At 61.1% G+C, this 57,671-nt stretch carries 47 protein-coding genes and 1 pseudogene (2 of these 48 only partly in view); 26 read left to right on the forward strand and 22 right to left on the reverse strand.

What is annotated here, in order from left to right; translation table 11 throughout:
• Positions 1-438 carry the 5' end (the start) of a SphA family protein gene (locus tag G359_RS19060; RefSeq protein ID WP_045837398.1) on the reverse strand. It extends 477 nt beyond the left edge of the window, so only the first 438 of its 915 coding nucleotides appear in the window; the start codon lies at positions 436-438; the stop codon falls past the left edge of the window.
• Positions 439-481: 43 nt separating this feature from the next.
• The gene (locus tag G359_RS19065) at positions 482-1,255 is read right to left on the reverse strand and encodes a helix-turn-helix transcriptional regulator (RefSeq protein ID WP_045837399.1); all 774 of its coding nucleotides are present in this window, start codon (positions 1,253-1,255) and stop codon (positions 482-484) included.
• A gap of 123 nt (positions 1,256-1,378) precedes the next feature.
• Between G359_RS19065 and G359_RS20250 the strand changes: the two genes are divergently transcribed.
• The 3 genes from G359_RS20250 to G359_RS19080 are packed head-to-tail and all read left to right on the forward strand — an operon-like array spanning position 1,379 to position 3,522.
• Positions 1,379-2,131 carry an acyl-homoserine-lactone synthase gene (locus G359_RS20250; RefSeq protein WP_082073022.1) on the forward strand — a complete coding sequence of 251 codons (753 nt, stop codon included), beginning with the start codon at positions 1,379-1,381 and terminating at the stop codon, positions 2,129-2,131.
• The gene (locus G359_RS19075) at positions 2,082-3,311 is read left to right on the forward strand and encodes a cytochrome P450 (RefSeq protein ID WP_197077642.1); all 1,230 of its coding nucleotides are present in this window, start codon (positions 2,082-2,084) and stop codon (positions 3,309-3,311) included. The genes G359_RS20250 and G359_RS19075 overlap by 50 nt, the downstream gene beginning before the upstream one ends.
• A 19-nt stretch (positions 3,312-3,330) precedes the next feature.
• Positions 3,331-3,522, forward strand: coding sequence for a hypothetical protein (locus G359_RS19080; RefSeq protein WP_045837402.1), 192 nt, complete (start codon positions 3,331-3,333; stop codon positions 3,520-3,522).
• On the opposite strand, the gene G359_RS20665 is transcribed toward G359_RS19080, so the two are convergent.
• Complete coding sequence (locus G359_RS20665; RefSeq protein WP_156150847.1) at positions 3,519-3,776, reverse strand: helix-turn-helix domain-containing protein; 258 nt, start codon at positions 3,774-3,776, stop codon at positions 3,519-3,521. The two genes, G359_RS19080 and G359_RS20665, sit on opposite strands and share 4 nt — an antisense overlap.
• Before the next feature lie 375 nt (positions 3,777-4,151).
• Here G359_RS20665 and G359_RS19085 point away from each other — a divergent pair, with 375 nt between their 5' ends.
• On the forward strand, positions 4,152-4,463 hold the full coding sequence (locus G359_RS19085) for a hypothetical protein (protein ID WP_045837403.1): 312 nt from the start codon (positions 4,152-4,154) through the stop codon (positions 4,461-4,463).
• A gap of 43 nt (positions 4,464-4,506) precedes the next feature.
• Here G359_RS19085 and G359_RS19090 read toward each other — a convergent pair whose 3' ends face one another.
• Positions 4,507-4,914, reverse strand: coding sequence for a hypothetical protein (locus G359_RS19090; RefSeq protein ID WP_045837404.1), 408 nt, complete (start codon positions 4,912-4,914; stop codon positions 4,507-4,509).
• Between the two features lie 153 nt (positions 4,915-5,067).
• Here G359_RS19090 and G359_RS19095 point away from each other — a divergent pair, with 153 nt between their 5' ends.
• Positions 5,068-5,913 carry a lytic murein transglycosylase gene (locus G359_RS19095; protein WP_045837405.1) on the forward strand — a complete coding sequence of 282 codons (846 nt, stop codon included), beginning with the start codon at positions 5,068-5,070 and terminating at the stop codon, positions 5,911-5,913.
• Between the two features lie 22 nt (positions 5,914-5,935).
• Here the strand turns inward: G359_RS19095 and fabF are convergent, their stop codons facing one another.
• From fabF to G359_RS19115, 4 genes are all read right to left on the reverse strand, one after another.
• Positions 5,936-7,234 (reverse strand): beta-ketoacyl-ACP synthase II, encoded by a 1,299-nt coding sequence (gene fabF, locus G359_RS19100; RefSeq protein ID WP_256363871.1) that lies wholly within the window; start codon positions 7,232-7,234, stop codon positions 5,936-5,938.
• A 188-nt stretch (positions 7,235-7,422) separates the two neighbouring features.
• Complete coding sequence (locus G359_RS19105) at positions 7,423-8,964, reverse strand: DHA2 family efflux MFS transporter permease subunit (protein WP_045837407.1); 1,542 nt, start codon at positions 8,962-8,964, stop codon at positions 7,423-7,425.
• Positions 8,957-10,210, reverse strand: coding sequence for an HlyD family secretion protein (locus tag G359_RS19110; protein ID WP_045838251.1), 1,254 nt, complete (start codon positions 10,208-10,210; stop codon positions 8,957-8,959). The genes G359_RS19105 and G359_RS19110 overlap by 8 nt, the downstream gene beginning before the upstream one ends.
• Positions 10,203-10,673 (reverse strand): MarR family winged helix-turn-helix transcriptional regulator, encoded by a 471-nt coding sequence (locus tag G359_RS19115; RefSeq protein ID WP_045837408.1) that lies wholly within the window; start codon positions 10,671-10,673, stop codon positions 10,203-10,205. Before G359_RS19115 ends, G359_RS19110 begins: the two co-directional genes overlap by 8 nt.
• 373 nt (positions 10,674-11,046) lie before the next feature.
• Between G359_RS19115 and G359_RS19120 the strand changes: the two genes are divergently transcribed.
• From G359_RS19120 to G359_RS19135, 4 genes are all read left to right on the forward strand, one after another.
• Entirely contained in the window at positions 11,047-12,036 is a 990-nt protein-coding gene (locus G359_RS19120) for a peptidoglycan-binding protein (RefSeq protein WP_045837409.1), read from the forward strand.
• An 8-nt stretch (positions 12,037-12,044) separates the two neighbouring features.
• Positions 12,045-12,401 carry a lysozyme inhibitor LprI family protein gene (locus G359_RS19125; protein ID WP_045837410.1) on the forward strand — a complete coding sequence of 119 codons (357 nt, stop codon included), beginning with the start codon at positions 12,045-12,047 and terminating at the stop codon, positions 12,399-12,401.
• Between the two features lie 138 nt (positions 12,402-12,539).
• Positions 12,540-12,815 (forward strand): hypothetical protein, encoded by a 276-nt coding sequence (locus G359_RS19130; RefSeq protein WP_245280091.1) that lies wholly within the window; start codon positions 12,540-12,542, stop codon positions 12,813-12,815.
• A 79-nt stretch (positions 12,816-12,894) separates the two neighbouring features.
• Positions 12,895-13,767, forward strand: coding sequence for an aldo/keto reductase (locus tag G359_RS19135; protein ID WP_045838252.1), 873 nt, complete (start codon positions 12,895-12,897; stop codon positions 13,765-13,767).
• Here the strand turns inward: G359_RS19135 and G359_RS19140 are convergent.
• Positions 13,742-15,745, reverse strand: coding sequence for an MDR family MFS transporter (locus G359_RS19140; RefSeq protein WP_045837412.1), 2,004 nt, complete (start codon positions 15,743-15,745; stop codon positions 13,742-13,744). The genes G359_RS19135 and G359_RS19140 overlap by 26 nt on opposite strands.
• Positions 15,746-16,047: 302 nt before the next feature.
• On the opposite strand from G359_RS19140, the gene G359_RS19145 reads away from it, so the two are divergent.
• A complete protein-coding gene (locus G359_RS19145) occupies positions 16,048-17,151 on the forward strand; it encodes a D-alanyl-D-alanine carboxypeptidase family protein (protein WP_045837413.1) in 1,104 nt (367 codons plus the stop codon).
• A gap of 16 nt (positions 17,152-17,167) precedes the next feature.
• Here the strand turns inward: G359_RS19145 and G359_RS19150 are convergent, their stop codons facing one another.
• The gene (locus G359_RS19150; protein WP_156150848.1) at positions 17,168-17,500 is read right to left on the reverse strand and encodes a hypothetical protein; all 333 of its coding nucleotides are present in this window, start codon (positions 17,498-17,500) and stop codon (positions 17,168-17,170) included.
• 170 nt (positions 17,501-17,670) lie between these two features.
• Here G359_RS19150 and G359_RS19155 point away from each other — a divergent pair, with 170 nt between their 5' ends.
• Both G359_RS19155 and G359_RS19160 read left to right on the forward strand, forming a co-directional pair.
• Complete coding sequence (locus G359_RS19155; protein WP_045837415.1) at positions 17,671-17,907, forward strand: hypothetical protein; 237 nt, start codon at positions 17,671-17,673, stop codon at positions 17,905-17,907.
• Between the two features lie 20 nt (positions 17,908-17,927).
• Complete coding sequence (locus G359_RS19160; protein WP_082073024.1) at positions 17,928-19,385, forward strand: lipopolysaccharide biosynthesis protein; 1,458 nt, start codon at positions 17,928-17,930, stop codon at positions 19,383-19,385.
• A gap of 95 nt (positions 19,386-19,480) precedes the next feature.
• On the opposite strand, the gene G359_RS19165 is transcribed toward G359_RS19160, so the two are convergent.
• On the reverse strand, positions 19,481-20,200 hold the full coding sequence (locus tag G359_RS19165) for a CAP domain-containing protein (RefSeq protein WP_245280092.1): 720 nt from the start codon (positions 20,198-20,200) through the stop codon (positions 19,481-19,483).
• Between the two features lie 321 nt (positions 20,201-20,521).
• Between G359_RS19165 and G359_RS19170 the strand changes: the two genes are divergently transcribed.
• From G359_RS19170 to G359_RS19220, 10 genes are all read left to right on the forward strand, one after another.
• Positions 20,522-21,703 (forward strand): hypothetical protein, encoded by a 1,182-nt coding sequence (locus G359_RS19170; protein WP_045837417.1) that lies wholly within the window; start codon positions 20,522-20,524, stop codon positions 21,701-21,703.
• Positions 21,704-21,719: 16 nt separating this feature from the next.
• Positions 21,720-25,085 carry a helicase HerA-like domain-containing protein gene (locus G359_RS19175; protein ID WP_045837418.1) on the forward strand — a complete coding sequence of 1,122 codons (3,366 nt, stop codon included), beginning with the start codon at positions 21,720-21,722 and terminating at the stop codon, positions 25,083-25,085.
• 723 nt (positions 25,086-25,808) lie between these two features.
• Entirely contained in the window at positions 25,809-28,325 is a 2,517-nt protein-coding gene (locus G359_RS19180; RefSeq protein ID WP_045837419.1) for a transglycosylase domain-containing protein, read from the forward strand.
• A gap of 249 nt (positions 28,326-28,574) precedes the next feature.
• A complete protein-coding gene (locus G359_RS19185) occupies positions 28,575-30,971 on the forward strand; it encodes a hypothetical protein (RefSeq protein ID WP_045837420.1) in 2,397 nt (798 codons plus the stop codon).
• A 162-nt stretch (positions 30,972-31,133) separates the two neighbouring features.
• Entirely contained in the window at positions 31,134-31,709 is a 576-nt protein-coding gene (locus tag G359_RS19190) for a hypothetical protein (protein WP_045837421.1), read from the forward strand.
• A 497-nt stretch (positions 31,710-32,206) separates the two neighbouring features.
• Complete coding sequence (locus tag G359_RS19200) at positions 32,207-37,570, forward strand: alpha-2-macroglobulin family protein (protein ID WP_045837423.1); 5,364 nt, start codon at positions 32,207-32,209, stop codon at positions 37,568-37,570.
• A 45-nt stretch (positions 37,571-37,615) separates the two neighbouring features.
• Entirely contained in the window at positions 37,616-39,946 is a 2,331-nt protein-coding gene (pbpC, locus tag G359_RS19205; protein ID WP_371199081.1) for a penicillin-binding protein 1C, read from the forward strand.
• Positions 39,947-40,025: 79 nt separating this feature from the next.
• A complete protein-coding gene (locus tag G359_RS19210) occupies positions 40,026-40,895 on the forward strand; it encodes a protein-L-isoaspartate O-methyltransferase family protein (RefSeq protein ID WP_045837424.1) in 870 nt (289 codons plus the stop codon).
• 39 nt (positions 40,896-40,934) lie between these two features.
• Positions 40,935-42,041, forward strand: coding sequence for an extracellular catalytic domain type 2 short-chain-length polyhydroxyalkanoate depolymerase (locus G359_RS19215; RefSeq protein WP_245280094.1), 1,107 nt, complete (start codon positions 40,935-40,937; stop codon positions 42,039-42,041).
• 60 nt (positions 42,042-42,101) lie between these two features.
• Positions 42,102-43,058, forward strand: a complete 957-nt coding sequence (locus tag G359_RS19220; protein WP_045838256.1) for a hypothetical protein — start codon at positions 42,102-42,104, stop codon at positions 43,056-43,058.
• On the opposite strand, the gene gcvA is transcribed toward G359_RS19220, so the two are convergent.
• The 8 genes and pseudogenes from gcvA to argH all read right to left on the reverse strand — a co-directional run bounded on the left by gcvA (position 43,001) and on the right by argH (position 51,932).
• The gene (gene gcvA / locus G359_RS19225; RefSeq protein WP_045837425.1) at positions 43,001-43,954 is read right to left on the reverse strand and encodes a transcriptional regulator GcvA; all 954 of its coding nucleotides are present in this window, start codon (positions 43,952-43,954) and stop codon (positions 43,001-43,003) included. The two genes, G359_RS19220 and gcvA, sit on opposite strands and share 58 nt — an antisense overlap.
• Before the next feature lie 195 nt (positions 43,955-44,149).
• Positions 44,150-44,656 carry a hypothetical protein gene (locus G359_RS20845; RefSeq protein ID WP_156150849.1) on the reverse strand — a complete coding sequence of 169 codons (507 nt, stop codon included), beginning with the start codon at positions 44,654-44,656 and terminating at the stop codon, positions 44,150-44,152.
• Positions 44,657-45,097: 441 nt separating this feature from the next.
• Positions 45,098-45,187, reverse strand: a pseudogene (locus tag G359_RS21205) (DUF4175 family protein); the annotation flags it as partial.
• A gap of 66 nt (positions 45,188-45,253) precedes the next feature.
• A complete protein-coding gene (locus tag G359_RS19235; protein WP_045837427.1) occupies positions 45,254-45,730 on the reverse strand; it encodes a DUF411 domain-containing protein in 477 nt (158 codons plus the stop codon).
• Positions 45,731-45,860: 130 nt separating this feature from the next.
• Positions 45,861-48,557 (reverse strand): TIGR02302 family protein, encoded by a 2,697-nt coding sequence (locus tag G359_RS19240; RefSeq protein WP_045837428.1) that lies wholly within the window; start codon positions 48,555-48,557, stop codon positions 45,861-45,863.
• A gap of 328 nt (positions 48,558-48,885) precedes the next feature.
• A complete protein-coding gene (lysA, locus tag G359_RS19245; protein ID WP_045837429.1) occupies positions 48,886-50,157 on the reverse strand; it encodes a diaminopimelate decarboxylase in 1,272 nt (423 codons plus the stop codon).
• An 80-nt stretch (positions 50,158-50,237) separates the two neighbouring features.
• On the reverse strand, positions 50,238-50,462 hold the full coding sequence (locus G359_RS19250; RefSeq protein WP_045837430.1) for an LPS translocon maturation chaperone LptM: 225 nt from the start codon (positions 50,460-50,462) through the stop codon (positions 50,238-50,240).
• A 60-nt stretch (positions 50,463-50,522) separates the two neighbouring features.
• Complete coding sequence (argH, locus tag G359_RS19255) at positions 50,523-51,932, reverse strand: argininosuccinate lyase (protein WP_045837431.1); 1,410 nt, start codon at positions 51,930-51,932, stop codon at positions 50,523-50,525.
• Positions 51,933-51,972: 40 nt separating this feature from the next.
• Between argH and G359_RS19260 the strand changes: the two genes are divergently transcribed.
• Complete coding sequence (locus G359_RS19260) at positions 51,973-52,620, forward strand: TlpA family protein disulfide reductase (RefSeq protein WP_045837432.1); 648 nt, start codon at positions 51,973-51,975, stop codon at positions 52,618-52,620.
• Between the two features lie 57 nt (positions 52,621-52,677).
• Here the strand turns inward: G359_RS19260 and G359_RS19265 are convergent, their stop codons facing one another.
• Positions 52,678-52,926, reverse strand: a complete 249-nt coding sequence (locus tag G359_RS19265; RefSeq protein WP_045838257.1) for a hypothetical protein — start codon at positions 52,924-52,926, stop codon at positions 52,678-52,680.
• Positions 52,927-53,169: 243 nt separating this feature from the next.
• On the opposite strand from G359_RS19265, the gene dapD reads away from it, so the two are divergent.
• The 3 genes from dapD to dapE are packed head-to-tail and all read left to right on the forward strand — an operon-like array spanning position 53,170 to position 55,972.
• Positions 53,170-54,012: a 2,3,4,5-tetrahydropyridine-2,6-dicarboxylate N-succinyltransferase gene (gene dapD / locus G359_RS19270; RefSeq protein WP_045837433.1), complete on the forward strand. Its 843-nt coding sequence runs from the start codon at positions 53,170-53,172 to the stop codon at positions 54,010-54,012.
• A gap of 29 nt (positions 54,013-54,041) precedes the next feature.
• On the forward strand, positions 54,042-54,800 hold the full coding sequence (locus tag G359_RS19275; protein ID WP_045837434.1) for a hypothetical protein: 759 nt from the start codon (positions 54,042-54,044) through the stop codon (positions 54,798-54,800).
• Positions 54,800-55,972 carry a succinyl-diaminopimelate desuccinylase gene (dapE, locus tag G359_RS19280; RefSeq protein ID WP_045837435.1) on the forward strand — a complete coding sequence of 391 codons (1,173 nt, stop codon included), beginning with the start codon at positions 54,800-54,802 and terminating at the stop codon, positions 55,970-55,972. The genes G359_RS19275 and dapE overlap by 1 nt, the downstream gene beginning before the upstream one ends.
• Before the next feature lie 351 nt (positions 55,973-56,323).
• On the opposite strand, the gene G359_RS19285 is transcribed toward dapE, so the two are convergent.
• Complete coding sequence (locus G359_RS19285; RefSeq protein ID WP_045838258.1) at positions 56,324-56,662, reverse strand: HU family DNA-binding protein; 339 nt, start codon at positions 56,660-56,662, stop codon at positions 56,324-56,326.
• A 261-nt stretch (positions 56,663-56,923) separates the two neighbouring features.
• A protein-coding gene (locus G359_RS19290; RefSeq protein WP_045837436.1) for a 2'-deoxycytidine 5'-triphosphate deaminase crosses the window boundary here: on the reverse strand, positions 56,924-57,671 show its 3' portion. 377 nt of this gene lie beyond the right edge of the window; the window shows 748 of its 1,125 coding nt (coding positions 378-1,125); its start codon lies beyond the right edge, outside the window; it ends in the stop codon at positions 56,924-56,926.

The following is a 57,671-nucleotide window of genomic DNA, read 5'->3' on the forward strand; positions in this document are numbered from 1 at the left end:
GAGGTTTCCAAACGCCCAATAGAGAACGAGCGGCGAGATGCTCGTGTCGCCGCGATCGGCAATACTTGCATCAAGGCTGAACGGCGGTGGCTTCGCTTCAGTGTGGGCGTCAAGGAAAGTTGTGTAGGCGCCGAACGCGTAAGTGGCTCCGAAAATCTTGTGATCCGTGACGTACTGGAATCCGCTGAGATAGAGCATGGCGCTGGCGGACACCGTGTCCGGAATAGCGGGCCCTTTCAACTTGGCCTGATAACTATAGGCGGTTCCATAGACGTAGAGACCGTTTTGGGGCGCAACCGCTACCGCGAAATCTCCGTAATAGCCGGGAACGTAGTTGGTGAGCCCACCCTCAGCCGCGCGAACTTCTGAGATTGAAAACGGGCCGAACGCGCAGACGGCTGTCGCGAAGGTGATATTCTTCCGTAATCGACACCACATCCCCGGCTCCCAAGCATTCCCACTCGCCGCAACGATACCAACCTCAGTAATCGATCAATCCGAGATAGAGAGCACGAACGGCGGCATGCGTTTTGTTGGCAGCACCGAGTTTCCGCATCGAATTTCGCAGATGACTTTTGATCGTCTCTTCGCTCAGTCGCAGAATTTCTGCTGTCTCCAAAACGGTCTTGCCTCTCCCCGCCCACGCCAGCACATCGCGCTCGCGGTCGCTTAGGGGGACGCTCGACACCGACTCCGGCGCGATCACGCGATTTGGATCGTCTCTGTGTTTTTCGGCAATCAGATCGACGGCGCGCTGGACCCAGTAGACCAGCACCACATGCAGATCGATCTTCTTTCGCAGAATCATGAACTGAAAGCGGCTGATCGTATCCTTCCAGTAGAAGGAGCAGAGGCTCGAGTTCATGCGGCCTAAGTGATCGCGATAGTGAAACGGAACAACAACACCGTTTTTGAAACCGTGATCCAGCGCGGCTTCCATGATCTTGTATGCGCCGGGCTTCGGCCCACTTGGCACGTTCGGCAGCGGCACCTCATCCCACGAAAATGGCGTGTTGGTCCGTCGCGCGAATTTCACGCAATGATCGACATGGACGAACTTGTTCGACTTGTAGTCGCTCTCCCAAGCTTCGCCGGTTGTCCCCATGTAAAATGGAACATCCTGATGGGGATTTCCGACATCCAGAAAGTTGAACGACGCGAACCCGTAGTCCTCCGCAATCCTCTGCAAAGTATGTTTGAGTTCATCGAGGTCGCTTGAGGCTTCGACCGCGGTAATCGCTTCTTCGACATTCATTTCGCAGACTCTCCCCCATTCAGGGGATTTCCCAAAGCAAGTCATCTCGCGAAAAACTTCACCATCGGATTAGTCCCGCACACCGAGTGCCGATGGGTAGAAATTTTGCGCACGGTAGTGGCCATGAGTTCCCAAAGACCAAGACTGGTTGCGAAACTTTGCAATGTCCAGAGCAATCCCGCACTGGTGAGAGAATTTCAGGAATTCCGAAGACGGCTGTTCGTCGACACTTTGCAGTGGGACTTACCGGTATTCGGAAACCTTGAGATCGATCAATTCGATGGGACCACCGCGACCTATTGCGCCATCTATGCCGATGCAAAGCTCATCAGCGGATTTCGCGCGATACGCTGCGATCACGAATACCTGGCCCTTTCTGTATTTCCGCAGCTTGCCACCGAGCGTCCATACCCGAGAGCGCCGGATATGTGGGAAATCAGTCGCCTCGGCGTCCATCCACCTGACCTGAATATTGCGGGCGTAACTTACGCGGTGATGCTTCACCTCGCGCGGTTGCGCGGAGCCAAGGCGCTGGTGGCACTCGTAGACCTCTGTCACGAACGGTTGCTCCGGCAAATCGGCATCAAGACGCGCCGCTACGGATCTCCGCAGTTCATCGGCAACGACCGCAAGGGCCGAAGACTCACAGCGGTGGCAGGCGAAATACCAATCCAAGAGCAAGGCGGAGAAGCCTACGACGCTCTCATGGATCTCCTTCAAACAGTTGAGATCATCGATGAAACACTGGTTTTCAGACCTGAGGTCGTTCAATCGGGACCCGCTAAAGTTCTTCCTGACGCAAGCGGAATCGGCGATCGAGCCATTGGTGAGGCTCCATCTTGGGCCCAAACCCATCTGGCTGGTAACCGATCCTGATCTCGTCAGGCATCTGCTGAAATCCGATGAAGTCCTCGTCGACAAAGGACGCTTTGTAAGCAAGCTCCGCCCTGTCGTTGGCCAGAGCACGCTGACGCTCAACGGCGAGGAAAACCGCAAGCGCCGTGCTGTACTCCATTCAGTTTTCGCGAAGGGCGTCGCCCAGCGATTCGTTCCGGAAATGTCGGCCGCCATACGCGAGAGCGCAGTAGCCGCTTCCAAACAATCGGAGATTTCCGCTCACGACCTGACTGCACCCTTGGCGCTGCGCATGATTTGCATCGCCATGTTTGGCAAGGACGTGCTTTCGCGCGGCGATGAGAGAGCGATTGTTGAAGCCGTTCGTCTCGTCGAGTCTGATCTGGCGGATGATCTGTTCCGCGTCCTTCCGCTTCCGCCCTGGAAAGCCCGCGCGCGCTGGCGCAAGCGCGAACTGGCACGTCGAATGATCGACGCCGTCGTCACGAGGGTCCGCGCCCGCGCCGCATCTTCGACAGCCGTCGGCGCCTTGATCAATCTCGGCCTGACCGACGTCGAAATCCGCGACGAGATTGTGACAATGCTGCTGGCAGGCCACCACACAACCGGTTCGGCCGCGGCTTGGATTCTTTATTACCTCGGCACAGTACCGGGTCTCGCCGAAGAACTCGCTGCGGAAGCCGAAGCCTCGTCAGACGACGCCGGCGAGTTGCGGCCTGAAATTCTGCCGCGCGCCGCAAAGAGCCTCGCGTTCGTCCGTGAAGTCCTCCGGCTTTATCCCTCGGCCCATTGGTTCTCGCGCGACGTCAAAACCGATTTCACCGTCCGCGATATACCCCTCAAGACCGGCGACTCGCTGATCTTCTGCCCGTGGCAATTGCATCGTGATGAGCATTATTGGCTCAACCCCAACGAGTTCGACCTCACGCGCAATTTCACGGGCAAAGCCTACCTCCCGTTCGGAGCAGGACCACGCGTTTGCATCGGCATGGGATTGGCGAACCTCGAGTTGCAGCTCCTGGCCCTCGAGATGGCGGCAGCATTTTCGATCTCGATCAAAAGCGCTGTTCCCGCTCCACTGCCGACGCCCTCCGTCACTCTTATTCCGCCCCAAATCCGCTTGTCGCTCAAGGTTCGCGAGCCGTGGGAGAAAAGCATCGCTCTTCCGCAAAAGCCTATGCCAGTGCGCGTCGCATCCTGAAATTCGAAAAGCACTTCGCATGGAACGCACATTCTTCATTCAGCAAGATCAGCCGGACGAACTCATCATGCATTTGTGCCGCGTCATCGATGGCATCCGCGATGCAATGGACACGTCGCAGCGACGCGGCCAACTCAATGTCACGGCTGAACTTGGAACGCACCTTCGGCAACTCGCCGATCTTATCGACCGCTTGCCCGAGGACGACTAATCGACCGTATCACCGACGGCGCCGATGGACCCGAAAATATCCGCCAATCGGACCTTCAGCGCCTTCCCAATTTCGTAAAGCTCCGCCGTCTTAAAGCGGGCCTCGCCCAGCTCGCGACTTGCATAATCACCGATGTCTAGTCCGGAAACGCGGGCCATATCTTCAGCCGATATACCCGAAGCATGTCGAAAAAGTCGTATACGCTGGCCGATGAGGATATCGGTCCTGCGATACCCTCCAAACGAACGAGGCATTGGCGCTCCGCCCCCTGCTCATGAATTGCGTCCCCTGAGGATTTCTCCTGAGACGGATATACCGGGTTTGGATAATACCGTGAATGCCTCGACCGACAAGAGAAGCGGATCCTTTCGGTCCGACTTTCGCAACGCCGCGGCTTCGACTGAGATCGGCGCATCAGCCCGAGCGAGACGACAACCTGCTCGCAAACTTCTCAATCGAACTTGTGCTCAATCGCGATCCGCAATCGTGCAGATGGCGTGACGAGGAGGTGATGTATAGACGCCGCGAGGCCACTGAAATCTGCGATGTTCTGTTGATTTTCCGTGCTTGCAGTTTCCGAGCCATGGCACGCTTCCACCGCCATCTCACAACCACTTGGAGTGACTTCAATGCGCAAGATTTCTGGCCGGACGACCGGCTTGACGCTCGCTCTTCTGGCAGCCGCAGCCTTCGCCTCAGTCCCCGCCGACGCCAGGGAATGCTTCAAAAAGTATTCGCTGGGATCATCCCCCCTCGGCGAAACAAACGCAAAATTCCTGGCCGACGAATCGCTTCTTCAGCAGACGGACATGGGTGTGTTTATGGTCTGGATGACCGGCGCCGGCACACCAGGCTATAACTTCGGCCCGCGCAAGTATCGCTGCACACAAGACGGCGTGCTGTCGACCTGTCACGCACAAGCGACCATCTGCAAGATGTGAGGCAGACGATCGTTCGACGGGGGGCAGCGGCGGGACTGCCCCTTTATCGCCTGATCTCTTCTCGTGTTTGTAGCTGCTGTTCAGGCGCGATGCTTACATCCGCGGCCTGCGCGCTCTCCTCTGAAGCCGCGTGCTCCTGAAGAGGCGTGGGAATTTGTTGCGACCCGTTCAGGGCCCCTAAGAGTTCGTTGAAGCGCGATGCGTCGGCTTCCCCCTGTGGCCGATGCAGAAAGTCCGAAATCGGCGAGTCGTCTGCACATACCGAAATGCAGAAAACCAGGACGCCGACAATCAGCATCCCGCCCACCACTGCAGCGGCGTCGCTAAACGAGAATGGATCTGTCGTCGCGGCTCGGATCATCATCGCGGTCAGCCCTTCGAATGCGACGAGAATTAACTTGCTAGCGAACCGGAAGCTGTTCCCTGCGTAACATCCGGTATCAGGCCGCATCTCTGCGCCTTCTCTCTTGCACCTTGAAAAAGATAGCTTTTTTCCGCGCGGTGACATGCGCATTTGGCGATGCACGGAAGATGTGACAGTAAGGGCGCCATACGCACTGCCCGCCCGTCCGAACGATTTCCCCCTCCGAGCGAAAGAAGAAACATGCCGTCGACGTCTGCTGCGCCCATCAAGATCAGGCTGAACGCGATATGTCTGGTCGCCCTCTTGCTCGTCGGCACGGCCGGCGAAGCAGCGGCGGCTCAATGCGGCAGCGGGCCAGCCGGATTTCAAAGCTGGCTTCAGCGGTTCCGGCTTCAGGCAGCAGCGCAGGGCATCGGCTCGGGCACCGTTCTGTCGGCACTCTCCGATGTCACCTATGATCCCTCTATCATCCGCCTCGATCGCTCGCAGCGGTCATTCAAACTCAGCTTTCAGCAATTCTATGCGCGCCGCGTCGACAAGGCCCTGATCAACAAAGGCCGCGTTCTGATGCAGCGTCATCGAGCGCTGCTCGATCGCATCGAGAAACGCTTCGGCGTTCCGGGCGAGGTGATCATCGCGATCTGGGGCCTCGAAACGCATTACGGCGCCGACGCCACCGCCCGCTATTCGATCATCCGTTCGCTCGCGACCTTGGCCTACGATTGCCGGCGGAGCGAGTTCTTCACCGGTCAATTGCTCGACGCTTTGCGGATCGTCAATGAAGGCGACCTGACGCCCGCGCAATTGCGCGGCGGCTGGGCAGGCGAAATCGGCCAGACGCAATTTTTGCCGACGCCGTATATCCGTTTTGCGGTCGATTTCGACGGTGACGGCCACAAGGACCTGATCCACAGCGTGCCGGACATCCTTGCTTCGACGGCGAGCTTTCTCGCAGGCCACGGCTGGCAGCGGGGCGGCTCCTACGAGCCCGGTTCGCACAACTACGGCGTCATCGCCGAATGGAACAAGGCCGACGTCTACGACCGGACCATTGCGGCGATGGCCGATCAATTGCGCGGCGGCTAAGGACTGCCGCAACAATCGAAGGTCACGACCAGCGGCGGAAAATCACCGACGCATTGACTCCGCCAAAACCAAATCCGTTCGAAAGAGCGTATTCGATATCGCTTTTCCGCGCCTCCGAACCAATAAGATCTAGGCCTTCAGCTTCCGGATCCGGATCGGTGAGATTGAGCGTCGGCGGCAGCACGCCACTTCGCAACGCGAGAACGGAAAATATCGCGGCGAGGCCACCGGCAGCGCCGAGCAAATGGCCTGTTGCCGATTTAGTCGATGAGATCGCGGGCCCCCTGTTGCGTTTTGAAGCTATTCCCTGGCCGAACATGGTGCGTATCGCGGCAAGCTCGCCGCTATCGCCCACCTGCGTCGAGGTCGCGTGCGCATTGAGATAGCCGATGGCGTCAGGCGAAACGCCGGACATGGCGAGTGCATCGCGCATAGCCCTCAGTGCACCGCTTCCATCCGGTGGGCCTGAGGTGAGGTGAAAGGCATCCGCGCTCGTGCCGTATCCGGCGACTTCCGCAAGCGGAACAGCTCCGCGAGCCAACGCATGCTCTTCGCTCTCGATCACAAGCATACCCGCTCCCTCGCCCATCACGAAGCCGTCACGCGCCTTGTCGAACGGTCGCGATGCTTTTTCCGGCTCGTCGTTAAAGCCAGTCGAGAGCGCACGCGCTGCTCCAAATGCCCCGAGAGCGACTCTGTTGATGCACGCCTCTGCCCCACCACAAACCACGACATCGGCCTCTCCGCTGCGGATCAAGCGCAGGCCGTCGCCTATGGCCTGCAGGCTGGCCGCGCACGCCGTCACCGGCGCGCCGATCGGCCCCTTGAGACCAAACAAGATCGAGACGTTCCCGGCGGCGAGGTTGACGAGAAACGACGGAACCGTAAACGGCGAAAGCTTTTTCGCGCCGCGATTGTCGACCGTCCGCACCGCTTCAGTGATCGTGAGAAATCCGCCGATGCCCGACGCAATGACCGTTCCCGTTCGTTCGCGCGACCGCTCGTCTTGCGGGGCCCAACCGGCTTGCGACAGGGCCTGCCGCGACGCCTCGATCGCGAAATGAATGAAGCGATCCATTTTCTTGCGATCTTTGGCAGGAACCGCTGCCGCGAGATCGAAACCTTCCGGGTCTTCAGTAATATCGGGAACGACACCGCCGACTTTGCAATCGACATCCGGCACGATCGCTTCGTCCAAGCGACGTATTCCAGATTGACCGGCGATGAGACGCTTCCATGCCGCGTCCACGTTCGCTCCGAGCGGTGAGACAAGCCCCATGCCGGTTACCACGATCCGTGAACCTGTCTTTCGATCTGCCACAATCGTCCCTTTCCAAAATATTGATCTCGACAGCCCTGCGCGACACAGCACAGCTGAGGGCGATCGAACTGAGCACCATACATTATAATCATAATTCAAAATCGCAACCGGCTCCGGGAAGCGACACTGTCGGCACCGAAATTTCATAGAAAATCGGAAGCGCCTCTCGGAATTGTACTCCCCAGGCGCTATTCCATCACGACCGCATGGTCCCCGCCGGACGGCGGCGCAGCCTTGCGAAGCAGGAGCACGAGCGGGATCGCGCAGATCGTCAGCAGCATCATCAATTTGAAATCATCGATGTAGCTGATGATCGTCGCCTGCAATTGAATGAGCTGATCGAGCGCCGCGCGGCCGCTCGCCGTCCACGGGCTCATCGTATGCGCCACCGCAGCGCTGTCGAACGCACGGTTGGTCGCGGTCACGTGCGCGCCGAGGATCTCATGGTTGATCTGCACATTCCGCGTCAGAAGATATGACACGACCGATATGCCGACGCTCGATCCCACGTTGCGCGACAGGTTGTAAAGCCCGGTTGCGTCGGCGCGCGATTGCGGCGGCAGGGTCGCGAAGGTCACCGTCGTGAGCGGCACGAACAGGAAGCCGAGTCCCGCGCCCTGGACGAAACCCACCCACGCAATCGTGAATTCCGAAACGGCAGGCGTCCAGCCGGTCATTTGATACATCGCCCAAGCAGTCAGCCCGAGCCCGGCTATCAACAATAGGCGCGTATCGATGCGGCCCATCAAACGGCCGACGAGAAACATGGAGAGCATGGTTCCGACGCCGCGCGGCCCCATCACCAAGCCTGCCGTCACGACCGGATAGCCCATCAACGTTTGCAGATAGGGCGTCATCAACGCCATCGACGCGAGATACGTGACGCCGATGATGAAGATGAACAGCATCCCCACCGAGAAATTGCGATCGAGAAACAGCCGCGGATTGACGAACGACTGCTTCGCCGTGAACGTGTGGACGAGAAACACATAGAACGCCGACGCAGCGATCGTCGCTTCGACGATGATCTCGAGAGACGAAAACCAGTCGAGCTGCGAGCCGCGATCGAGAAATACCTGCACGGCTGCAATGGCGATGCTGAGACTGCCGAAGCCGAGCCAATCGAGTTTTGCATCGCTGCTCGTGGCCGTTTCCCTCATGAAGACCGAGATGCCCGCAAACGCCACCGCGCCGATCGGCACGTTGATATAGAAAACCCAGCGCCAGCTGAAATTATCGGTCAGCCATCCGCCGATCACGGGGCCGAGCACAGGCCCGACCATCACCGAAATGCCGAACAGCGCCATCGCCGAGCCACGCTCTTCCGGCGTGTAGATGTCGAGCAGAATGGATTGCGCGATGGGCACGAGCGCCGCGCCGAACAGGCCCTGCATCAGCCGGAACGAGACGATCTGCGTCAAGGATTGCGCCAAGCCGCACAGCACCGACGCGACGACGAAACCGGCGATCGCCGTCATCAGCACGCGCTGCCGGCCGAAGCGGTTGGCAAGAAAGCCCGACGGCGGCGTCATGATCGCGGCAGCGACGATATACGATGTCAAAACCCAGTTGATCTGGTCGGCACTCGCCGAAACGCTGCCCTGCATGTAGGGCAACGCGACATTCGCAATCGTCGTGTCGAGCGCCTGCATGACGACGGCGAGAATGATGCAGGCCGTGATCGCGCCGCGGTTGATGGGCCGCGACGCCGATTGCATAGCGTCAGCCACGATTGGCTCCAGAAGACCCAAAGAGGTCTGTCAGAAAAGTCGGGAACCCGCGCGGATGTCCCGTATCGACGTCCACTTCCACACTCATCCCGACGCGAAGTTGCGGCTTGCCCGGTTCGTTCTCGACGCGAACACGCATCGGAATGCGCTGCACGACCTTCACCCAGTTGCCGCTGGAATTCTCAGCCGGCAACAGCGAGAAGCTCGAAGCCGAAGCGGGGCTGATGCTTTCGACCGTGCCCGTCCACCGTTGGCCCGGATACGTGTCGACGGTCACAGTCACCTTCTGGCCCGGCTCGACGGATGTAAGCTCCGTCTCCTTCGGGCTCGCCTCCACCCACACATGATCGGTCGACACGATGTTGAACGCCGTCGCGGCGGCCGCAAGGTACTGCCCGGACTGCAGCGACGGAACGTTCGTCACGACACCCGCGAACGGCGCCTTCACGACTGTGTGCGAAAGCTGGCGCTGTGCCTCGCCGCGTGCCGCCAACGCATCCTTATAGCGCGGATGCTCTTCCACCGGCGCATCTGGATTGCCGTTGAGGTCCACCGCGATACCGTCAAGCTGCTGGTTCAGTGACGCAAGCTTTTGCTGTGACGCGATCAGCGTATTGCGCGCAGCATCGAGTGTCGCTTGCGCCGTGTAATTGTTGGCGGCGAGCTTCTGCTGACGCTCCACCGTCAAGTTATTGAGCGCAACATCGGCTTTCGCTTGCTCGATCTGCGCCTGCATATCCTTGTATTTCGTGCGCATCGCGAGAAGATCGTTCCGCACCATGCCGAGCTGGGCGTCCGCACGCTCGAGCGCCAATCTGAACGGTTCGTCGTCGAGCCTGAAAAGAACATCGCCCTTCGCGACGTTCTGGTTATCGCGAACGACGATGTCTTTCACGATGCCCGAGATATCATTCGAAACACCGACGATGTCCGCCTGAACATAGGCGTTGTCGGTCGACATGGTCGCCCCGCCGGTGACATAGAAATATCCGCCAACGACGAGAGCGACCGGCAACGCCGCAAAAAGCAGCCGTCGCTTCATCGATCTCTTTGTCTCCGCGGCGGACGCGGCAGCTGGTCGATCGGCGCTCTTCGTACCATCGCCGCGCCGCGATGAAGGTTCCAATTTCGCGACCTCTCCTGCCGCAACACGAGGCGCGATACGGCGCACGTTGTCGTCGCTCGTCCGCTCAGTCGCGGCCTCGGAAACAGCAGAACTTGAGTTGCTCTCGCTTGTGTTAGCCATGACTTGTCCGTTTCGGTTCCGCTGCCGGCGCTTCACACGCCTTCACCAAATTCTCGTGCATGCGTTGCAATGTCTTCAGAAGGTGTTCTCGGTCGGCATCGGAAATGCCTTTGAAAGCTTCAGCCCGCGTAGCGTCACCGATCACTTTCGCGAGCTGAATTTTCTCGTCAGCCGCAGGCAGTAGATGAAGAAGCCATGATCGCCTGTCCGTTGGATGCGGACGGCGCTCGATGAGTTTCAGGGCCTGCAGCTTGTCGAGGCTGCGCCCGAGAGTGATCGGTTCAACGTCAAGAAGATCGGCGAGCCCCGCCTGATTGATCCCCTCGTTGCTTGAAAGATAGACGAGCACCTTCCACTGCGGCAGCGTCAGCCCTGTTCCTTGAGAATTCTGCTCGAATCTCTTGCGCAGCAGCCGGGCGCACCCGTGCAGTAAAAATCCGACACTTGGAGCGTTTTTATCCATCTGAGACCAAGACGGCGAAAATAGTAAGCTTGCTTATTATAAGGTTGCTTCTAATGTAATCAAGGGCCACGCCCCGGAACGAGGATGAATTCCACAGTCCCAGTTGCAGCGGCGATCATCCTGTTGCTGGCCTGCCGCCCCAATCGCGCGCCTTATCCAAGCCGCCCGTTTTCCCCAGGGCTGGCGCAGGGGCGCACTAGGCGGCCACCGCGAGCAGGCCTAAGACATCGCCACGCGCCGCCGCCGTCACTCGTCGTTGTGCTCGATTGCGGCTTATGTCTGCTCATGTCAGAAAGTTCATGAGCAGACGGTCCGGTGGAGTCGGACTTGGCGTTCGAGTTTGCGGTGTTGTGTCTTGTGAAGAGTATCGCCTGTGAGCGTCGTTCGAAAAATCGCAGCGAGTTTTTCCAGCACGGCTGGAAGCTTCTTTCTTGCGTCGGTAACGGTGGGACTAGCCCTCGCCCTATACGCCGCAACAATTCCCGACAGCGCCTCGACACCCGCTCGAGCTGACGCCATCGCTTCTCCTCCGCTCGTCCGAGCCGAACCGAGCGTGACGGCATCTTTGTCACCGGATGTCGTGCAGGTCGGATCGATGGCTTTGACCAAACCGGTCGCGGCGACGGTTCCTTCCTCCGATCGCGGCGCACGTATACGACAGTTGCAGAAGGCCTTGGCGCGGGCTCAATGCTACAATGGCCCGATCAGTGGTATCTGGAGCGATTCATCCAAAGACGCGATGCGCGGTTTCGCTGCCTCGGTGAATGCTCAGCTTCCGGTCGACAGCCCGGATGACACCCTCGTAGCGCTCGTTGAATCCAACGAAACGGCGACCTGCGCTCGTGGACGCGCGGTCACAACGGGAACCTTGGGACCCGAAGTTCATCCTGCATCGCTTCAACAAACGCGTGAAGAAATTCCTGCCTCCGCAGCGGCGCTGAAGCCTTCAGCAGTTACCCAGCAACCGCCCACGGAAGAGCGAACGATGCTCGATCATCCCTGGGCGCGCGCCGAAATGCTGACGCTCCCGAAGGAAGACGCAGCAGCCCCGGCCCCGGCTCCAATCGAACGCCACGTCTCCGCGGTCAAAGTTTCGGCCAACGAACAGACGCTGACCAACGACCCGGCGCCTCCGTCGTCTTCCGCGATTCATTTCGAAGACAATAAAGCCCTTCCGCTTGATCCACCGAACGATCCGTCATTGGCCGCTTCGGTCTCCGATCCCGGCGCTCCGGCGGTTACTCCGCCCAAGCCGAAGAAAACAAAAACCGCCAAACGCAAGACGAGCGCCTATGACGACATGCAAACGTCGATCAGCAAGGGCTTCGACACGCTTCAACGCTCGCTCTCGTCGATGTTTTGAGGCTTCGGATGCAGTGGATCGCACGAACTGTTTTGGCGATCGCGATTGCTTCGTCATCAGCAGCGGCTAACGCCGGCGAGTACGCACCGCTCGACTGCAGCAAGGCAAAGTCATCATCCGAACGGACGATCTGCACCAACTACAGCCTCGGCCAAAGCGAAGCTCGGATGGCAACGCTGTTCGCGATTGCGACATCGCTCGTCGCCATGGGGCAGCGTGGCAATATCCAGGACGACCAGCGAACATGGCTGCAATCGCGTGAGTCCTGCGGCAAAGAGCTTGCCTGCCTGCGCAAGAGTTACGCTGCGCGCATAGAGCAGCTCGAAAACGTCATGGCAGGCATCGCCTCCCGCGGACCATATTGAGCACCGCTCCGTCCGCTCCCATATCCCACCGGAACGCACCTACCCTCTCGCGTTCATCGAGCCCGCGTCGTGCCCGCATGCACCTGCGCATTTGAGAGAATCCCCATGACGAAGTCCCATACCGCACAAATTTGTTTTATGACCGCCGCACTCCTTGCCGCCGCCAGCAGCTCGGCCCGAGCCATCGAATGCGATGAAGATTATCAGATCGTTCAGGGCCAGCCAGTTTCGACACCCTACTGCCGCGACAACTATCTCGCCGCCGTAGCACGCACCTACGGCTTCAAATACTCCGATAGCACCGTCCGCAACAACCCCGCCCGCAAAGAGGAAATCTGCAGGTTCATCGGCAGCGATATTCGCGTGCACACAGCATGTGAGGAAGTTCTGCCGGGTTCTAGCGACACCCGCTAGTTTGTTCGATACGGCACCGCAATTTTCGCGGCGCTCCGTATGCTACCAAGCTCGCCAACCCCAGACGAAAGAGAGAGCCATGTCCACAACCACAGCCACCAAAAGCCATTCCGGCACCTTCTCTATTGGCGGAGACATCCCGGTCAATCGCCTCGGGTTCGGCGCAATGCGCATCACCGGAAAAGGAATTTGGGGCGAACCGGCCGATAAGGAAGAGTGCTTGCGCACGCTTCGCAAACTTCCCGAACTCGGCGTCAATTTTATCGACACCGCCGACAGCTACGGACCGGAAGTCAGCGAACGCCTGATCCACGAAGCGCTTCATCCCTATCGCGGCCTAACCATCGCAACGAAGGCCGGTCTCGCTCGGACCGGTCCCGATGTGTGGGTTCCGCTTGGACGGCCGGAATATCTCCGGCAGGAAGTGCTGCTGAGCATCCGCCGGCTTGGCGTTGAACGCATCGACCTCTGGCAATTGCACCGCATCGATCCGAAAGTGCCGCAGAACGAGCAGTTCGAAGCGATCAAGGCGATGCAGAAGGAAGGCCTGATCCGCCACGTCGGATTAAGTCAGGTCAAGATCAACGAAATCGAAGCAGCCCAGAAATTCTTCAAGGTCGCGACCGTCCAAAACCTTTACAACCTCGGCGATCGCAGCAGCGAGGACGTGCTGGACTTCTGCGAGAAGCAGAACATCGGCTTCATCCCCTGGTATCCTCTAGCCGCTGGCGATCTTGCGAAACCGGGCTCGCGCCTTGAAGCGATCGCGAAAAAGCATAACGCGGTCCCGAGCCAAATCGCTCTCGCGTGGCTTTTGAAACGCAGCCCCGTCATGCTGCCAATTCCGGGAACGTCGAAGGTCAAACACCTCGAAGAGAACGTCGCCAGCGCAAACATAAACTTGAGCGAGGAAGAATTCTCCGAACTCAGCGAGCTGTCGAAGAAGAAGTAGCGGCAGGCGGTACCGGTGGCGAACTCGCAAATGAGTTCGCCATCTTTTTTAGCATCGCACGAACCTCCGGATGCTCATTCCGGTCCCAATCGTGCAACATGTGCCGGAGATCGTCTTCGCGCTGACGCAGCAGCCGGTCGTAAATCGATCGACCTTTGTCCGTGAGCTCGATGCTGCCACCCGCCTCGCGAGCCATGCCGGCAGCCTCCAGCCGGCTAAAAAGATGCGCCGGCCGCGTTTCCTTTGCACCGAGCTTCTTGCGAAGCTCTTCTTTCTCAGCTTTTCCGTTCCGCTCGCCCACGCGCGCAAGCAACCATAATTCATCCGGCTGAAGATCGGCGCCGAGCCGCGAGACGGCGGTCTGATAGACGCGCCAGCGATTTTCTCGCGCCGTGATGCGCTCGACGATCCGCTCCAATTCCGCGAGCGAAGTCGCGTCACGCGGAATGAGCAGAGGATCGGTTGACGGCTCGGACGTGATGCTGCTGCGAAGCGGTACTTCTTCGAGTGCGAAGGACAGCGCAAACGCCAGAAGCGCCAGCAACGACGCCGTGTGAAATACCGGATGCAGCGACGCGACGAAAAGCTTGTCGTAGGTAGCTTTGAGGTCTCCCGACAGCGCCAGGACCGCATCGGGGTTGGTCAGTGCCCCTGCAAGTTCGGGCGCGGTTGCCATCACCTTTTGCTGAAGCGTGTAGGCGAAGATCGCACCGAACATCGCAACGCCGACAACGCCGCCGATCGACCTGAAGAGCGTCGTCCCGGACGTCGCCACACCGAGCTGTTCGAAAGCAACAGCATTCTGCACGGCCATGACGAGTATCTGCATAACCATGCCCAGGCCAAAACCGAGAATGAGCATGTAAACAGACGCCGTGAACGGCGTGGTCTCGACAGTGATGCGCGACAATAGGAAGAGCGCCACCGTCATGATGCCGGTGCCGACGATCGGAAATATCTTGTAACGCCCGATGCGAGAGATGATCTGCCCGCTCGTGATCGATGTCAGGAACACCCCGATCATCATCGGCGTCAGATGCCAGCCGGCGTTTGTCGGGTCCAAACCCTTCACGATCTGGAAGTAGAGCGGCAGAAGCGTGATTGATCCGAAAAGCGCTAGACCAACGATAAAGCCGATCGACGCCGCGATGACGAACGCCCGGTTTTTGAAAAGCGATAGCGGCATCAAAGGATCGGGCACCTTCGTTTCGATGTAAATGAACGAGGCGAGCGACACGACGCCGAGCAATGAGAACGCAAATAGGCTGACGGGCGCTTCTCTGACGAGTGTCTCCCCGAGGCTCGTGACGATGACGAGTGCGGTAAGCGCCATACCAAGCAGCACGGCGCCCGCGTAATCGATATTGATTTCCGCCTTTTGCCGGTGTGGACGGAACGTCCGGTTGATGACGAAAAGCGCCAGAATGCCGAACGGCAGATTGATCAGAAATATCCAGCGCCAGGAAAATTGATCGACGATGAAACCGCCGATCAGCGGCCCGAGCACGGTGGACAGTCCAAAGATCCCGCCGAAAAATCCCTGATATTTTCCGCGTTCCCGCGGCGGCACGACGTCGCCGACGACCGCGACCGAGGTGACGATCAAGCCGCCGCCGCCCAAGCCCTGCAAGAGACGAAAGGCGATCATCTCCGGCAGGTTTTGCGCAATGCCGCAAAGCGCGGAGCCGACGAGAAAAATGATGACCGCGATTTGCAGGATCAGGCGGCGGCCGAAAAGGTCACCGAGTTTTCCATAAAGTGGCACGACGACGGTCGTCGCCAGCAGATAGGCCGTTACGATCCACGTGAGATGCGTCAACCCGCCGATATCGCGCACGATTGTGGGAAGCGCGGTTGCAACGATGGTTTGATCGAGGGAAGCGAGAAGCAGCACAAGCGAGAGGGCGAAAAAAATCGCCATCCGATCGCGGGTGCTGGTCTCGGGCCGATGCAGTGCTTCGGAACTTGTGTGCCGCATGATGCCGAAACGCCGAAGCTGTGATTATGTGGCGTATATATTTTCGAATGGGCACGATTTAAGCACGGCCTGTCAACCTCACTATTGCTCTCGAGCGCTCCAAGTGGAACCCGGGCAGATCGGGCCAAGTATCCCCTGCTGGCCCACGAGAATTGTGGATTTTTGAATCCCGCTCACCCGATTTAGCCGCAGGTAGCGCCGCACGAGCAACACAACTCTTCATAAGGTTGGCGCGAAATCGGGTTCGGTTGGCCCCCCGTCGCGAATATGGTAGCCGAACTCTGGTAATACTGAGGACATTCATGCGGTCACACGCAGCCGGCATCGTTGCAACAGTGTTGATTTGGCTGACGGCAATCCCGCCGGCATCAGCGAGTCCGACGCTGCTGTTCGAACCTGCGACGGGCAAAATCCTCTATTCCGAGGACGTTGACGACATCTGGCATCCTGCTTCCCTGACGAAGCTGATGACGTCCTACATCGCTTTCGAAGCCATCAAGGAAGGCAAGATCCATCTCGACGATAAGATCCCCTGCTCCCTCGTCGCGACCCTCCAGCCTCCGAGCAAGGTCGGCCTGAATGTCGGCGCCATGCTCTCGGTCGAGCAGGCCTTGAAGGCGGTCATCATCAAATCCGCCAACGACGTGACCGTGATGCTCGCCGAAGCGATTTCCGGAAGCGAAGCTGCCTTCATCGACAAGATGAACGCGACGGCCCGCCGCCTCGGCATGACGCATACAAATTTCGTCAATACGAACGGTCTGCCCGATCCAGGCCAGCTGACGAGCGCACGCGATATCGCCAAAATTGCCCGCGCCGTGGTCAGCGAATATCCACAGTACGCGAGCTACTGGGCGATGCCGGACATGCGCATCGGCAAGCGGCGGCTGGGCAGTCACAACGCGCTTCTGAAAACGTTTCCGGGAGCCGACGGCCTCAAGACCGGCTTCACATGCGATTCCGGATATAACGTCGTCGCTAGCGCCACGCGCGACGGTCGCCGTTTGATGGCGGTCGTTTTGGGCGAGTCATCCGGCAACGAACGGGCGGTCCGCGCCGCGAGCCTGTTGGAATACGGATTCCAGAACTACGATTGGAAGCAGATCTTCAACACGACGACCATTGACAACCTGCCCATGGACCCGAACGCCAGAGGCGTGGTCTCGGTACGTGATACCGTGGCGGCCTGGGGATGCGGCGGCCATAAGCGGCACATCGCGGGCAGAAGGCATAAATCGAAAAGCAAGCTCGCGGCCTCCAAGAACAAGAGTGCGAAAAAAGGCGGCGAACCAACCGGCGAAGCCCGCTCGGCACTGAAGGGTCCCGACTCCGAGGGAGCGTCGTCTTCAAGCCCATCAAACGGCTCGCCCCAACCGGAAGCCGCCGCCCAAGCGACCTCCGAATAAATCAGACTGACAGCCGCTAGACGATCAAGTCGAGCGGGCCCTGTCGAAAAATGCATCCCGGAGGCTGAGCCGTATCGGGCGGCGATGCCTGATCCGAACCGGCGCCATCGTCGTCGTTATCGTTATCACCGGGCACCCGGGGATTCTGTCCGCTCGTTCCGTCATCCGGAGTTGTTTCGGGATCGACGTCCGGACTGTCCTCTTTCGGCGACACACCTTGGACGAGTTCCATTCCGGCACAGCCGGGCAAATCGCAAGCGCGGGCGCGTACGCCTGTTGCAGCCATCACGACAACGCATGCAACAAACAGCATCCCGACACGCACCGCTGCCCTCGAAATCCAAATCATATCGATTTCGTCCTAGCTTTTATGCAGCTGTGAGGCGCGACGCCGGCTTACGCTACCTCCAGTTAACCAAACTCCGGAACATCCGTGAAGCGGCAGCCTACGAATATGGCGTCAAACTTGCTTTTGCCAAATCCATCAACCTGGATTTAAGCCTTGAGTAGGACCTTACGATGGCCTTGCCGCTGCGTGCGACTGAGAACGCCGACCTGGACTTTACGCCTCCGCCCCAAGATCTCGGCGCGATGGCCGAAGTTCTCGAAGGAAAACACGGATCGTTCGCAGCGGGGATCGCCGACTTCTTCGCCCTCTATCATGGACAGCGCGGGGACGCCGGACGGTCATGGGCATGGACGGGGGTCGCTGAGCTTGTTCGTACACGCGAACGGGAACGCCTCGAAGGCATTTGAAAGACGGGAATTCACCCAACGTGAAGAGCGCGACAGCCGAGAAGCTTTGGCCGGCCGAAGCTGGCGCGCGCGACGAAGTTGCGGAAGCCACGAGCATCCCTTCTCCCCGCACGCCCTTGGCGATCACGCGAAATATCGCTTCCGGTCTTTTCAAACAAACAGCCAATCTCCTCGCCTCTGACGGTGAGCGCGAACGCACACAGCGCGACGCCATTCTGGCGTTCGCCGTTCGCGTTCTGAGCGCCGGTCTCCTCTATCTGACCCAGATCGTCCTCGCGCGCTGGATGGGCGGATCGGAATACGGCATCTACGTTGCGGTCTGGACCTGGGTCCTGATCCTCGGAGCGATGTCCCACCTCGGGCTCAACCTCGCCTCGATCCGCCTCGCACCCTCTTACCGCGAGACGAATGATTTCAAGCATCTGCGCGGCCTGATCTGGGGCGTGCGAATTCTGGCGCTCGGCAGCGGCACCATAGTGATGCTGCTCGGTGTGCTCGGCGTCTGGCTCTTGAGTAATCGCATCGAACCGCACTTCGTCTTGCCGATCTATCTCGCGCTCGTCTGCATCCCGCTTTACGCGTTGACCGACGTGCAGGATGGCATCGGACGCGGCAACGGCTGGATGAGCATCGCCCTCGTCCCGCCCTACGTGTTGAGACCGCTCCTGTTGCTTGGCAGTATGTTCGCAGCCAATCGCGCAGGCTTGCCGATGAACGCCGCGACGGCGGCGGGCGGCGCCATCGTCGCGACATGGCTCGCCGGATTGTTTCAGACGCTCTCGATCAACAGGCGCGTCAGCGCGACGATACCGGTTGCCGTTAGAGAAACCGACTTCCGGTCGTGGCTGACGATTTCCGCGCCGCTTCTCGTTATTCTGACGGCCGAGCTGCTGCTTCAGAATACCGACATCCTTGTCGTCTCGCGGTTCATGGCGCCAGCCGACGTCGGCATATATTTCGCCGCCGGCAAGACGATGGCGCTCATCATGTTCGTCCACTACGCGGTCGGAAGCGCCGTCGCCCATAAGTTCGCAGCCTTCCACGCACGTGGCGATCACGTCGGCTTGCGAACATTCGTGAGAGATTCCGTCAACTGGACGTTCTGGCCCTCATTTGCGGGAGCGCTCGCCATTCTCGCATTGGGAATGCCGTTGCTTTCGCTCTTCGGTCCGGGGTTCGGAGCAGGCTATCCGGTGATGTTCATTCTCGTCGTCGGCTTCCTGTTCCGATCGGCGATGGGACCGGCAGAATTCCTGCTCAACATGCTCGGCGAACAAAAACTCTGCGCAACCGTGCTGTTCTCTGCTGCGATGCTCAACATCGCGCTCAATGTCGCGCTGGTGCCGTACTTCGGGATGATCGGTGCGGCAACCGCAACCGCGTTCTCACTGATAGCCGCCGCATCGCTGAACGCCCTCGTCGTATGGCGACGCCTCGGCATCCAAATGCCGATCTGGAATAACCTGCCGAAGCTCTGATCATCTTCGGCGCTTGCGGCCGGCTCCGCGAAGCGGAGTCGCAAGCGCCAATCAGAAAAGAGTCGCAAGTACGAAGCTTCGACTCTTCTCTCTCCTCACATCGGCGAGCCGATGACGAGCGTCCAGAACGATTTGAATTCGGTTTTGGGATCTTGAACGAGGGCGATACCCATATGCTGGGCATCGGGCGTCAGAAGATTTTTGTTATGCCCAGGGCTCTCTTCCCAGCCCTTCAACACTTCGTTGAAATTGATCTGGCCCGTGCCGACGTTCTCGGCCGTCAGCCGTGCGTGATAGCCGGCGCGCTTGACGCGATCCCAGGGGTTTGAGCCGTCCGAACCGTAATGGGAGATGCGGTCCCACTTCGCGAGATCGCGCGAATGCGACTTGGCGGCTTCCGTCAGCTCCGGATTGAGCTTCAGCGGCTTCAGGCCATGCTGCTTGCGATACGCATTGATGAGATCGCGCGCCATTTCCGCATTGAGAGACGTGCGGGAATAGTCGCGATCGGACAGAACACCGGGAGCCGCTTTCTCGAACGTGCCCGAAGGCGCCTTGTCGAGTGAGGCGACCTTCACGTTGCGCGGCACCGAGGGTTCGCCCCCAAGACCGACGCTTTTGACTGCCGGCGAGAACGATGAAGACGGCGAGGGCGACGAGGCCAGCGACCCTGTCGTGTCCGGATCGGTAAATCCCGACGAGATGGATGAAGAACCCAGACTGCAACCCGCTAACGCGGTCGCGAGTCCAGCAGTGAGCACAACGCGATACATTTTGGCTACTCCCGGCACGAAAAGTGCGGCTCTTCTCAGCATTGCCGGAAATCCGTTAACTGGCCGTTAACGCTAACGAGTTGCGAATCACGCGTGACCTCGCGCCACCGCGCCCTATCAGAGCCACTCATTACGCTAGACCCCTCGCGAACTCGAACCCCTGCCCCGAGCGCCGATAATCGCCTCAATAACGTGTCGCGATTTTGACCAAGGCGCGGCGAAAGCCCGACACGGCAGCTGCGGGCGAGCATTTCGAGGGGATAGAACCGCTGTGGGTCAAATGCGGGCGGCCCTTGGAAGTACGGGATCAATCATCGAAGTTGTCGAGACAGCGCTTCTGATTCGCGCGGGGAGACTTATTCGATGAGTGCAGCCATCGAACAGACGGCCATGGGAAAAACCGAGCGGGGAGCCGCAGCCGGACCTTCGAACCATCTCGGAGTCCGCGATCTGCTGCTGTTGCGCATCGCAATCGGCGGAGCGACACGTGCCGATCTTCAGCGCGACGTCGCGCCCCTGCTCACGCCGCGAATCTCCGGCACCGAATTCCGCCAAGCCGCCGAACTGGCGCTGAGCACACTTGCAGGCTCGCAGTTGATCACTGAGGCGAAGGGCCGCCTGACGGCAAGCGCCAAAGGGCTGAGGGCGGCGGAAGGCCTGCTGACCTCTTCGCGCTCCTTTCCCGAGACATGGGCCGATGTGAAAACGGCGCTTGTCCTCGCCGCGCTCGGCGCCAACGACAGCCCTGCGGTCAGAAAGGCGATACAGCGCGCCGAAGGTCTGGCCGCACTCGTGTTGCAGCATCACTTCGGGAAATCGACATCGCGGGTTCTCTCACCCGCCGATTTGAGAGCCGAACTCGCAATCGTCGCCCTCGAACGCGCCTTCGGCAACAAAATAAAGACCGGCCTCGGTAAGGGCGCCGGGCTGCCGGCTAAGCCAGGGCGGCTTCTCGCCGGTCAGCTCTTCAAGCACCCGCGTGAGATCGCGAGCGACGGCAAACTGATCGTTGGACTGGCGTGCGAGATCGCTGGCTGCCGTGAACCCTCGTTGCCGGCTCTCGAACTCGCACTGCTGCGCGCGCTCATGGTGCCTAAGGACGAGGGCGCTGCCGTCGCCGCACCACCCGCGCGTGCACGCGCCGAGCCGCCGCAGCGACGGCCAGTGCGCGCGCCTGCGCCGAAACCCGCGAACGACCGCGCGCCGCTATCAGAGAAACAGCCATCGCTGTTCGAAGTTGTATCCCCTCCCGACATGCCCGAATTCTGTCGGGCTGTTGTCGATGCGGCACGACCGGTCGCGGAGGGCTGGCCAGGTAATCGGAAGGCGTTTATCTCTTTGGTATGGAAGGCGATTCGCAACGCGCGTCCCGACTGGGGTCTATCCGAGATTGCGTTCAAGGGAATGCTCGCGGAAGCCCACCGTTCAGGTCAGCTCGAACTCGCGACCGCTGATCTCAAAGACGGTCGCGACCTTAAATCGCTCGAGGACTCGAAGATCCTCTATAAGAACACTGTCTGGCACTTTGTGCGCGTTCAAGATTGAAGGCATTCCGTACGCAATGGGTGTTGAAGGCGCCTCCCTCAAGCCGACATTTGCTCCCTCGCTCGCTCCCGACAAGCTGAGCGAAGCGTTCGAGCATTCGATTACCTGGGAAGACGATCTCTGGCGCGCCGACCCCGTCGACGTGCCCGAGATCCACGCCAAGGCGCGCCTGAAATTCAACGAGCTTCTGACGACCGTCACGTCCGGCCGCGGCTATCACGTGCCGGATCGCATTCTGCTGTTCCACGGCCAATCGGGCGCCGGAAAAACCCATCTTTTGCGGGCTTTGCGCACCGACTCTCATCGTAGCGGCCAAAGCTACTTCGGCTACGCGCAGATGACGCCGGACGTGCAGAACTACGCCGATTTCTATCTGCGCCGCCTCGTGCACTCGCTCGAAAAGCCCTACGATCCGGATCGTTTCGGAGAGTCCGCGCTATCGCGTCTGACGAACCGGATGGTGCTCGATTCAGAGGTCATCTCGGCGGCAGACCTCGATAAGCTTCGCGACGCGACGCTCGACGACAAGCAGCTCGCCCAACTTATTCTCCGCCTCGCCGACCAGATCGTCGCCTGCGACAAGTTCCAGACGCGCGAGCTCGACATCAACATCGTGCGCGCGCTCCTTTATCTGCAGCGCCACGATCCGCGTATCGACCAGCGCGTCCGCCAATATCTCAACGGCCGCAAGCTGACGGCGATCGCGCACGAAGCCGTCAGCGCGCTTGATCCGAACGACGGCGAAGATCGCGCCTTCGAAATCATCGCCGCGCTTGGCGCACTCATCTGGACCGTCGATCGCGCCGCGCTCGTATTCTGCATCGACCAGGTCGAAGACCTGCGCTTCTTCGATAATGCCGAGGACCGCTTCCAGCGCGCCGTTCGCGATCTCATTCAGATCGCCAACCGCCTGACGAACGCGATCATCATCATCTCGTGCCTCGAAGACTTCTATGGACAAGTGCGCAGCCTCGTCGCGCAGTCCTATATCGATCGCATCGAGAAGTCCGGCCCGGTTCTCCTTCGCGAAAGCCGGACGCCCGAAGAGGCACGCCTGATCATCTCAAAGCGTCTCGCGCACCAGTCTGAGATCAGCGGCGGCGGCTTGAGCTTTCCTGACGCCTCGCAATTTTTCGGACCGCAGTTCTTCGAAGAATTCGGCGGCCTCTCGACGCGCCGCCTCTTGGAGCATGCACAGTCGCGCCTGCGCGAGGCGACATCGACAGAAGGTGACGAGCGCGAGCCCGAACCCGAAAGACCCTCGTTCATCTCGACGCTTGCCCAGGCCCTCGGCCAGGTGGTCGGCTTCGGCAGCCCGGAAGACGAAGCGCCCTCGTCTCTGTCCGCCGTGCAGTTCCGCGAGATGTGGGAACGCTTCGCCAACGAAAGCGAAGCCGAAATGCCGGCCGACGATCAGGAACTGGTCGACGTGCTATCGGCCGCCCTTTTGCTCGCTCGCGACGAATGGGGCCGTTCGATCGAAGTGACCGTAAAGCGGCTTGAGCTGGGCGACGACCTGCCGGCTTTCGACCTGACCGTCCGTCACCGCACTGGCTTCGCCAACGACGTGCGCGTCTTCCTCTGCAATCGCCCGACGCAGGGCGGCGGACTGAAGCGCCAGCTCGACAAAGTGCTGACGGCGATGCAGGGCAAGCCCTGCTTCATGCTGCGCGCCAGCGACTTCCCGCCGAACAAGAAGAACCAGACCGCACAGGCCTTCCGCAAATTCCGCGACGGCGGCGGACGTCAGCTGCTCGTGCCGATCCCCGAGTGGGAACGCATGATGACCGTGCGCGAGTTCACCGCCCATCACCGCGGCGACACGGGCATGGCGCAATGGCTCGAAGGCACGAAGCCGCTATCGAGCCTCATCTCGATCATTCACCTCTTGCGTCTCGATCTGCTCGGCCGTCCGGTACCGCGCCTCGTCGCCAAGAACATGGACGACCCGCAATCGACGCTGGACGGTTTCGACGCGGTCTCTGCCGAGCAGACGCGCGCCGCCCAACCGGCCGAAGGCGATAATGGCCTTGCGGCAAACGATGATGATCTGCCGATGTCCGTCATTCTCGACGAGGACGGCAGCTACGGCGCCAGCATTCTCGCAGGTGGCGAAAAGGGCAATCGCGGCCGCGCCGTAACGTTGAACAAGAGCGTGCTGAAGCGGCACGCTGCGTTCCTCGGCGGCTCCGGCTCCGGTAAAACCACCCTCGCGTTGTCGCTCATCGAGCAGCTGCTCCTGCGTGGCATTCCGGCCGTCCTGATCGACCGTAAGGGCGATCTCGCGAGCTACGCCAACCCGGACGTCTGGCGCTCGGACGAAAACGAGTCGGCTGAACGCCGAGCCGAACGCGAAAAGCTCGCCGACGCCATCGACGTCGCCGTCTACACGCCGGGCCGTGCCTCGGGCCGGCCGATCTCGATTACGCTCCTGCCGAACGGCATCAACGAATTGCCCGATCACGAGCAGCAGCTGCTCGCGAACCTCTCGGCCGCCGCCCTCGGCGAAATGCTTCACCTGAAGAACTCGGCGACGCACCAGAAGCAGTCGGGCGTTCTGGCCGTTGCACTGCGTATCTTGGGCTCGCTCTCGACGAATGAAGTAACGCTCGCCGACCTGATCCACCTTCTGGAAGACGAGCATCCCGAACTCACCGATCAGACGCAGCGTATGGACCCGTCGGGCAAGCTGCGCCGCGATCTCGTCGCCCAGCTCGACTCGCTCCGCCTCCGCAACGCCGCGCTTTTCGAAGGTGGCGGCGAAAGCCTGCGCATGGACAGCCTGCTCGGCCTCGGCAAGTACCAAAGGCCGAACCGCACGCGCCTGTCCGTCATCTACACAGGCTTCCTCGGCGACAACGAAAACATCCTGTTCTGGGTCTCGCAGTTCCTGTCGGAAGCGCTTCGCTTCTGTCAGCGTAACCCGAACGATGAACTGCAGGCCGTCGTCATGTTCGACGAAGCCGACCTCTATATTCCCGCGAACTCGAAGCCCGCGACGGCCGAGCCGCTGCAGAGCTTGCTGAAGCGCGCCCGCTCAGCTGGTCTCGGCATGATGCTCGCGACCCAGTCCCCGGGGGACCTCGATTACAAGAGCCGCGATCAGATCACGAGCTGGTTCATCGGCCGCGTCCGCGAAGACACGGCTCTCAGGAAGCTGAAAGCCGCCTTCCAGTCGGAATCGGGTCTCGATCCGGCCTCCGCGCTTCCAGGGCAGACGGTCGGCGAATTCCATCTCGTCCAGGAAGGCCTCGTCCGGTCGATGAAGGCACAGCGTTCGCTCATTGCTGCCGAGCAGGTCCCCTTCGACCGGATCGAGCAATTGGCTGCTGAAACCAGAGGCACCGACGAGAGGCAGCTTCGCCTTTTCGACCTCCGGTAAACTTCAATTCTCATTTCAAATCACGACATATTCCGTGATGGCGCCGCACCAGCAGTTGCCGCGCCAGACGCAATGTACGAATTATTTAACACCCCTAAGCGTCTGAAATAACGGAATTTTATACGATTTTCCGCGTGCTACTGAATAGCGTTAATTCTTTCGTTGCAAGACCGCCTTTTGTGTGATCCGTATTCTACGCTGCCGCGCACAAACGCATTGCAACCCCTGTCAAGTTTTTTTGCAAAGTTGTATTCTTCTAAAGTGTCGGGCTTGAGGGGTTTTGACCCGGCGGCGATAATTGGGGGCGGCTCCAATTAGCGGAATGAGGTGCGAGACCGAGGGGGCAAAACCGGTCGAAACATCAATTTAGGGCCGCGCGTAAACGTGGAGTGAACCTAAGAGTTCAGTGCGGGGTAAAGTGTTATGATGGCGAAACCGTTCGTCATGATGGTCGTTGCAACCCTCATCGGGCCTGCAGTCGGCATCGGACTTTTCATTCTGATGAATAATTTCTGAGCTTCCCGGACCTTCCTGCATTTCGCTGAAAGATCCAAGCTGCTTTAGCGTTGGCGGCATCGCTGCCTACGTGCGCCGTATATTTGCCGTATCTCGGAACGGAAGCCGCCTAGCCTTCGCTGAGTTGACGCCGCAAAGCCCAACTACAGTCTGATGCGTGGCCGCCGCCCATCCCGGCGATGGCAATAGCGCGGCTATGCGACAGCGATGTTACGTTTACTGCGGCATCTGACCGCTTTCGCGGAATTCTGTCTTTGGCTCCCGCGCACAGTCGTGCGCTGGCTCATGATGACCGTGGCTTTCAATCCGAAACTCGGTCCGCTCCGCCACGTTTTCACGGCCGCGTTCCTCTACATTCTCTTCGCCCTCATCCTCGTCTACGTCGCAGCGCCGATCCGCGGCTATCTCGGCGAGCTGTCCATGCACGACAAGCTCGGCTACGACGCCGAGCGGTGGCTGGCGACTGCCATCTACGATCCGAAGGGCAACTTCGTCGGCACATTCGATCCGCGCCTCGATAGCCTGCGCGACGTCAACTACACCGACAGCGCCATCGCCCTCGGCGACTACGTCGCGAACCCAGACCACAAATCCATTCCCGTACGCGAGGTGCCTGAACAATACTGGCGCTGCCTCTCTTATCATGAGGATCGCTACCTCGGCGGCCCACTCAATCCGTTCGGCATCGATCTCGTCGGCGTCCTGAAAATCCCGCTGACGACGATCACCCGCTCCATAGCATCGCGCCGCCCGAGCCTCGGTGTCGGCGGCTCGACATTGCCGATGCAGTTCGCACGCGTGATTTACAAAACGCCGCCAAGCCTCGGCGAGAGCGGCATCACGAAACTCCAGCGCAAGCTCGGCGAATGGTGGCTCGCGCCCGTCATCTATCGCGAGCTCACCCGCGGCGGCGACGACACGCTTCTGAAGCAGTGGGCGGCGAACCACATCTGGCTCGCACAAAGAACTGGCGGCCAGCCGCTCCACGGCGTGGAGGTGACGAGCCAGGTCGTCTTCGGCAAGGAAGCGAAGGACCTCTCGACCGCCGAGCAATTCGTCCTCGCCTCCGCCGTCAACAAGCCGATCATCCTGCTCGAAGGCAACGACCGGCTGAACGCCGTCCGCCTCGACCGCTGGCGTTACATCACGGAAGTCCGCGCGCGCACCTGCGCCGAGAAACTCATCACCGACGAAACTGAGCAGAAGAAGGTCGTCTTCGAGCTGATGGCGCTCGCAGGCGGCCCGCCCGATCCCAAGGTGAAGCCGAAACTCGAAGCCGCGCTCGAACGGTTCGCGCCCGGCGAGGTGAAACGCGCCGAGGCCAATCCCACGATCCGCGCCAATCTGCTTCTTCCCGCCGCCCGCTTCGGCATCCGCGAAGAAATGAAACAGAGCTACGGCTTCAGCTGGCGTGATTACGTGCGCGGCGTGACGACGACATTCGACATCGGCGAAAACCTCGCCTTCCGCGAAAAGATCGACAGTGAACTCGCCGCCCTCGACACCAAATGGACGTCACGCATCGACCCAGCCTTTACGCTCGATCCGAAAAGGGTGACGGCCGACAAGACGCTGCCGAACGTCATCGTCGTCGCGGCCGATGCGGACGGCAATATCGTGCGCTACTACGAGGCGGGAGAAACAGCCGCCTATTTCGGCTCACTGCCCGCTCGCCGCTCCGATGACGGCCGCTATGATCCGGCGCGCGAAAGCCGGCAGGTGGCGTCGACCGGAAAAATGCTCTTGGCCGTCGCACTCGCCAATCAGGGACGCGATACCGTCGACAGTCTCTATTCCGATCCGCAAGCACCTGCGCAGGGCCTCGATACCTGCGCCAAGGGTGGAAGCTCTGGCAACCGCAAGGCCGTCGTCGCCTTTGCCTGCTCACTCAACGCGCCGCTGATCAACCGTGGCGCACAACTCGGACAGACGCCGGTCAAACGCCTGATCGACGGCTTCGGCTTCACGATGCCCCCCGCCGCCGAACTTGGCGGGACGCCGCCTTCGACGGCCGTCGTCCTCGGTCAGATCGCTGGAGCGCCGCAGCGCGTTCAGTTCATGTCGAGCGTGATCCTCGCGTCGCTCATCGGACGCGGCACGAAACCGATCAAACCCCCGACGCTGATTGGAGCCTACGACTACACGCAGAAAGGCCAAGGCGGCGCCGGCATCACGGCCGAAGCTCGCCCGGCCATTATTCCGAAGTCGCTCATCCGGCCGAACGCGGTCTGGCTGATCCGCTCGCTTCTCGAAGCCCCGCTCTGTTATCAGACGGGCGGCCAATCCTATGGAACGCTGAAAAGCCTGAGCCACTGGTGCTCACGCCGCCGCGGCGACTTGCGGCTCCATTTCGCCAAGACGGGAACCTCCGTCTCGCTCGACCCGAACGCCACCGTCGATGCCTGGGCTTCCGGCGGCCTGCAGTTCGCAAATGGCGCGGCTTATTCCTACGTCGTGCTCGTCGGCACCGGCACGGCATCGAAGCCGTGGGCCCGCGATCTCCACGCCGCACAGATTGCAGCACCCCTTCTCGAGGTGCTCCTTCGCGATCTTGCCGATCACGCAAAATCGAACCCGCGCCGGGACTTCCTCCCCGCACGCCGGCCAACACCGGTCGCAAGTCTGAGCGGCGTTCCGCGAACGGTCGCCGAGGAAAGCGCGAAGGTAAGCGCACGCAACCGATCGCCGTCGGACGAACAGCTTCGCACTCTAACGGCGAACTAACGTTTGCCGTGATCCTCGGCTCCTTCCGGGGATGATGCTTGGAAGTAGGCACCGTCCACTCCACCCCACCGTCATCCCGGCGCAGGCCGGGATCCAGCCAAGCCCCGCAGGTTGCAAGTAACTCACCTCTTATTCATCTGCGCGCTGAAAATCCGCCAGCACTCGAACATGAGCGAGCCGCAGTTGCGACATTAAAAACGCGGACTGCGCGCGGAGTCTGCCCCTCTCACATGGGATGGGTTGGCGGTAATGAACCTGGAAGGTCCTGAACTCGGGCGCGGGACGGGCTCGATGCGCCTCTACGCCGATGCGCGCACCGACGACGCACCGCTTGCAGCCCCGCGCGACTGGAAGCGCCTCATCCTCATCATCGGCCTCGGCGCGCTGTCGTGGGTCGCGACCTACGTCGGCATGCTCGAACTGATCGAAGCCAACATGGGCGACCTGCCGCTCGTCCATCGCGTCATCGTCGGCTTCTCGGTCGCGATGTTGATGACGATGATCATCTGGCTGCTCGACCAGCTGTTTCGCCCGCAACCGTTCACGACGAAGCTCTTCTATGCAGCCGGCTACGTATTCCTATCGCTGATCTCGATCGGCTTCGGATTTGGCTTTTATTGGAAGGTTCTCGAAAGCCGGGGCGAAGCCTCCCGCTCGGCCGAGAGCGCCGTCAGCCAAGTGCAGAATTCCTTGCATGGCGCCGAAACGCGCCTCGAACAGCTTCAGGCGACGCTGACGCAGCTGACCCAAGTCTCGACCGACAAGGCAGAACTCGAACGCACGAAGGGAACGTCGTGCCCGAATTCGAAACCGGGCGACGGACCCCGCCGCAAAATGCGCGAAGACGACGCGCAGCGTTTCTCGTTTGCGTCCGACTTCGTCAAAGGCCGCGTCAGCGCCGTCAAAGGCGACATGCAAGCACTGAACGGCGACTTGGCGAAAATCGTCTCGGCCGACGCATCGACCTTCGATCCCAAAACCGGAACGCGCAACGAATTCATGCGCGCACTCGGCCGCAAGCTCGACCTGACGGCGACAGGCTTCAACGCCTTTCGCACCGATCCGCAGCTTCGCCAAATCCGCTCCGACCTCGCTGACCGCGCCGAGCGCACCACATTCGGCGAAGGCAAGAACGGCTCGATCACTTGCCCCGATCCTCAGTTGCAGATGGCGCTTCGCGGCGTTGTCAAAGCCATCGACCAGCTGCCCGAGTTGCAGAAACCCGAAATCGCGGCCGTCGAAGGCTCGGAAGCGACCATCGAAGCCTTCCGCCGCCTGACGACGACCTTCTACGGATTGCTGTCGTTCAAAATGCCGCCTACCGCCGACGAGCTGCGCGAATTGCAGAAGAAAGCCATTCAGTCTGTCGAAAATCCCGACGCCGAAGCCCGCGCCTCGCACTTAAGCGCCGACGATCTAACCGCAGGCCTTTCGAAGCGCGACTATGTTCCGCTCGCCGTCGCCCTTTTCGTCGATCTCTGCCTGTTTCTCGTCTCGATGGGGCAGCGTGCGGGAGGCCGCCTCGACGGGCTCGTTCCGAAAATGCAAGCCGCCGAGCGCGGACCGGTCATCGAGATCCTGTCGCGCTTCAACGACATTCATCGCGACAAACAAATCCGCGAGAACTTCGAGCTGTTCCGGCACGTCGTCTTCGACATGAACGGAGACTACTACGTCGCCGTGCCACTCGACGCGCCGCCCCGCATGAATCCGACCGAACGCGAAAACCTGCGCGTCGAAGCGCAGCTCCTGGCCAATCTGTTCGCCAGCTTCGAGAAGGAAAAGATCTTCAAGCGCACGCTGCTGCCCATTACGAGTAGCATCCAGAAACGCCTGAAACGCCAGGGCTCGAAGTTCGCAGGCTCGGAATCATTCCGCGTCTACAAGTTCACGAACGGGGCTTGGTCGGACATCATCCTCGGCGCCGTCATGGGAGCCGCACGCCGCGCCGAGCGAAGCGATGCCGCCAACCATCGCTCCGGAAGACGCGATGCAATGCCGTCGCCGCAGGCAACGGAAGCGTCGTCTCCCGAATTGCCGCCTTCCCCCGTCGATGATCGCGATGAGCCGAGAGCCGCCCCGATTTTCGAACGACCCCTGCGCACCAATCGATCGAACCTAGCGATCGATCCCGAGCATGCCGCCCGTTTCGGTCCCTATGCCGAAGCCTATCGGCCCGAACCTGACTTGCCGCCGCAAGCGCCGCGCGTCCGCCGTCCCCCACCGAAGCCCGATCCTGAAGCGGACGTGACCGTCAAAGCAGCCAACAGCAACACCATTCAACCGGAGCCCATCGCGCCGCCGCCCCTACCGGAATTTCGCCCAGCGACCGTCGTCACCATCCCACGCAACCCGCAGCCGCGGAGCGAACCGCAGGACGCCGCACCCGTTCTCTCGGAACCGCGCACCAGCGTGACGCTGCAGCGGGAAACCGCGACATTTTCTGTGCCCGTCAGTGAGGCGGTCATGCCGCGCTCTCTGGAAGCCGCGATGCGTAGATTTGACGGGCGCTGGACCGAACTGGAAAGCGATCGCCAAGAGTCCCTCGAGGCCAGTGAACAAGCCCCGGCCTTGAGCGCAGAAATGCAGCTTTCTGAAGACGATAGAGCCCTTATCCGGCGCATAGCGCCACCGGCCGCCGAATGAAAAAGACTTGGAAAGAAAAACGGATAACGCCGTTCGCCTTAAATCGAACCGACCAGCAACGCTTGTTTAACATTCTTCTTGGCTTAATGGGCCGGCCGAATGCCCAGCGGGGGGCAGTTCGAAATTCCGATTTTTTGTCGGCTCAAGATGGGAAATTCATAAATGCGCATCGCTTCGCCTTCGCGTCTCATGATGGTGGCTCGAACGGACAAGGAAGCACGTCTCAAGGACTTCGTTGTGGATGGTCTCGCTTCCCACGACGAAGGCCCGGCCGATACCAAGTGCTTGACTGTTTTCGTTCGCAATCCCGATAGCCCAGTCGCGCGCGCGCTCTGCGCCGCCTGGTCCGAAGGCCGTATCGACGATACGCGGATCAAAATTTTGATCTGCGATACGAACTCTGAAGAACCGGCAGCCGCTGCACTGTTCGATATTGCTAACGCCGAATTCCGCGTTCTCGCCGACCCGAGCTTCAGCTCCGCTCACGAACAGCTCGTCGTTGGCGAAAAGTCTGTCTGGATTGGCGATTGCCTTCGCCGCGATCCCACGAAGCGCGACGCCTTCGAGCTCTATCATCCGAACGAAACCGCCACTGCCGTTTTCGCGACGGCATCCTTCGAAAAACTTTGGGTGCGCGGCCGCCCGCTGAAGCCGTTGGCAGTGCAAACCGTCGCGCCCGAAATCATCGCCGTACAATCCGGCGAGCAGGACGCATTGCCCCGCAATCCCCGCCACTGACGGCGAGCAGTTCGATTTAATCACACGCAATGTCATCCTCGGGCTCGTCCCGAGGATCCATTAAGCAGCAACCTGTGCTGACCGGTGGATCCCCGGCTTTAGCCCGAGGATGACATTGCTGTTTGCATCACCCGTCATCCCGGCAAAGTGCAGCGCATTCGCTTTTGCGGTCAGCACTGATAGAACCGCGTCTACGGTTTTGTTGAAGCTTGTCTGGGTGCTGGCCTCCGCCGGTATGACAGACGTGGTGCGCCGCGCACAACTTATCCCCGCCTTTTCGCACCGTGATAATCTCTATACGTGCATTCGCGGAAAAAGGGCGCAAGAACGCGCAAAGAGCGGAATTTCCGAAATTGCCGCCGCGCTTCGGCCCTTGGCCCCTGATGGGCTTTGAACCTGCCGCAAAATAGCGATACTCCGCCTCGGGCTCAGCCGAGGTGCAAATGTGTGCCACGCGAAGCCCCGGTCGTCAGGCACTCACATAGGATGCCACCCCCATGCACTTTATCGCGCGCCTTGCCGTGTTTCTCGCTCTCGCACTGGCAACAGTCTCGAACGCCGTTGCTACCGAAAAGCCGTTCTTGCACCAAGGCATTGCCGCCGATGCGAAACGCTACGAAACCTATCTCAAGACCAACTGGAAGCCCGACGGCAAGACGCCCGCCGCGCTGAAGTCCGAAGCGGAAAAAGTGTTCGCCACGGACCCGCGCGCTGCTTCGCGAGCACTCGCCAACGCGGTCGCCGTCGATGAGAAGGATTCGAACGCCTGGACGCGCCTCGCCGAAGCCCTGCTCGCGATAAAGCCCGATCCCGATAAAGGTGGCGAACGCTACGATCTGCCGATCTACGCTTCCGGCGCCGCCTATCGCGGCTATCAACGCGCAACCGACGACGCGCAGAAAGCCCACGCCCTTTTCGTTCTCGGCCGCACACTCGAAGCGCGCTCCTACTGGCGCCCGGCACTCGATGCGCTGAGCTTGAGCCTCGCACTCGCGGATGATCAGACGACGCGCGAAATGTACGACCGCCTCCGCGGCGAGTACGGCTTCCGCATGACGGACTACAAGACCGACAACGACGCGACGCCCCCCAGGCTTTGCCTCCAGTTCTCGGAAGATCTCTCGCGCACGCAAACCGACGTCGCGAAGTTCATCTCCGTTGGCGGCAAGGATCCGCAGAACCTGGTGCAGGATGGCAAACAGCTCTGCCTCGAAGGCCTGAAGCACGGCGAGCGTTACGAAGTCCAAATTCGCGCGGGACTTCCCTCCGACATCGGCGAGACGCTGCTCAAAACCGCAAACATCGCCGTCTACGTGCCGGACCGGTCGGCCTCCGTTCACTTCGGCGGTAAAGCCTACGTGCTGCCCTCGCGCGGACAGCAAGGCATCCCCGTCCTCACGACCAACACGAGCAAGATCGACGTCGAGGTCTACCGCATCGGCGACCGCAGTCTCGCGACCACGCTCCAGTCCGGCGACATGGCGCGCCAGCTTTCGAGCTACGACGTCGACAACATCCGTGATCGCTCCGGCATCAAGGTCTTCCAAGGCCAAATGGATATTGCCGCGAAGCTCAACGAAGAAGTCTCAACCGCAGTCCCAGTAACGGACGCGACGGGCAAGCTCGAGCCCGGCGTCTATGTCATGGTCGCGAAGCCAACCGAGAAGCAGAAGGAAGAGAGCTACGAACGCGCAACGCAGTGGTTCATCGTTTCCGATCTCGGCCTGACTGCTTTCACCGGTAACGACGGCATTCACGCGCTCGTCCGCTCATTGACCGAAGCGACCGCCGTCGCCGGAACCTCGGTGAGACTGATCGCGCGCAACAACGAAGTGCTCGCAACCGCGACGACGGACGAACGCGGCTACGCAAAGTTTGACGCAGGCCTTACGAAGGGCGAAGGCGGCACCGCGCCCGCAATCCTCGTCGCCCAGAAAGGCGAGGGCGAATACGCCTTCCTCGATCTGACGCTCAACGCCTTCGACCTCTCCGACCGTGGCGTTCAAGGCCGCGACCCGTCCGGCCCCGTTGACGCCTATGTCTACACCGAGCGCGGCGTCTACCGCGGCGGCGAAGACGTAAACGTCACCGCGCTCATCCGCGACCAGTTCGGCAAGTCATCGTCCGTGCCGACGACGCTGATGGTCTTCCGCCCCGACGGCGTCGAGCAGACGCGCCTCGTGATGAACGATCAGGGTCTCGGCGGCCGCGCGCTTGCCGTGCCGCTCGCAAAAACCGCGATGACCGGAACGTGGCGCCTCCGCCTCTATATCGACCCGAAAGCCGAGGCGATCGCCGAGAAGAGCTTCCTCGTCGAAGACTTCGTGCCTGAACGCCTCGATATGACGCTCTCGGCCAACATCCCAGCACTGACGCCCGACGAAAATCAAACGATCAATGCTGACGGCCGCTATCTCTACGGCCCACCCGCTGCCGGTCTCGGCATCGAAGGCGAAGTCGTCGTCAAAGCCTCGAACAAGCCCGTCGCTGGCTACGCCGGTTACGTCTTCGGACAAGCAGAGGAACTGGTGAACCCGGCGCGGCAGCCACTGGAATCAAGCCTCGCGATGGACAAGGACGGCAAGGCTGCGATCCCGATCGTCCTGCCGCAAATGCCGAAGACGCCGAAACCGCTCGAAGCCGCGATCACCGTCAAACTTCGCGAGGACGGCGGCCGCACCATCGAGCGCAACATCACGCTGCCCGTCGATCTGAAGCTCGAGCGCATCGGCATCAAGCCGCTGTTCGAAAACTTCACTGCCGCCGAGGATCAGAACGCCGAATTCGAAGTCGTGCTTCTCGACGCCAACAGCAAACCGGCAGCGAGCAACAACCTCACCTGGACGCTGACGCGCCTCGACACGAACTGGCAATGGTATCGCCGCGACGGATCGTGGACCTACGAAGCCGTCACTGTGAAACGCAAGATCGGCAGCGGCGCGCTCGCCGTTACCGCTGACGGCGCCGCGAAAATCTCGCAGCCCATCCAGTGGGGCCGCTATCGCCTCGACGTCGCCTCCAACGACGCCGACGGCCCGGCTTCGAGCGTGCTCTTCAACGCCGGCTGGTACACGGCAGGCGAAAACGTCGATAGCCCCGAGCAGCTCGACGTCGCGCTCGATAAGGACAGCTACAAATCCGGCGAGACCGCGAAGCTGCGCATAGCGTCGAAGCTCGGCGGCAAGGCGCTCGTCACCGTGCTCGGCACCAGCCTGCACCTGATGAAGGAAGTCGACATCGCCAAGGGCGGCGGTGAAGTCGAAATCCCGATCTCCGGCGAATGGGGCCCCGGCGCCTACGCGACGGCTATTCTCTATCGCCCGATGGATGAAACGCAGAAGCGCATGCCGAGCCGCGCCATTGGCGTCCGCTGGCTGCCGATCGACCAGAGCGGCAAGCATCTGAAAGTTGCCGTGACGCTTCCGGAGAAGGTGAAATCCGGCAGCACACTCACCGTGCCGCTGAAGGTGGAGGGCCTCGCGCCAGGCGAAGACGCACGCGTCGTCGTCGCGGCGGTCGACCTCGGCATTCTCAATCTCACGCGTTATGAAACGCCAGCGCCCGAGAAATATTTCTCGGAGCAGCAGAAGCTCGCGTTCGAAATCCGCGACTTCTACGGCAAGCTGATCGACGGCATGCGCGCCGATCGCGGCAAGCTCCGTTCCGGCGGCGATGGCGGCGCGGCACTGCAAGGCAACCCGACGGTCGAAACGGTCGTGTCGCTCTTCTCCGGTCTCGTCCAGGTCAAGGAAGACGGCACAGCGAACGTCGAATTCGAACTTCCCGACTTCAACGGCACCGTCCGCGTGATGGCCGTCGCTTGGAGTAAGGACAAGGTCGGCCACGGCTCCGGCGATCTGATCGTGCGCGATGCGGTGGCACTGACCGTCGCCGTGCCGCGCTTCATGACGCTCGGAGATGAAATCAATCTCGGATTCTCCATCCACAACGTCGACGGCCCCGCCGCGCCTTACAAGCTCGCACTTTCCAAGAAGGAAGGCGACGACACCAACGAGACGCTGACGCCGATCGCCGACAAAACGATCGACATCAAAAACGGCGAACGCACGTTGCAGCGTATCGCATTCAAACCAACGGATCTCGGTGCTCTGACACTGAAAGCCGTCGTCACCGGCCCGAACGATATTCGCGTCAAGCGCGAGATGACGTTCCAGGTCTTGCCGCCCGCTGGCGATATCAAACGCACGACGATCTCGTCGCTGAAACCCGGCGGCAAGCTGCTGGTGACGCGCGATCTCACGCAGGATCTGATCCAGTCGCGGACGCGCATCAACCTCTCGGTCGGCCCGGCAGCGCGTCTCGACGTGCCCACGCTTCTCGCTCAGCTCGACCGCTATCCCTACGGCTGCGCCGAGCAGACGGTGTCGCGCGCGATGCCGCTCGTCGTCGCCAACGCGGTCGCCGCGCAAATCGGCCTCGCCGAGGACAAGGCGCTGAAGGAACGCGTGCAGGGCGCAATCGCCCGCGTCTTCGAGATGCAGGACTCGACCGGCGCCTTCGGCGTGTGGGGTCCCTCATCGACAGACCTCTGGCTGACCGCCTACGTGACGGACTTCCTCACGCGCGCCAAGGAAGCGAAGTACGACGTGCCGCGCGAGGGCTTCAATCGCGCCCTCGATAAACTGCAGAACTTCATCGCCTATGCTTCCGACTTCGAGAAGGGCGGCGAGGACCGCGCCTACGCGCTCTATGTCCTCGCTCGTAACGGCCGTGCGCCGGTCGGCGATCTCCGCTACTACGCCGACGAACGCATCGGACGCTTCTCGACGCCGCTTGCCAAAGCGCAAGTCGGCGCCGCGCTCGCGATGATGGGCGACAAGGAACGCGCCGAACGCACGTTCGCCGCCGCCCTCGCAGCTATGCCGGACACACCGGATAGCGGCTATCGCAGCGACTACGGCTCGACACTTCGCGATGGTGCAGCGCTCGTGACGCTCGCCGCCGAAACCGGCGTCGCACGCGACATGCAGCCGAAGCTCGCGACGGTCATCGCCAAAGCCTACGAGACGCGCAGCTATACCTCGACGCAAGAACAGGCATGGATGCTGCTCGCGGCAAAAGCGCTGAACGACGAGGTGAAGGCAACGACGCTGTCGATCGACGGCAAACCCGTGAACGGTCCGCTGCTCAAAGGCCTGAAGCCTGCGGAACTGAAAGACGGCACGCTGACGATCACCAACAACGGCGACACTGCCGTCGATGCCGTGATCTCCGTCATCGGCGCCGCGTTGACGCCGGAGCCGCCCGCCTCGAAAGGCTTCAAGATCGAACGTCAGGCCTACGCGCTCGACGGCAAGAAGGTCGATCTGGCGAGCCTCAGCGGCGGCAAGGCTCAGGTCAAGCAGAACGATCGTTTCGTCATCACCGTCAAGGTGACCTCCGACGAACCGGCTGGCCGCGTGATGGTCGTCGATCGCTTGCCCGCGGGCTTCGAAATCGAAAACCCGCACCTGATCGACAGCGGCGCGATCTCCGGCCTTTCGTGGCTGAAATCGACGGCTGATCCCGAGCACACGGAATTCCGCGATGATCGTTTCGTTGCGGCCTTCAACTTCTCCAACGTGCGAACGACGGCCGAGACTTCGAACGGCGACAACGGCAGCTCGGTCGAGGGCGTTGACCAGAACTCGGTCGAAGTTCCGGACGATGGCTCGGTCGTGCTGCCCGACGGCACGGCACAGAAGAAGCCGCAAGCCGTGACTGCGACGCTCGCCTACATCGTCCGCGCGGTAAATCCCGGCACGTTCGTTCACCCCGCGGCGACGGTCGAAGACATGTATCGCCCGGAGCGCTACGCCCGCTCCGCCGCTGGTCAGCTCACCGTCTCGGCAAAGGAGTAACGCGACGTGGGGCTGGGTCTACGCGTGAAAGGCATCAGGTTTTGGATGTCCCAATCCTCCCCCCGCAAGGGGGAGGGCCGGAGCGGGGGTGATGATCAGGTTGTGCCCCCAACATCAGCCACTCTCCTCCGGCGATTCTCAGATTTTCTTCGCCTCCCCCTCTTCTCCCCTCCCCTTGACGGGGAGGGGTCGGGGGTGGGGTGCAGCCCGAGCAAGATCCCCCCACCCCTAACCCCTCCCCGCGGAGGCGGAGGGGAATCTGTCCGGCAATTCACGATCCGCCGCATCGCCATTGCCGCGAGCGTTTCGTTGCTCATTTCCGCAGGCGGCGCATACGGCCTCTATCTCAAAGCTTTCGCCGACGCCGGACCGCTGCCGCTCGAGCAAGCGAAAGCCGTATCGGTCACTGTCATCGACCGCGACGACCGTCTGCTACGCGCCTTCACGACGACCGAAGGCAAATGGCGCCTGCCTGTCGATCCGAAGGACGTCGATCCGCATTATCTGAAAATGCTCTTCGCCTTCGAAGACAAACGCTTCTACAGCCACCATGGCGTCGATCCGAAAGCCGTAACGCGCGCCGTGCTCCAGATGCTTCGTCACGGCCGCCTCGTCTCCGGCGGCTCGACGCTGACGATGCAGGTCGCGCGTCTACTTGACGGCAAGCACGAGCGCACAGCCGGCGGCAAGCTCCGCCAGATGGCCCGCGCCGTCGAACTCGAACGCACGCTCTCGAAAACCGAGATCTTGAAACTCTACCTCCGTCTCGCGCCGTTCGGCGGCAACCTCGAAGGTGTGCGAGCAGCATCGCTCGCCTACTTCGGCAAGGAGCCGCGACACCTGTCACTCGGAGAATGCGCGCTGCTCGTCGCGCTCCCGCAATCGCCGGAAATGCGCCGTCTCGATCGCAATCCCGAAGCGGCTCGCCGCGCCCGCAATCGCGTGCTGACACGCGCGGCGGCAGCGCATGTCATCACTGTCGCCGAAGCCGAGCGCGCAAAAGCCGAACGCATCCCGGCCGTTCGCTACGCCTTCCCGATGCTCGCGCCGCATCTCTCTGAAACGGAAGTGGCTGCGCATCCGGCCGAGAGCGTCATCAAGCTGACGCTCGATCGCCCTCTACAGCAAAATCTCGAACGGCTTGCGCGAGAGCACGCGCGCACGATCGGCGACAATGTCTCGACGGCCATCATCGTCGCTGACCACCAGACGGGCGAAATCCTCGCGGAAGTGGGCTCCGCCGATTACATGGACGCGGCGCGCCACGGCGCCGTCGATATGGCGACCGCCGTCCGATCTCCCGGCTCGACGTTGAAGCCCTTCATCTACGGCCTCGCATTCGAAGCGGGCCTCGCCCATCCCGCGACGCTCATCGAAGATCGGCCCGTGCGCTTTGGAACCTACGCGCCGAAGAATTTCGACGAGGGCTACCACGGCACCGTCTCGATACGCGAAGCGCTCGAACAATCGCTCAACGTGCCGGCCGTGCGCGTGCTCGCCCGCGTCGGACCAGGAAAACTCGCCGGACGCTTCCGCCGCGCCGGCGTGACGGCCCGCTTCCCCGATAAATCCGAGCCGACGCTCGCGATGGCGCTCGGCGGAACCGGCCTGACGCTCGAAGAGCTGACACAGCTCTACGCAGGCTTGGCGCGCGGCGGCGACGGCATCACGCTGACGCATCGCTATGATCAGCGGGGCAAGATCTGGGGAGCAACGCACGCCAAGCCGCTCGTCAACGCGCACCGCCTGATGTCGCCTCTCGCCGCCTGGTACGTGTCGGACATTCTGAAAGATGCTCCGCCCCCGCTCAACGCCAAGGGCGGCCGCTTCGCTTACAAGACCGGAACGTCCTACGGCTATCGCGACGCCTGGGCCATCGGCTTCGACGGCCGTTATGTCGTCGCCGTGTGGGTTGGACGTCCGGACAACTCATCCATTCCGGGATTGATGGGCCGGAGCGCCGCCGCGCCGATCCTGTTCGACGCATTCGAGCGCCTGCCCGGACCGCGTACGCCGCTTCCCGGCGCACCCGCCAACGTCATCAAGGGAACGAACGCCGACTTGCCCGCGCCGCTCAAGCGCTGGCGCGACCCGAGCGACGATCCGGCCGCCGGTAAATTCCTGGAGCCGCCCGTGTTGATCTCCTTCCCGCCGGATCAATCCGAGATCGCCGAAACCGATCTCGACGGCGAGCCCCTTGTGCTCAAGGCCGACGGCGGCGCCCTGCCACTCACCTGGCTCGTCGACGGCAAGCCCATTCAGTCCGACGCCCACACGCGCGAAGCCACATGGCAGCCCGCGAGCGCGGGCTTCGCCAAACTCACGGTGATCGATGCCAATGGCCGTACCGACCGCGCCTTTATCAGGCTAAGGTAGCCCACGCCGCAGGCGGAGCGACGGCCGTCCCCGCGTTGGCCTTCCTCCGCAGAGACGGTAGCGTTGCCGGGAGCTTGAGATGAAACTCGCCGAGGTGCGTCGCCTCTTCGCGCGCGAGATGCTGGCCATCGCAGGCGTGACCGGTAACGAACGGCTCGAAAACGCCTTCGCCCGCGTGCCGCGCGAAAAATTTCTGGGCCACGGCCGATGGCATATTTTGACGCCGTGGTCGCATCAAAACGTCGACGAGCAAGATCCCGCCGTCGTCTACCAGGACGTCGTCATCGCGCTGGACGAGGAACGCGGCGTCAACAACGGCAGTCCCTCGCTGCACGCACACTGGCTCGACGTGGTCGCTCCGCGCCCTGGAGATCGCGTGGCGCACATCGGCGCGGGAACCGGATATTATTCCGCTATCCTGTCGGAGCTCGTCGGGCCTGATGGGCGCGTGACGGCAGTTGAATACGACTCCGGTTGCGCCGAGAGGGCGCGAGAAAACTTGTCCTCCCGCCGGAACGTCGATGTCGTCCACGCCAACGGCTGCTTCTGGCCCGAAAAAAAATCCGATGTCGTGTACGTGAATTTCGCGATCCCCCGTCCGGCCGACCCTTGGATCGAAAATCTCAAACCCGGCGGCCGGATGATCTTCCCCCTCGGCATCCCGAACTCGACGCGCTCGCACGGCCGCTCGTTGAATGGCGTCGGCATCGCGGCAACGCGTCTCGAAAAGGGTTACGCGGCATCGTCGGCCTGGCCGGTCTCATTCGTTTTCGCGGAAGGACTGACGCCGGAACCCGGAAACGACGAAATCAGGAATTTGTATCGCAGCCTCAGAAACGGCGGATGGGACGATGTAAAAAGTCTCGTTTGGAAGCAGCCGGTTGATAGTGCAAACTGCTGGTACGTTGGGCCCGATTGGTCCCTCTCCTACAGCGCCGTTGCACCTTAAGCATTTTTCTCTCGTCGCATATTTGGAATTCGAGCACCCATGAGACGCCACCGCGCCGCAACTCCAAAATGTGTGCTGATGCTCGTCGTGAGCGTTTCGTCTCTGGCGTCGGGCGGCTGCAACGAAACCGCGCAAAAAGAAGTGGCATCCGTCCGGACACTTCCTGCACTCGGCGCAAAGGTCGATGAAACATCCGTCTCGGGCATTTCATCCGGCGCCTACATGGCCGGACAATTCCAGATGGCGCACGCCAAACGCGTTGCGGGCGCCGGTATCATCGCGGGCGGGCCCTACGGCTGCTCCGAAAGCATCTTCGCCGGAACGCTTCCGGGCACTGGAACGGCGCTCCTGAACCTCAGCAAAGCCGTCAACGGCTGCATGCTCGACCTTCTCGGCGTCTGGGGTGTCTCGGACCCGCAAGAGCTTGCGGCGAAGGCCAAGGAACGCGCAGACAAAGGCGAAATCGATCCGATCGCCGACGTCGTGCGAGACCGCATCTATCTCTTTACCGGAACCTCGGACCACACCGTCGCGCCCTCGATCGTCCAGCACGCGGCAACGTTCTACGAAAAACTCGGCGTCCCCCAATCGAACATCGAACTCGTCTCAAACGTGCCCGCCGGCCACGCCTTCGTGACGGATGGCGAAGGCAGCGCCTGCGGAACCTCAGGCGAGCCCTACGTCGTCAATTGCAATTACGATCAGGCTGGCGCGCTGCTGAAACAGATCTACGGGAACCTCGAGCCGCGCGCAGCGACGCCCGGCGGCGATTTCATCGTTTTCGATCAACGCCCGTTCTTTCCGCGAGACGACAGCGCCGGACTTGCCGAAACCGGCGTCGTCTACGTTCCGAGGTCCTGCAAGGAGCAACCGGGCTGCCGCGTTCATATCGCCTTCCACGGCTGCTCGCAGAATCGCGAGGCCGTCGGCGACACGTTCATCAAGGAATCGGGCTTCGCCCGATGGGCTGATACGAACCGCTTCATCGTGCTTTTTCCACAGACGGCGGGTTCCTCTATAAACCCGCAAGGCTGTTGGGATTGGTGGGGTTACACGGGACCGCAGTACCTCACGCGTGATGCGCCGCAGATTGCCGCAGTGAACCGTATGCTCGATGCCTTGCAAGCGCCCGGAGGAGGCGCATAAACCTCGCCGGTGAGTTCGAAAGCCGCCCGTCAAGCGCGGCCCATGGGGGGAATGTCCAGAATGCTCGCACGCGAACGCCTTGTTGCGCCCCTCATGTCGCTATCGGCAGCGATGCCGTGGCAGCCCTCATCCGGCATAAAGCGCACCCTTGAGATCGCCGCCGCCGTCGCCACTATGGGTTGTCTCGTCATGGCGGCCGCGTTGCCGAACAATTCCCGCAACACCTCGACGGCGGGCTCGCGAGGCGTTCCTCTATCGACGGCCCTCCAACCCGGACGTGAAACGGATTTCGGCGCCTACCTCGGCGCGCCCTATCACTATCCGAGCGACTTCCATCTCGTGAAGAAGGGCGTCACCGATCTCACGATCAAGAACGTCGATTGGTACACGCTGCCCTTCGAGAACCCGCTCTACTACGGCGTCCGCCTCCAACGCTGGTTCACGGGCCGCTTCGGCTCGATGCTCGATTTCACGCATTCGAAGGTCTACGCCCCGCTCGACCAGGAGTTCAATTTCGAAGGCACCGTTGACGGCAAGCCCGTTCCGCCAAAGGCGAAGCCTCGGGATTACTTCAACAAGCTCGAGTGGACGCACGGTCACAACATGCTGACGCTCAACGGACTGATGCGCCTGCCATCGATCGGAATAATCTCACCCTACCTCGGCGCAGGCGCCGGTCTCGCGTTTCCACATTCCGAGATTTATCCGAAGTCCGACCCGTCGCGGACTTATGAATATCAATATACCGGCCCAGTCGGCCAAGCGCTCTTCGGCCTCGAGTTCCGCCTTCCGACAGGCTCTGTCTTCGTCGAATACAAATTCACGACGTCCGATTATTGGGGCCCGCTGACCGGCCGCGACGGCACATGGTATCCGATCGACATGTGGCGACAGTTCTCGCGCTGGTGGAGTGGCGAAGAACCGCCAAACGGCTGGGCAGGTGCAAAGCTGACGAGCCATCAAGTCATCGGCGGCTTCCTCACGCGCTTCGTCCCGAAAACCGCCGCAGCGAACTGAGCAGTAAGCTTGTCCGCGAACGACTGAAGCTCTGAGGCGAGCCACGTTTCGAAAACGGCGGCTGCCTCCGGTACCTTCGCACCGGCGCGGCTAACGAGATAGTAACCCTGCCGCGACACGACGATATCGAACGGACGCACGAGCCGCTTCGCCAGAAGCGCATCTCCCGCCTGAATCTGATCGGCGAGCGCGAAGCCTTGCCCCGCTTCCGCCGCCGCAAGCGCAAGATCGCCATTGAGAGTTGGCCCGGACGGCACCACGCGGCCTGAAATTCCCGCAGCGGCAAGCCACGCGTTCCAGCACTCCTTCGCCGTCTCCTGAATGAGAAGCGCGCCGTCGAGATCGGCAGGCGCCGCCAAAGGACTGTCCGCCAGGAATTTCGGACTTGAGACGAGCATCAGTTTCGCATCGAGGAGCTTCCGTGCATCGACGCCGGTCCATTCGCCACCACCGAAACGGACGCCGAGATCGAAGTCCTCCTTGGCGAAATCGACGAGCCGGTGGCTCGGGTCGAGAACGATATCGATCTCCGGGTGAAGCTCCGTGAATTTTCCGAGCCGGGGCACCAGCCAAAGGGCCGCAAACGAAACATCCGACGTCACGACCAATCGCTTTCGCCGCCGCGATGGACGCGCGAAGCGGCTCGACGCAGCTGCGATCAGATCGAACCCCTTCGTCAATTCCTGCGCCAGTGATTGCCCGGCTTCCGTCAGTGTTACTCCGCGGCCAGTCCGCTCGAACAGCGGCGTTCGGAATTCGGATTCGAGCGTGCGGATATGACGGCTGATCGCGGCGTGCGTGACGTTGAGCTCCGCTGCCGCGCGCGAAAAACTCGATAGCCGCGCGGCGGCTTCGAACGCTTTCAGAGCATTGAGCGGCGGCAATCGGCGAGCCATGCCTGATGTAACAAAACCTTACAGGCCCTGTAAAGCAATGCCGTTTGTCCGGCGCGGCCGCGCGGCGCACCGTTTCGTCAGCGAACGAAGGACATACGGAGACACGCAATGATGCGCGTTATCGAACACCTGATCGAAACGATAGAAGCGCTGCTTTATTCGCATCGTCGCCCTGTGGATTGTAAACGCAGAGACCTACGCCGATCTTGAGGTCGTGATCGATGTGTCTTTTTCTGGTTCTGTCGCGTGCTTAACCGAACCATTCTTATCGTCGGTTTCGTCAGAATAGAGTTTTTGAGTCAAAACCGCGTAGGCGGATTTGGCGTCGGTGGCACCTTGGGCAACCGGCGCCTGACCGTTCATCGTAAGCGTGCTGACGGCCTGCTCCATCGCATCTAATTTCGCGCCGTCCGGATTAGGCTTCGCGGCTTTGGCCGCAACTGCAGCGTCATAATCCGCCTGCTTCTCCGCGACTTGCCCTTTAAAAATTTTAGCGGCCATATCCGAAGCGGACGGGATCTCCTTAGATTTTGTCTCGACGCCATCATAGCCGGTAAAAGTGGTGCTGAACGAAAACGCCTCCGGCGGAAACATTTCACGATGTGCAATGATCACGTCGACCAAAGCGAAGTGACGCGCTTGGTCAGAGACAATCATCTCGTGCGTTTCTTCCCGAGCCTTCCTCATCTCCTCCTTGACCATGTCGCTGAACTCGGCCTGTAGATCGTGGTCCGAGAAAACCTTCCGCAATCCTTCCGCGACATCGTCCGAGCTAGCCTTGAAGCCCGTGAAGGAAAGGAAGGCCAGAACTTCCCGTTGTTCTTTTGTTGGCGGAATGGGGCCCGATGCAGCTTTTCCGGCTCGCGCCGCGACGGACGTCACGAACGTGGAGTCGTCGCTCTTGCCGTCGCTCGCAGGCCCATTGTCGGACTTACCTCTCAGCAGCTGCAACGCCACCACGCGGCTGCTGTAGTTGTGCACGCTGTCGATTGCGGTCACGGCATGCCCTCACCTTCGAATCGAAATGGCATAGGCCATTTGACGTAGGTGGCGTTAACGCCTTCTTAATCACCGTACTGATTTGAGCAGCCGAGAAACTGAGGCGGCCATCCTGTCGGGCGGGGACGGCGCTTTAGAACCGCTTTAAGAGCCGGCGGCTTCGCCGGAACGCTTGCGCAGCTCTTCGAGGATTTCCCGCGCCCGCTGGGCATCGATCGCATCAGGTGCTTTGAAATGCGGGCCCTGCGCGCGCTGCGCTAGGCCCTCGTCTTTGCATTGGTGAGAAGCTAACTGTCCCTTCTATGCTATGGGTCGATCGGCTTTGTAACGGCCAAACGACCGCTGCTCATCCTTCGTAAAGATCACCACATCATAGGGTTCTGGCTCACCACCCATGCCCGGTGAGCCATCGGGCATTCCGGGAACGGCGAGCCCGATGGCCTGGGGCTTCTCGGTCAGCAGCCGTTGGATAGCATGGAACGGCACGTGGCCCTCAATCACATAACCCGAAAGCTCAGCTGTGTGGCAGGACGAGAGCGCGGCCGGCACGCCAAAACGCGCTTTCACGGCCTTCATTTCAGATGTCTCGGTTACGGTCGTCTCAAACCCATGACTGCGCAAATGCTCAACCCAGGCGTTGCAGCATCTGCAGTTGGGGTCTTTGAAGACCTTGAGGGTGGACGCTGACTGAGCCCAGACGCCAGTCGTCAACGACGAAAGCGCCAATGCGAGACCTCCAAGAACAGCGCGTCGATCGTAGTGATTGGCTTGCTGCATTCTAGGTCCCTCCGAAGACTGAGGCTCGCGCGACGCGAGCGGGTGACATGCTATTGCCTGGTCATTAGCAGGTGTTGGAGAGCCTCTCGTCGATTGCTGCTTTAGTGTCTTTCAGACAAGGTGAAAGACACTAGAACCGCTTCAGCAGCCGGTCGATGTATTCGAGTTCGTCTTGCGGCCTGCGGTTCTCGCCCGAACGCTTGCGCAGCTCTTCGAGAATTTCCCGCGCCCGCTGCGCGTCGATCGCGTCGGGCACCTTGACCGACGTGCCGAGATCCGGGCCCTGCGCGCGCTGCGGCCGGCCCATCGGATCGCGGGGAGAATTGCCGCCACGACCGAGACGCTGCTGCGCGTTCTTCTGCATCTGCTCGGCCATCTGCTGAGCGCTCTGACGCATCTGCTCGAGTGCCTGACCCTGCTGATTGGCTGCCTCGTCGAGATCGCCCTGCTTCAAAGCGTCCTCGGCCTTGCCCATGGACTCCTGCGCATTGGCGAGCTTGTCGGGATCGCCCGCACCCATTTGCTCGAGATCCTTTTGCAGCTTGTCGAGTTCGTTGCGAAGCTGCGCCTGGCGATCCTGAAGACTACCCTTGCCGCGCTTCTGCTGTCCGCCTGACTTGCCTTGCGAACCCTGCTGACCTTCGCCCTGCTGTCCGCCGCCTTCCTGGTCGGCCTGCATATCGCCCTGTCCGCCTTGCTGACGGCCCTGGCCATTCTGCTGACCCTGTTTGCCCTTACCGGACTTCGGTGAACCCTGACCGCTTTGATCTTCCTGCGAGCCGCCCTGCCCTTCCTGGCGGCGCTGCTGACCAAACGTATCGTCCATCAGCTGCTGCTGCTTGCCGGTGAGATCGCTCAGCTCGTTGAGCTTCTTCATCATCTCCTGCGCGCGTTTCTGCTGCGCGCGCGCTTCCGGCGAATTGCTCGCCTGCAGGCGATCCATCAATTCGCGCATTTCAGACAGCATTCGCTCGGCTTCATCGCGCGAACCTTCGCGCGCGCTCTTCTCCAGATCCTTCATCATCTGGTCGAGGTCTTGCTGACCGAGCTCGGAATTCTGATCGTCCTGCTGCTGTTGATCGCCAGAGGGATTTTCCTTCTCGGCGTTCTTCTGCATTTCGTTGAGATAGTCGTTGAGCCGCTTCTTCAGCTCCGCCATCGCATCTTGAATTTCTTTGTCGTCGCCCTTCTCGATAGCGTCCGACAGATGATCTTGCGCGTCCTTGAGCGCGCGCTCGGCTTGCGACAGCGCACCATCCTCGATCTTCAGCGCAATCTGCCAAAGCTCATCGATCGACTCATTCAGCGCCGCGCGCGTCTCCTGCCGGTCGAGACGATGATAAATCGCCCTGAGACCGAGATAGACGCCGTCGTCTTTGATGAAGCCCTGCGGCTCCATGGTCAGCGCGTCGAGCGCGCGAACCACCTTCGGCCGGTTGCGCGAATCTTCTGCAAGGTTGCGCCGCTGCTCGATCAAGGCGCGCGCCAGCGGATTTTTGAAGTGCCGCGACGGCAGCACGATTTCAATCGGCTCACTGCGCCCGACCTGACCGCCGACATCCGTCGCTTCGAGCCAGAGCTGAACGCGCTGCCCCGCCCAGGGGTGCTCTCCGATATCGAGGAGCGCCGACGTATCGACCGTTTTCGCGCCCGGACGTGGAATTTTGAGGCCGAGCACCGGCGGACGCTCGAGCGGCAACCGCGGCCCCGTCAGCGGCGGCGGCTGCGCCCACAACTTCACGCTCTCGACAGGCTTCGGCGGCACCTTGCGCACCTTAACTTCCGCACTCTGCAGACCGTAATCGTCCTCTGCCTTGTAGAAGACACGCATCGATCCGCGCGGCGTACCGGTGATGTCCTTCGTCAGCGCGATCTTCGGCACAGCGTCGGGAACGACGTCGAATGTCCAAGCCCCAAGCTCCCGCGTTCCCGAGAGCGCGCGAATGCGGGCCGATTTGCGGATTTCATACCGCGTTTCCGAAATGCTCGATGTTTCACCGTTCTTCGATTTTTCAGGCGGCACGACGACCGGCGCGGTGGCGCCATCGCTCAAGACTTCGAGCGACAGGCCGGTTGAGCCGAAGCCGGTGCCTCTGAGAGTCAGCAGGCTGCGATCCGGAACCTCGAAGAACGTGGTCCGCTCATGTGTCCCGTCGCCGGCCTGCTGCGAGCCGTCGGCGAGTAGCACGGGAGGAAGTGCCGTATAGGGTGGCGGCGTCACCCAGGCATCGACGCGGGCCGGAGGGCCAGCCTCGCCACTGCCGAAACGGAAAGCAGCGGCCAACCGGTCGCCAAGGCTCCCCGTCACCAGCAGAGCAATTGGAATAAAAAGGACGAGCAGAAGCCCACGCAGCGCCCAGGGATCGAAACGATCGGTTCTGGGCGTGGGACGGCCGACCCGAAGACGCGCGATCGCCCGCGCCAGTCGTTCCCGGTGCGCCTGCCAAATCGCGGACGTGGTGGCGTCCGACGCGCCGGACGTGAGCGTATCTTCGTAGGAGGTCGCGGGCCGGTGCGGAATGTTGGAGCGGCGCTCGATCCGCCGGATGGCGTCATCACGCGTCGGCCACGGAATGCGAACCGCGTAAATGCCAGCCGCGATACCGCCCAAGGCGAACGCTGCCAGCACGATCTTATGGATCAGCGGGTCGAGGTAGGCCCAGAAACCGAGAAACGAAAGCATGGCGAAGACCAGCGCCAGGCCAATCACAAGCCACAGCCGCGGCCAAAGCCGCTCGAAAAACAGCGCAAGCGTACTCAGGCGGACTTTGCGCGCAAACGAACGTGAAATCTCGGGACCGAGATCCCTGTTTTGAGGCTCTACCATGCGCGCCTAAGCTATCACGGGGCCCCCGACCCGCACGTTAACAAAATGCAACATGAAGGGGCCGAATGCCCCGCCTATCGGGCTTTTCTACGGCCAAATCTGCGACGGACTGGCCGCTCCGGCCGTGCAATAGCCCCGCCATCCACCACACACACTCCGTCATGCCGGCGGAGGCCGGCACCCAGACAAGCATCAGCAGAACCGATCACAATGTGCCCGCCACCGGTGCAGCCCGCACCCCGGCGCTCACCCAACCTTGCCTGGATCCCGGCCTTCGCCGGGATGACGGGGGTTGGATGTGAGTTCCGCGGAGAGGCGCGAAAACCAATCAGGCCTTCAGCCACGGCGGCAGATGATCGGCACCGATCAAATCGTCGTAGCTCGGCCGCGGCCGCACGACGGCGTAGCGGTCGCCGTCAACGAGCACTTCCGGGATGAGCAAGCGGCTGTTGTAGGTGGATGACATCACCGCGCCATAAGCTCCCGCCGTCATGACGGCCAGGAGATCGCCAGGCTCGACCGGCGATAACGCCCGGTCTTCCGCGAGAAAATCGCCCGTCTCGCAAACCGGACCAACGATATCCTGCTGGATCGGCGGCATGTCCGAGCGCGCTTCGTTGACCGGCCAAACGTCGTGGTGGGCCTCATAAAGCGTCGGGCGGATCAAGTCGTTCATCGCCGCATCGACGATCGTGAACGTCTTGTCGGTGCCTTCCTTCACGTAGATGACCTGGGTGACGAGAACACCCGCGTTGCCGACGATCATGCGCCCAGGCTCGAGAACGAGTTTGAGACCGAGATCGCCGAGCGTCTCCTTGACGACAGCCGCGTATTCATCAGGCGTCGGCGGAATATCGTTCGCGCCCCGGTAAGGAACGCCAAGACCGCCGCCAATATCGAGATGCTCGAGCGCAATACCGTTGGCCTTCAGATCACGCGCAAGATCGGCGAGCAGCCGAAACGCATCGCGAAACGGCGCGAGATCCGTGATCTGGCTGCCGATGTGCATGTGAATGCCGGAAATCTTGATGCCCGGAAGCTTCGCCGCCTCGGCATAGAGGTCGCGCGCATCCTCGTAGGGCACGCCGAACTTGTTCTCGGCCTTGCCTGTCGAGATTTTCGCATGGGTCTTCGCATCGACGTCCGGGTTGACGCGAATGGCGATGGAGGCGGTCTTCCCGAGTACCGTCGCAACCTCGCTCAGCGCCCGAAGCTCGGGCTCGCTCTCCACGTTGAAGCCGTGGATGCCCTCTTCGAGCGCGTAAGCCATTTCGCCCCGCGTCTTGCCGACGCCCGCGAAAATGATCTTCGATGCCGGCACGCCAGCTGCCCGCGCACGGCGAAGTTCGCCTTCGGACACGACATCCATACCCGCGCCGAGCCGCGCCATCGTCGCGAGCACCGCCTGGTTGGAGTTCGCCTTGACGGCAAAGCAGATGAGCGCGTCCTGGCCCCGGAATGCCCGCGCCAGAACCTCGTAATGGCGGACAAGCGTCGCCGTCGAATAGCAATAGAAGGGCGTTCCAACCTCTGCCGCGATGCGTGCGAGGCTCACGTCCTCGGCATGGAGAATGCCGGACCTATACTGAAAGTGATGCATGGGAGCGCTTCTAGCGGATGAGAAAGACCCGCGTCACCGAAAAATGCCTGAAGAGTTCAGAAACTCGCTCAACGTCCCGGTTATCGCAACAGCGGATCGAGGATGAACGATTCGTGCGGTTTCGGCGGAGCATCCGAATTTTCGCCCGCGGCGTGAGCATCGGGCGATTTCGCATCCCCGGCCGCCTTGGCGGCTGGCGGCGGTTCGACCGGCCCTTTCACGCCGCAGCCCGCAAAACCGGCGCAGGCCGCGCCGATAAGCGCCACCGCGATCCAGGATTTCGTGCTGTGCGGGAGCACGGCCATGCCAAAATCACTCCAAAACCATTCGGCCCGCTCGGAAGGCGGGCACTGCAGGGAAGAGTTCTAGACCTTCCCTCGCGCCTTTTCCAACCGCTTGAGCCATTGACGAGCCATTTTGGCGACGTTCTGTGGCGCGGTTCCCCCATAGCTCGTCCGGCTCTTGACCGAATTTTCCACAGACAGCACCGAGAAGACGGCTTTAGTGATGCGCGGCTCGACGGCCTGCATGTCCGTTAGGCTCAATTGATCGAGATCCACGCCTTTGGCTTCGGCCGCCTTCACAATGGCGCCCGTCACGTGGTGAGCGTCGCGGAACGGCATCTTGAGCTCCCGAACGAGCCAGTCCGCGAGATCGGTCGCCGTTGAATAACCGCGCCCAGCCGCCGCGCGCATGGCCTCCGCGTTGGGCTCCAGATCCGCAATCATGCCCGCCATGGCCGCCATAACGAGACGCAGGCTGGACAGGGCGTCGAACGTCGTCTCCTTGTCTTCCTGCATGTCCTTCGAATACGCGAGCGGCAGGCCCTTCATCACGATGACGAGACCCTGGAACGCCGATGCGATACGGCCGACCTTCGCGCGCGCCAGCTCCGCCGCGTCCGGATTGCGCTTCTGCGGCATGATCGATGAGCCGGTCGTGAACCGGTCGGAAAGCTTCACGAACCCGAATTGCGGCGTCATCCAGATGACGATCTCTTCGGCGAGGCGCGAGAAGTGCACGGCCGCGATCGTCGCCGCCGCAAGGGTTTCGAGCGCGAAGTCACGATCCGAGACACCGTCGAGCGAATTCGCCATCGGCCTGTCGAAGCCCAGCGCCTCCGCTGTCATTTCCCGGTTGATCGGAAACGACGTTCCAGCGAGCGCCGCCGAGCCGAGCGGCGATTCATTGAGACGCTTCCGCGCGTCCGCGAACCGACCCCGGTCGCGCGCGATCATTTCGACGTAGGCGAGCAGATGGTGACCGAAGGTCACGGGCTGCGCAGGTTGCAGATGCGTGAAGCCCGGCATGACCGTGGCGGCATGCGCCTCGGCCTTCTCCGCAAGTGCCTGCTGCACGTTCTCGAGAGACGCGTCGATGCCGTCGATGGCATCGCGCACGAAGAGCCGGAAATCCGTCGCGACCTGATCGTTGCGCGAACGCGCCGTATGCAGCCGCCCCGCCGCAGGACCGATCAGCTCTTTCAGGCGATTTTCGACGTTCATGTGAACGTCTTCGAGCGCGCGCGAGAATTCGAACGTGCCCGCGTCTATCTCCGCCTTGATCTTGTCGAGGCCTTTTGCGATCTCGCGAGCATCGGCTTTGGCTATAATGCCCGCGTCCGCGAGCATCGCAGCATGTGCCTTCGAGCCGCGAATGTCCTGCGGGGCAAGCTGCTTGTCGAAGCCGATGGAGGCATTTATCTCCTGCATGATCTCGGCAGGAGACATTGCGAAACGGCCACCCCACATGGTGTTGGCTGGCTTGTCGGTCACGGGCGGCTCCGTCTTAAATAGAAAAGAACAAGGTTACCAAATGACAGCGAACGGCGCGGGAAGCCCGCAGAAGGCTCTTTGGATTGTGGCGCTGTCGGCGCTGGTCGGGTTCGGCGCCGTATACGTTATCGGAGGCGGGTTGGGCAACGTCGGTCCGCAAAATTCGGAGACCGCCGCCCAGAATGTCTCGACGTCTGAGCCTGGAGGCGCCGGCGGCTCGTCGCTCAAGCTCGGTCAGATGGCGGCATTTGTCGCAAAGAAAACGCCCGAGCCCCTGCCCGACATCACCTTCCAGGACGCCACTGGTAAGGATGTCAAGCTGTCGAGCCTCAAAGGCAAGACCATCCTTCTCAATCTCTGGGCGACCTGGTGTGAGCCCTGCCGCGAGGAGATGCCGGCTCTCGACCACCTGCAGAAAGAACTCGGCAGCGACAAGTTTGAAGTCTTAGCACTGAGCCTCGACCGCAAGGGCTACGACGCGTCGCGCAAGTTCCTCGACGAGCTGAAAGCCGACAACGTCAAGCTCTATACGGACGTAACCGCCAAACAGGGCATGGCGCTGAAGCTTCTCGGGATGCCGACCACAATCCTCATCAACAAGGACGGATTGGAAGTCGGACGGTTGGCTGGATCGGCAAAATGGGATTCGGACGACGCCAAAAAGCTCATCGAGGCGGCGATGAACTGACCACCTCGAATTCGCCGCTTGGGGCCAACTGACGTTCGCTGCCCTTGAAGGCGCAAACTACTTCTTCTTCGTTTTCTGCGTCAGCGCTGAAGCAGCGACGGACTTCGCTTCCTTGCTCGACTTGGGGTCATGCAGGATTTTAGACGCTGCAGAGGCGACCTTCTTGCTCGTCGTTTCCTTTGGGCTGCCGGTCTGCGTGAGTGCCGAAGCCGCGACCGACTTCTCAGCCTTGGTCGCCGTCTTGCTCTTCAACACCTTCGAGGCTGCCGACGACACCTTCTTGCTGGTGACTTCCGATTTCGCCATAGACGTTGCTTCCTGAGTTCCGGAGCCGCGAAAGTGCGGTCCGACGAGCATGCACCATGCACGATTCGAGTACGCCGTGTAATGACGGCCAAGGCCTGTTTTTATCCACTTTCCACGCTTGCCGCTACGGACGGTATGCGGGTACGCCCCTCAGCCAGTGCTCAGAATTGACACCCCGCGCCCGAGAGGCGACAAGGCGCGTCTCAAACACTATTCCCGCACAGCATCGGAGACGCTTTCCCCATGGCCCACGACGACCTGAAACAGACAATCGAAGCGGCATGGGAAACCCGCGACGGCATTTCGTTCGACACCAAAGGCGCCGTCCGCGATGCCGTCGAAACAGCCCTCGACCTTCTCGATAAGGGCGAAGCGCGCGTCGCCGAGAAGACGGACGGCACCTGGGTCGTCAATCAGTGGCTGAAAAAGGCAGTCCTTTTGTCGTTCCGCCTCAACGACATGGAAACGATCCCCGGCGGTCCGGCAGGCAGCTTCTACTGGGATAAGGTGCCTCCGAAGTTCGCCGGCTGGACGGAAGCAGACTTCCGCAAGGGCGGCTTCCGGGTGCTTCCTGGCGCCATCGTCCGCCGCTCCGCCTACATCGCGCCCGGCGCCGTTCTGCTCCCCTCGTTCGTGAACCTCGGCGCCTACGTCGGCAGCGGCACGATGGTCGACACCTGGGCGACGGTCGGAAGTTGCGCCCAGATCGGGAAAAACTGCCACATTTCAGGCGGTGCCGGCATCGGCGGCGTGCTCGAGCCCCTTCAGGCCGGACCGGTCGTCATCGAGGATAACTGCTTCATCGGCGCCCGCGCCGAAGTGGCCGAAGGCGTCCAGGTCGGCGAAGGGTCCGTCCTTTCGATGGGCGTCTACCTCGGAGCCTCGACGACGATCATCGATCGCGCGACGGGTGAAAAAATGTTCGGCAAGGTGCCTCCCTATTCCGTCATCGTATCGGGTACGATGCCGGGCAAGCCTCTCCCGAACGGGGAACCGGGTCCAAACCTCTATTGCGCCGTGATCGTCAAGCGCGTCGACGAAAAGACCCGGAGCAAGACAAGCATCAACGAGCTTCTCAGGGACTAAGTGGAAGCTCAGGGATTGAGTGGAAGCAGGTGAAAACGGCGTCGAAATTCCGAACGCTTGATCCGGCGCTCATCACGGCGAGCCTCGATCAACTTGCTCGGCGTATCGATGAGCGTTTTCCGGGTGCGGGCCTTGCCAACGTCTGCCGCGACCTGCTCGCACTCGCCAAGGAGACGGCAACCGCGGCGCAGGAAATCAACCGGCCACACTTCTTCCTGCGCTTCGTCATCTGGCTCGCGATCACGGCAGGCGTTGCCCTGCTGATCGTGGTCGCGCAGCTCATTTTAGGCGGTACTAAGGCTAACGACGATCTCTTCGGCACGCTGCAGGGCATCGATTCCGGCTTCAACATAGTCGTGCTCATGGGCGCGACGCTGTTCTTCGTCTCATCGCTCGAAGCGCGCTGGAAACAGCGGAAGGCCCTCTTCGCACTCCACGAGTTCCGCTCCATCATCCACGTCATCGATATGCATCAGCTGACGAAAGACCCGAGCATGCTGGCGGCCGTGCACACCTCGAGCTCACCCGACCGCAGCCTGTCGCCGTTCGAACTCGTACGTTATCTCGACTATTGCTCTGAGATGCTGTCGCTCACTGCCAAGCTTGCAGCGCTCTACGCCGAGAAGCTCAGCGATCCGGTCGTGGTCGACACGGTCGGCGACCTTGAGCGGCTGACCTCGGATCTTTCAGGTAAGATCTGGCAGAAGATCACGATCGTGCAGAGCCTCGAAGGCCGCGACATTCCGTTGCCTTCCGCCGGTCAGCTAATTGGAAGTCAAACTGTGTAATGACCCTCATCCCGACAGATCCCGTTGCCCTCTCTCAAGCGCTCATCCGCTGCGAAAGCGTAACGCCCCACGAAGCAGGCGCACTGACGCTCCTGCAGAACGTGCTCGAGCCGGCAGGCTTCACCTGTCACCGCCTCGTCTTCTCCGAGCCCGGCACGCCCGATGTCGATAATCTTTACGCGCGCCTCGGCTCGGGCCGGCCGCATCTCTCCTTCGCCGGACATACCGATGTCGTGCCGGTCGGCAACGAAGCGGCCTGGACCGTGCACCCGTTCGCCGGCGAAGTCCGCGACGGTATTCTCTACGGACGCGGCGCAGTCGACATGAAGGGCTGCATTGGCGCCTTCCTCGCCGCGACCATGAAGTATCTCCATCACCACAATGGCCTGCCGCGCGGCTCGTTGTCGTTCATTATTACGGGCGACGAAGAGGGCCCCTCGATCAACGGCACGATGAAAATCCTCGATTGGCTGAAGGCGCGCGATGAAGTCATCGATGCCTGCCTCGTCGGCGAACCATCGAACCCCAACGCGCTCGGCGATGAAATCCGCATCGGACGCCGCGGCTCGCTCAACGTCGATCTGACCGTTCACGGCAAGCAGGGACATTCCGCCTATCCGCAAATCGCCGATAATCCGGTCCCGAAACTCGCCCGCATCATCGACCGCCTCTCGACGACGAAGCTCGACGACGGAACGGAAAATTTCCAGCCGTCGAACCTTCAGGTGACGGTGATCTCCGTTCCGAACACGGCGACGAACGTCATCCCGGGACGCGCCATCGCCAAGCTCAACATCCGCTATAACGACGGCTGGACGCGTCCGACGATCGAAGAGTGGGTGCGGAAAACAACCGCGAGCGCCGCCGCGGAAGTCGACGCGAAATACGATCTCGCATTCTCCGGCACCGGCGACGTGTTCCTGACGAAACCGGGTCCGCTCGTCTCGACGCTCAAGGACGCCGTCAAATCCGTCACCGGTCGCACGCCTGCGCTGACGACGGGCGGTGGCACATCGGATGCGCGCTTCATCAAGGACATCTGTCCGGTCGTCGAATTCGGCCTCGTCAACCAGACGATCCATCAGGTCGACGAGCACACGAGCGTCGCCGACCTCGAAACGCTGACCGAAATCTACGGCCGCTTCATCACGAACTTCTTCCGCAACGGTTGAGGACTCGTCATCCTCGACCGAGCGCGCCATCGGCGCGTCGAAGGTCGGGGATCCAGCGTCAGACTCGCCAAAGGCACAAAATGTGGAGTCTTCGACGACTCTCACGCTGGATCCCCAATCACGCTCGCTAGAACGCTCACACGATTGAGGATGACGGCGCGTTCCGCGCGGGCACTTCGTTTCGGGCGGCCGGCGCGCGGAACGCGTGTCGCCCGAAACAAACAAAAAAGTGCCGCCCGAAACGAAGGCCCGCGCTGGCGGCCGGCTCCGCGAAGCGGAGTCGCCAGCGCCAAACAAAAAAGGCCGCCAAATCTGGCGGCCTTTTCGAATTACCCCGCTAAAGAGCGATCCTTAGACCGACTCTTTCAGCTCCTTCGCGGCGCGGAAAGCGATCTTCTTCGAAGCCTTGATCTTGATGGCTTCGCCCGTTGCCGGGTTGCGGCCCATGCGAGCCGGACGCTTGCGAACCTGCAGAACGCCGAGACCTCCGATGCGGATGCGGGCGCCCTTCTTGAGATGCTTGGAAATCTGAGCGACGAGATCTTCGAGCAGCGCGACCGACTGCTTCTTCGGAATCTCGTGAGCCTCCGCGAGCGTCGCGGCAATATGCTTCAACGTAACGGTTTCGATCTTCGCTGCAGCCTTGGCCGGAGCCTTGGCTGAAGTCTTTGGCGCAGCTGCCTTTGCCATTGTCGTCCCTCTTATGCGAATCGGTTTGGTATCGAACACTACATCATCGTTGAAACCCAAAAACATGCGATTTTTGGGCCTTTTTCGAATGAAGCCGGCGAAAAGAGCAGCATTTGTGGCCCGAAAGCAAGCGTCACGTATGGGTTGCACGCAAAAAAAGCCGCCAAAACCGTAGTTTTCCGTGCGCTTTAGCGGAACGCGGCGAATGAACCGAGGGAAAGAAATCGGAAGTTTGCGAAGGGAACCTCTTCGCAAACGATACTATTTGAAATGCTTCGAAAGCTTCAGGCCCTGGCCCTGATAGTTTGATTTCAGCCCCTGGCCGTAGAGCGTTTCCGGCGTCTCCGTCATCCGCTCGTAGACGAGCCGGCCGATGATTTGCCCGTCTTCCAGAATGAACGGCACCTTGTGCGAGCGCACTTCGAGGACGACGCGCGAGCCTTTGCCGCCAGCTGCCGCGTGCCCAAAGCCCGGATCCATGAAGCCCGCATAATGCACGCGGAATTCGCCGACGAGCGGATTGAACGGCACCATCTCGGCCGCGTGCGTCGGCGGCACATGCACCGCTTCCTTCGAAGCCAGAATGTAGAACTGATCGGGATCAAGGATGAGCCGATGCTTGTCCTTGACGTAGATCGGGTCCCAGTAATCCTCGACCGGATAGGCTCCGACCTTATCGACATCGACGACGCCGGTGTGACGCCGCGCGCGAAACCCGACGAGCCCGGTCTCATTACCCGCAAGATCGACCGTCAGGGCAATGCCGCCGGAAATGTCGGCATTTTCCGCCGAAACCAGACGTTCGCGCAGTTGCAGTTCGCGCAGCGCCGCATCGCTATCGGCGGCCGGACCGTTGCGAAAACGAATCTGCGACAGCCGTGAGCCTTTTCTGACGACGATCGGAAACGTCTGCGGACAGATCTCGGCGTAAAGCGGCCCGGTGTAGCCGCGCGGAATTTGATCGAACGCGCCAACGCCATCGGCGATAACGCGCGTGAACACGTCGAGC

The sequence above is a fragment of the Hyphomicrobium sp. 99 genome (genome assembly GCF_000384335.2).
In the GTDB taxonomy this organism is placed as follows: domain Bacteria; phylum Pseudomonadota; class Alphaproteobacteria; order Rhizobiales; family Hyphomicrobiaceae; genus Hyphomicrobium_B.

Bases quoted from the DNA above. Each gene is read 5' to 3' on its own strand.
- G359_RS19065 (WP_045837399.1), bottom strand. From the start codon at position 1,255: ATGAATGTCGAAGAAGCGATTACCGCGGTCGAAGCCTCAAGCGACCTC.
- G359_RS20250 (WP_082073022.1), top strand. From the start codon at position 1,379: ATGAGTTCCCAAAGACCAAGACTGGTTGCGAAACTTTGCAATGTCCAG.
- G359_RS19080 (WP_045837402.1), top strand. From the start codon at position 3,331: ATGGAACGCACATTCTTCATTCAGCAAGATCAGCCGGACGAACTCATC.
- G359_RS20665 (WP_156150847.1), bottom strand. From the start codon at position 3,776: ATGCCTCGTTCGTTTGGAGGGTATCGCAGGACCGATATCCTCATCGGC.
- G359_RS19085 (WP_045837403.1), top strand. From the start codon at position 4,152: ATGCGCAAGATTTCTGGCCGGACGACCGGCTTGACGCTCGCTCTTCTG.
- G359_RS19090 (WP_045837404.1), bottom strand. From the start codon at position 4,914: ATGCGGCCTGATACCGGATGTTACGCAGGGAACAGCTTCCGGTTCGCT.
- G359_RS19095 (WP_045837405.1), top strand. From the start codon at position 5,068: ATGCCGTCGACGTCTGCTGCGCCCATCAAGATCAGGCTGAACGCGATA.
- G359_RS19110 (WP_045838251.1), bottom strand. From the start codon at position 10,210: ATGGCTAACACAAGCGAGAGCAACTCAAGTTCTGCTGTTTCCGAGGCC.
- G359_RS19115 (WP_045837408.1), bottom strand. From the start codon at position 10,673: ATGGATAAAAACGCTCCAAGTGTCGGATTTTTACTGCACGGGTGCGCC.
- G359_RS19125 (WP_045837410.1), top strand. From the start codon at position 12,045: ATGCAGTGGATCGCACGAACTGTTTTGGCGATCGCGATTGCTTCGTCA.
- G359_RS19130 (WP_245280091.1), top strand. From the start codon at position 12,540: ATGACCGCCGCACTCCTTGCCGCCGCCAGCAGCTCGGCCCGAGCCATC.
- G359_RS19135 (WP_045838252.1), top strand. From the start codon at position 12,895: ATGTCCACAACCACAGCCACCAAAAGCCATTCCGGCACCTTCTCTATT.
- G359_RS19140 (WP_045837412.1), bottom strand. From the start codon at position 15,745: ATGCGGCACACAAGTTCCGAAGCACTGCATCGGCCCGAGACCAGCACC.
- G359_RS19145 (WP_045837413.1), top strand. From the start codon at position 16,048: ATGCGGTCACACGCAGCCGGCATCGTTGCAACAGTGTTGATTTGGCTG.
- G359_RS19150 (WP_156150848.1), bottom strand. From the start codon at position 17,500: ATGATTTGGATTTCGAGGGCAGCGGTGCGTGTCGGGATGCTGTTTGTT.
- G359_RS19155 (WP_045837415.1), top strand. From the start codon at position 17,671: ATGGCCTTGCCGCTGCGTGCGACTGAGAACGCCGACCTGGACTTTACG.
- G359_RS19165 (WP_245280092.1), bottom strand. From the start codon at position 20,200: ATGCTGAGAAGAGCCGCACTTTTCGTGCCGGGAGTAGCCAAAATGTAT.
- G359_RS19170 (WP_045837417.1), top strand. From the start codon at position 20,522: ATGAGTGCAGCCATCGAACAGACGGCCATGGGAAAAACCGAGCGGGGA.
- G359_RS19175 (WP_045837418.1), top strand. From the start codon at position 21,720: ATGGGTGTTGAAGGCGCCTCCCTCAAGCCGACATTTGCTCCCTCGCTC.
- G359_RS19180 (WP_045837419.1), top strand. From the start codon at position 25,809: ATGTTACGTTTACTGCGGCATCTGACCGCTTTCGCGGAATTCTGTCTT.
- G359_RS19185 (WP_045837420.1), top strand. From the start codon at position 28,575: ATGAACCTGGAAGGTCCTGAACTCGGGCGCGGGACGGGCTCGATGCGC.
- G359_RS19190 (WP_045837421.1), top strand. From the start codon at position 31,134: ATGCGCATCGCTTCGCCTTCGCGTCTCATGATGGTGGCTCGAACGGAC.
- G359_RS19200 (WP_045837423.1), top strand. From the start codon at position 32,207: ATGCACTTTATCGCGCGCCTTGCCGTGTTTCTCGCTCTCGCACTGGCA.
- pbpC (WP_371199081.1), top strand. From the start codon at position 37,616: ATGTCCCAATCCTCCCCCCGCAAGGGGGAGGGCCGGAGCGGGGGTGAT.
- G359_RS19210 (WP_045837424.1), top strand. From the start codon at position 40,026: ATGAAACTCGCCGAGGTGCGTCGCCTCTTCGCGCGCGAGATGCTGGCC.
- G359_RS19215 (WP_245280094.1), top strand. From the start codon at position 40,935: ATGAGACGCCACCGCGCCGCAACTCCAAAATGTGTGCTGATGCTCGTC.
- G359_RS19220 (WP_045838256.1), top strand. From the start codon at position 42,102: ATGCTCGCACGCGAACGCCTTGTTGCGCCCCTCATGTCGCTATCGGCA.
- gcvA (WP_045837425.1), bottom strand. From the start codon at position 43,954: ATGGCTCGCCGATTGCCGCCGCTCAATGCTCTGAAAGCGTTCGAAGCC.
- G359_RS20845 (WP_156150849.1), bottom strand. From the start codon at position 44,656: ATGGTCAAGGAGGAGATGAGGAAGGCTCGGGAAGAAACGCACGAGATG.
- G359_RS19235 (WP_045837427.1), bottom strand. From the start codon at position 45,730: ATGCAGCAAGCCAATCACTACGATCGACGCGCTGTTCTTGGAGGTCTC.
- G359_RS19240 (WP_045837428.1), bottom strand. From the start codon at position 48,557: ATGGTAGAGCCTCAAAACAGGGATCTCGGTCCCGAGATTTCACGTTCG.
- lysA (WP_045837429.1), bottom strand. From the start codon at position 50,157: ATGCATCACTTTCAGTATAGGTCCGGCATTCTCCATGCCGAGGACGTG.
- G359_RS19250 (WP_045837430.1), bottom strand. From the start codon at position 50,462: ATGGCCGTGCTCCCGCACAGCACGAAATCCTGGATCGCGGTGGCGCTT.
- G359_RS19260 (WP_045837432.1), top strand. From the start codon at position 51,973: ATGACAGCGAACGGCGCGGGAAGCCCGCAGAAGGCTCTTTGGATTGTG.
- G359_RS19265 (WP_045838257.1), bottom strand. From the start codon at position 52,926: ATGGCGAAATCGGAAGTCACCAGCAAGAAGGTGTCGTCGGCAGCCTCG.
- dapD (WP_045837433.1), top strand. From the start codon at position 53,170: ATGGCCCACGACGACCTGAAACAGACAATCGAAGCGGCATGGGAAACC.
- dapE (WP_045837435.1), top strand. From the start codon at position 54,800: ATGACCCTCATCCCGACAGATCCCGTTGCCCTCTCTCAAGCGCTCATC.
- G359_RS19285 (WP_045838258.1), bottom strand. From the start codon at position 56,662: ATGGCAAAGGCAGCTGCGCCAAAGACTTCAGCCAAGGCTCCGGCCAAG.